This window comes from Candidatus Babeliales bacterium (assembly GCA_041660205.1).
Classification (GTDB): Bacteria; Babelota; Babeliae; order Babelales; family Chromulinivoraceae; genus JACPFN01.
Genome location: JBAZWT010000007.1, coordinates 1 through 57,671, shown reverse-complemented (window position 1 = coordinate 57,671; position 57,671 = coordinate 1). Strand labels below are relative to the sequence as shown.

Annotated in this window: 51 protein-coding genes (1 of these 51 running past the window's edge); 20 read left to right on the top strand and 31 right to left on the bottom strand. The window is 36.3% G+C overall.

Translation table 11 applies throughout. The features are described from left to right. The 3 genes from WC747_03505 to WC747_03495 form a co-directional block, all read left to right on the top strand. On the top strand, nucleotides 1-815 hold the 3' portion of the coding sequence (locus tag WC747_03505; GenBank protein ID MFA5999056.1) for a leucyl aminopeptidase. It extends 709 nt beyond the left edge of the window; 815 of the gene's 1,524 nt are visible here — the last part of the coding sequence; its start codon lies off the left edge, out of view; it ends in the stop codon at nucleotides 813-815. A 250-nt stretch (nucleotides 816-1,065) separates the two neighbouring features. Continuing rightward, on the top strand, nucleotides 1,066-1,542 hold the full coding sequence (locus WC747_03500; GenBank protein ID MFA5999055.1) for a hypothetical protein: 477 nt from the start codon (nucleotides 1,066-1,068) through the stop codon (nucleotides 1,540-1,542). A 72-nt stretch (nucleotides 1,543-1,614) separates the two neighbouring features. Continuing rightward, nucleotides 1,615-2,091, top strand: coding sequence for a hypothetical protein (locus WC747_03495; protein MFA5999054.1), 477 nt, complete (start codon nucleotides 1,615-1,617; stop codon nucleotides 2,089-2,091). A 13-nt stretch (nucleotides 2,092-2,104) separates the two neighbouring features. Here WC747_03495 and ftsW read toward each other — a convergent pair whose 3' ends face one another. Both ftsW and murD read right to left on the bottom strand, forming a co-directional pair. After that, entirely contained in the window at nucleotides 2,105-3,208 is a 1,104-nt protein-coding gene (gene ftsW / locus WC747_03490) for a putative lipid II flippase FtsW (protein MFA5999053.1), read from the bottom strand. Nucleotides 3,209-3,285: 77 nt separating this feature from the next. Continuing rightward, nucleotides 3,286-4,746 carry a UDP-N-acetylmuramoyl-L-alanine--D-glutamate ligase gene (gene murD, locus WC747_03485; GenBank protein ID MFA5999052.1) on the bottom strand — a complete coding sequence of 487 codons (1,461 nt, stop codon included), beginning with the start codon at nucleotides 4,744-4,746 and terminating at the stop codon, nucleotides 3,286-3,288. A 60-nt stretch (nucleotides 4,747-4,806) separates the two neighbouring features. Between murD and WC747_03480 the strand changes: the two genes are divergently transcribed. The 4 genes from WC747_03480 to WC747_03465 all read left to right on the top strand — a co-directional run bounded on the left by WC747_03480 (nucleotide 4,807) and on the right by WC747_03465 (nucleotide 10,680). Continuing rightward, nucleotides 4,807-5,349, top strand: a complete 543-nt coding sequence (locus WC747_03480; GenBank protein ID MFA5999051.1) for an NUDIX hydrolase — start codon at nucleotides 4,807-4,809, stop codon at nucleotides 5,347-5,349. 318 nt (nucleotides 5,350-5,667) lie between these two features. Next, nucleotides 5,668-8,547, top strand: a complete 2,880-nt coding sequence (gene ileS, locus WC747_03475) for an isoleucine--tRNA ligase (protein MFA5999050.1) — start codon at nucleotides 5,668-5,670, stop codon at nucleotides 8,545-8,547. A gap of 305 nt (nucleotides 8,548-8,852) precedes the next feature. Beyond that, entirely contained in the window at nucleotides 8,853-9,578 is a 726-nt protein-coding gene (locus WC747_03470; protein MFA5999049.1) for a hypothetical protein, read from the top strand. Between the two features lie 55 nt (nucleotides 9,579-9,633). Continuing rightward, nucleotides 9,634-10,680, top strand: a complete 1,047-nt coding sequence (locus WC747_03465) for a hypothetical protein (GenBank protein ID MFA5999048.1) — start codon at nucleotides 9,634-9,636, stop codon at nucleotides 10,678-10,680. Nucleotides 10,681-10,746: 66 nt separating this feature from the next. On the opposite strand, the gene WC747_03460 is transcribed toward WC747_03465, so the two are convergent. Beyond that, nucleotides 10,747-12,597, bottom strand: a complete 1,851-nt coding sequence (locus WC747_03460; protein MFA5999047.1) for a hypothetical protein — start codon at nucleotides 12,595-12,597, stop codon at nucleotides 10,747-10,749. Nucleotides 12,598-12,694: 97 nt separating this feature from the next. Between WC747_03460 and WC747_03455 the strand changes: the two genes are divergently transcribed. The 4 genes from WC747_03455 (at nucleotide 12,695) to WC747_03440 (ending at nucleotide 18,050) form a co-directional block, all read left to right on the top strand. Beyond that, nucleotides 12,695-14,203 (top strand): hypothetical protein, encoded by a 1,509-nt coding sequence (locus tag WC747_03455; GenBank protein MFA5999046.1) that lies wholly within the window; start codon nucleotides 12,695-12,697, stop codon nucleotides 14,201-14,203. 66 nt (nucleotides 14,204-14,269) lie between these two features. After that, nucleotides 14,270-14,722: a 50S ribosomal protein L9 gene (rplI, locus tag WC747_03450; protein MFA5999045.1), complete on the top strand. Its 453-nt coding sequence runs from the start codon at nucleotides 14,270-14,272 to the stop codon at nucleotides 14,720-14,722. A 43-nt stretch (nucleotides 14,723-14,765) separates the two neighbouring features. Then, nucleotides 14,766-16,292 carry a replicative DNA helicase gene (dnaB, locus tag WC747_03445; GenBank protein MFA5999044.1) on the top strand — a complete coding sequence of 509 codons (1,527 nt, stop codon included), beginning with the start codon at nucleotides 14,766-14,768 and terminating at the stop codon, nucleotides 16,290-16,292. A gap of 75 nt (nucleotides 16,293-16,367) precedes the next feature. Then, the gene (locus WC747_03440; protein MFA5999043.1) at nucleotides 16,368-18,050 is read left to right on the top strand and encodes a hypothetical protein; all 1,683 of its coding nucleotides are present in this window, start codon (nucleotides 16,368-16,370) and stop codon (nucleotides 18,048-18,050) included. A gap of 4 nt (nucleotides 18,051-18,054) precedes the next feature. Here WC747_03440 and WC747_03435 read toward each other — a convergent pair whose 3' ends face one another. Further along, nucleotides 18,055-19,572 (bottom strand): DnaJ domain-containing protein, encoded by a 1,518-nt coding sequence (locus tag WC747_03435; GenBank protein ID MFA5999042.1) that lies wholly within the window; start codon nucleotides 19,570-19,572, stop codon nucleotides 18,055-18,057. A 170-nt stretch (nucleotides 19,573-19,742) separates the two neighbouring features. Here WC747_03435 and WC747_03430 point away from each other — a divergent pair, with 170 nt between their 5' ends. Both WC747_03430 and WC747_03425 read left to right on the top strand, forming a co-directional pair. Further along, the gene (locus WC747_03430) at nucleotides 19,743-21,479 is read left to right on the top strand and encodes a hypothetical protein (GenBank protein ID MFA5999041.1); all 1,737 of its coding nucleotides are present in this window, start codon (nucleotides 19,743-19,745) and stop codon (nucleotides 21,477-21,479) included. A gap of 75 nt (nucleotides 21,480-21,554) precedes the next feature. Beyond that, the gene (locus tag WC747_03425) at nucleotides 21,555-24,251 is read left to right on the top strand and encodes a hypothetical protein (protein MFA5999040.1); all 2,697 of its coding nucleotides are present in this window, start codon (nucleotides 21,555-21,557) and stop codon (nucleotides 24,249-24,251) included. An 88-nt stretch (nucleotides 24,252-24,339) separates the two neighbouring features. Here the strand turns inward: WC747_03425 and WC747_03420 are convergent, their stop codons facing one another. Then, on the bottom strand, nucleotides 24,340-25,020 hold the full coding sequence (locus WC747_03420) for a hypothetical protein (GenBank protein MFA5999039.1): 681 nt from the start codon (nucleotides 25,018-25,020) through the stop codon (nucleotides 24,340-24,342). Nucleotides 25,021-25,150: 130 nt separating this feature from the next. Here WC747_03420 and ruvC point away from each other — a divergent pair, with 130 nt between their 5' ends. From ruvC to WC747_03405, 3 genes are all read left to right on the top strand, one after another. After that, on the top strand, nucleotides 25,151-25,618 hold the full coding sequence (gene ruvC, locus WC747_03415) for a crossover junction endodeoxyribonuclease RuvC (GenBank protein MFA5999038.1): 468 nt from the start codon (nucleotides 25,151-25,153) through the stop codon (nucleotides 25,616-25,618). 146 nt (nucleotides 25,619-25,764) lie between these two features. After that, on the top strand, nucleotides 25,765-27,438 hold the full coding sequence (locus WC747_03410) for a hypothetical protein (protein ID MFA5999037.1): 1,674 nt from the start codon (nucleotides 25,765-25,767) through the stop codon (nucleotides 27,436-27,438). A 26-nt stretch (nucleotides 27,439-27,464) separates the two neighbouring features. After that, complete coding sequence (locus WC747_03405; GenBank protein ID MFA5999036.1) at nucleotides 27,465-30,908, top strand: hypothetical protein; 3,444 nt, start codon at nucleotides 27,465-27,467, stop codon at nucleotides 30,906-30,908. A gap of 129 nt (nucleotides 30,909-31,037) precedes the next feature. Here the strand turns inward: WC747_03405 and WC747_03400 are convergent, their stop codons facing one another. Next, on the bottom strand, nucleotides 31,038-32,330 hold the full coding sequence (locus WC747_03400; protein MFA5999035.1) for a hypothetical protein: 1,293 nt from the start codon (nucleotides 32,328-32,330) through the stop codon (nucleotides 31,038-31,040). Nucleotides 32,331-32,547: 217 nt separating this feature from the next. Between WC747_03400 and WC747_03395 the strand changes: the two genes are divergently transcribed. Then, complete coding sequence (locus WC747_03395; GenBank protein MFA5999034.1) at nucleotides 32,548-33,039, top strand: hypothetical protein; 492 nt, start codon at nucleotides 32,548-32,550, stop codon at nucleotides 33,037-33,039. A gap of 89 nt (nucleotides 33,040-33,128) precedes the next feature. Here WC747_03395 and WC747_03390 read toward each other — a convergent pair whose 3' ends face one another. The 11 genes from WC747_03390 to WC747_03340 form a co-directional block, all read right to left on the bottom strand. After that, a complete protein-coding gene (locus WC747_03390; protein MFA5999033.1) occupies nucleotides 33,129-34,310 on the bottom strand; it encodes a hypothetical protein in 1,182 nt (393 codons plus the stop codon). Next, nucleotides 34,289-35,677 carry a S8/S53 family peptidase gene (locus tag WC747_03385; GenBank protein ID MFA5999032.1) on the bottom strand — a complete coding sequence of 463 codons (1,389 nt, stop codon included), beginning with the start codon at nucleotides 35,675-35,677 and terminating at the stop codon, nucleotides 34,289-34,291. Before WC747_03385 ends, WC747_03390 begins: the two co-directional genes overlap by 22 nt. Before the next feature lie 186 nt (nucleotides 35,678-35,863). Beyond that, complete coding sequence (locus WC747_03380; GenBank protein ID MFA5999031.1) at nucleotides 35,864-36,328, bottom strand: ankyrin repeat domain-containing protein; 465 nt, start codon at nucleotides 36,326-36,328, stop codon at nucleotides 35,864-35,866. 328 nt (nucleotides 36,329-36,656) lie between these two features. Continuing rightward, on the bottom strand, nucleotides 36,657-37,748 hold the full coding sequence (recF, locus tag WC747_03375; protein ID MFA5999030.1) for a DNA replication and repair protein RecF: 1,092 nt from the start codon (nucleotides 37,746-37,748) through the stop codon (nucleotides 36,657-36,659). Between the two features lie 11 nt (nucleotides 37,749-37,759). Continuing rightward, nucleotides 37,760-38,815, bottom strand: a complete 1,056-nt coding sequence (gene dnaN, locus WC747_03370; protein MFA5999029.1) for a DNA polymerase III subunit beta — start codon at nucleotides 38,813-38,815, stop codon at nucleotides 37,760-37,762. 152 nt (nucleotides 38,816-38,967) lie between these two features. Then, on the bottom strand, nucleotides 38,968-39,234 hold the full coding sequence (locus WC747_03365) for a hypothetical protein (protein MFA5999028.1): 267 nt from the start codon (nucleotides 39,232-39,234) through the stop codon (nucleotides 38,968-38,970). 26 nt (nucleotides 39,235-39,260) lie between these two features. Further along, nucleotides 39,261-39,677 (bottom strand): hypothetical protein, encoded by a 417-nt coding sequence (locus WC747_03360; GenBank protein MFA5999027.1) that lies wholly within the window; start codon nucleotides 39,675-39,677, stop codon nucleotides 39,261-39,263. Nucleotides 39,678-39,747: 70 nt separating this feature from the next. Further along, on the bottom strand, nucleotides 39,748-40,149 hold the full coding sequence (locus WC747_03355; protein ID MFA5999026.1) for a hypothetical protein: 402 nt from the start codon (nucleotides 40,147-40,149) through the stop codon (nucleotides 39,748-39,750). After that, the gene (gene xerA, locus WC747_03350) at nucleotides 40,124-41,038 is read right to left on the bottom strand and encodes a site-specific tyrosine recombinase/integron integrase (GenBank protein MFA5999025.1); all 915 of its coding nucleotides are present in this window, start codon (nucleotides 41,036-41,038) and stop codon (nucleotides 40,124-40,126) included. Before xerA ends, WC747_03355 begins: the two co-directional genes overlap by 26 nt. Nucleotides 41,039-41,047: 9 nt before the next feature. Further along, nucleotides 41,048-42,466, bottom strand: a complete 1,419-nt coding sequence (gene proS / locus WC747_03345) for a proline--tRNA ligase (GenBank protein ID MFA5999024.1) — start codon at nucleotides 42,464-42,466, stop codon at nucleotides 41,048-41,050. A 126-nt stretch (nucleotides 42,467-42,592) separates the two neighbouring features. Next, entirely contained in the window at nucleotides 42,593-43,513 is a 921-nt protein-coding gene (locus WC747_03340) for a hypothetical protein (GenBank protein ID MFA5999023.1), read from the bottom strand. 102 nt (nucleotides 43,514-43,615) lie between these two features. Here WC747_03340 and WC747_03335 point away from each other — a divergent pair, with 102 nt between their 5' ends. Both WC747_03335 and WC747_03330 read left to right on the top strand, forming a co-directional pair. Next, on the top strand, nucleotides 43,616-44,290 hold the full coding sequence (locus WC747_03335) for a hypothetical protein (GenBank protein MFA5999022.1): 675 nt from the start codon (nucleotides 43,616-43,618) through the stop codon (nucleotides 44,288-44,290). Nucleotides 44,291-44,341: 51 nt separating this feature from the next. Then, nucleotides 44,342-44,701: a nucleotide pyrophosphohydrolase gene (locus WC747_03330; GenBank protein ID MFA5999021.1), complete on the top strand. Its 360-nt coding sequence runs from the start codon at nucleotides 44,342-44,344 to the stop codon at nucleotides 44,699-44,701. Nucleotides 44,702-44,715: 14 nt separating this feature from the next. Here the strand turns inward: WC747_03330 and WC747_03325 are convergent, their stop codons facing one another. The 14 genes from WC747_03325 to WC747_03260 all read right to left on the bottom strand — a co-directional run bounded on the left by WC747_03325 (nucleotide 44,716) and on the right by WC747_03260 (nucleotide 56,659). Beyond that, nucleotides 44,716-45,654 carry a DMT family transporter gene (locus WC747_03325; GenBank protein ID MFA5999020.1) on the bottom strand — a complete coding sequence of 313 codons (939 nt, stop codon included), beginning with the start codon at nucleotides 45,652-45,654 and terminating at the stop codon, nucleotides 44,716-44,718. A 2-nt stretch (nucleotides 45,655-45,656) separates the two neighbouring features. Further along, entirely contained in the window at nucleotides 45,657-46,592 is a 936-nt protein-coding gene (locus WC747_03320) for a DMT family transporter (protein MFA5999019.1), read from the bottom strand. 18 nt (nucleotides 46,593-46,610) lie between these two features. Next, nucleotides 46,611-47,429: a TIGR00282 family metallophosphoesterase gene (locus WC747_03315; protein MFA5999018.1), complete on the bottom strand. Its 819-nt coding sequence runs from the start codon at nucleotides 47,427-47,429 to the stop codon at nucleotides 46,611-46,613. Nucleotides 47,430-47,435: 6 nt separating this feature from the next. Further along, complete coding sequence (rny, locus tag WC747_03310) at nucleotides 47,436-48,992, bottom strand: ribonuclease Y (GenBank protein MFA5999017.1); 1,557 nt, start codon at nucleotides 48,990-48,992, stop codon at nucleotides 47,436-47,438. Nucleotides 48,993-49,216: 224 nt separating this feature from the next. After that, nucleotides 49,217-49,504, bottom strand: a complete 288-nt coding sequence (locus tag WC747_03305; protein ID MFA5999016.1) for a cell division protein ZapA — start codon at nucleotides 49,502-49,504, stop codon at nucleotides 49,217-49,219. Then, the gene (locus WC747_03300; GenBank protein ID MFA5999015.1) at nucleotides 49,504-49,812 is read right to left on the bottom strand and encodes a hypothetical protein; all 309 of its coding nucleotides are present in this window, start codon (nucleotides 49,810-49,812) and stop codon (nucleotides 49,504-49,506) included. The genes WC747_03305 and WC747_03300 overlap by 1 nt, the downstream gene beginning before the upstream one ends. Before the next feature lie 105 nt (nucleotides 49,813-49,917). Beyond that, a complete protein-coding gene (gene rplT / locus WC747_03295) occupies nucleotides 49,918-50,265 on the bottom strand; it encodes a 50S ribosomal protein L20 (protein MFA5999014.1) in 348 nt (115 codons plus the stop codon). Between the two features lie 15 nt (nucleotides 50,266-50,280). Continuing rightward, nucleotides 50,281-50,475: a 50S ribosomal protein L35 gene (rpmI, locus tag WC747_03290; protein ID MFA5999013.1), complete on the bottom strand. Its 195-nt coding sequence runs from the start codon at nucleotides 50,473-50,475 to the stop codon at nucleotides 50,281-50,283. A gap of 20 nt (nucleotides 50,476-50,495) precedes the next feature. Continuing rightward, complete coding sequence (gene infC / locus WC747_03285; GenBank protein ID MFA5999012.1) at nucleotides 50,496-51,032, bottom strand: translation initiation factor IF-3; 537 nt, start codon at nucleotides 51,030-51,032, stop codon at nucleotides 50,496-50,498. Nucleotides 51,033-51,052: 20 nt separating this feature from the next. Next, nucleotides 51,053-52,084: a recombinase RecA gene (recA, locus tag WC747_03280; GenBank protein ID MFA5999011.1), complete on the bottom strand. Its 1,032-nt coding sequence runs from the start codon at nucleotides 52,082-52,084 to the stop codon at nucleotides 51,053-51,055. A gap of 3 nt (nucleotides 52,085-52,087) precedes the next feature. Then, the gene (locus WC747_03275; GenBank protein MFA5999010.1) at nucleotides 52,088-54,010 is read right to left on the bottom strand and encodes a peptidylprolyl isomerase; all 1,923 of its coding nucleotides are present in this window, start codon (nucleotides 54,008-54,010) and stop codon (nucleotides 52,088-52,090) included. 31 nt (nucleotides 54,011-54,041) lie between these two features. Continuing rightward, nucleotides 54,042-54,743 carry a hypothetical protein gene (locus tag WC747_03270; GenBank protein MFA5999009.1) on the bottom strand — a complete coding sequence of 234 codons (702 nt, stop codon included), beginning with the start codon at nucleotides 54,741-54,743 and terminating at the stop codon, nucleotides 54,042-54,044. A 9-nt stretch (nucleotides 54,744-54,752) separates the two neighbouring features. Then, nucleotides 54,753-55,706: a tRNA (adenosine(37)-N6)-dimethylallyltransferase MiaA gene (gene miaA / locus WC747_03265; protein MFA5999008.1), complete on the bottom strand. Its 954-nt coding sequence runs from the start codon at nucleotides 55,704-55,706 to the stop codon at nucleotides 54,753-54,755. A gap of 296 nt (nucleotides 55,707-56,002) precedes the next feature. Next, on the bottom strand, nucleotides 56,003-56,659 hold the full coding sequence (locus tag WC747_03260; GenBank protein ID MFA5999007.1) for a CarD family transcriptional regulator: 657 nt from the start codon (nucleotides 56,657-56,659) through the stop codon (nucleotides 56,003-56,005). Nucleotides 56,660-56,885: 226 nt separating this feature from the next. Between WC747_03260 and WC747_03255 the strand changes: the two genes are divergently transcribed. After that, nucleotides 56,886-57,671, top strand: a 786-nt coding sequence (locus tag WC747_03255; GenBank protein ID MFA5999006.1) for a hypothetical protein, incomplete at its 3' end; no start/stop codon positions are given.

Here is a 57,671-nt window from a genome sequence, read left to right as displayed (position 1 = left end):
GCGGAATTGCAGGTGTTTCTGCAGGATCTGCGCAAGATGCAAAATTTGTGATTCTTGAGTACAAATCTAAAAAAGCAAAAGCGCAAACTATTGGATTTGTGGGTAAAGGTATAACATTTGATTCTGGAGGGCTCAGCATTAAACCTGCAAACTCTATGGAAGAAATGAAAGAAGATATGGCTGGTGCAGCTTCTGTCATCAATACGCTTGCTGCGTTGGCTGATTTAAACCCCGACGTTAACGTTATTGGTTTTGCAGCAATCACTGAAAATTTGCTCGGTGGGTCAGCGCAAAAACCAGGTGACATCGTAACTTTTTACAATGGTAAAACTGCTGAAGTTCGTAACACTGATGCAGAAGGCCGTCTTGTTTTGGCTGATGCGCTTTCATACGCGGTTAAAAATTATAAACTTGATGCAATCATTGATGTAGCAACGCTTACTGGTGCATGCATTTATGCTGTTGGTCCATTTTTCTCTGCATTGCTTAGTGATAATGATGAGTTGGCTGGAAAAGTACAACAAGCAGCGCAGCATTCTGGTGACTACGTATGGCGTTTGCCATTCACTCTAGATTTTAAAGATGCAGTTAAATCATCAGTTGCAGATATTCAAAACGTTGGAAATCCTGCGATTGCAGCAGGAACGATTACTGCAGCATGGTTCTTACGACATTTTACCGATGAAGTTCCATGGGTTCATTTAGACATTGCAAGTACTGCATACAATGTGCCAAACATTAGTTACTATGGAAAAGGTGCAACTGGTTCTTCAGTTCGTCTTTTGATTGATGTAGCTATGAATTGGAAAAAATAGTTTTTTGATTTGATATTAAATTATTCTCTCCGTCGTTCGCCCTGAGTGTTTTTCGAAGAAAAAAGTATCGAAGGGTAAAAAGTAATTTTCCCTCGATACAAAATTGCTTTGCAATTCCACTCGGGACGAACGACTGGGAAGTGGTGTTATCTTTTGTGGGTAATGCATAGTTAGGATGAGCGGATTTATTAAAAATTTATTTTCTGTTTAAAATATGTTAGTTGTAGAGATACTTTTAGGGAGTTCATGTATGAAATTGTTTCAGGGTAAAATCATTTTTCTTTTAACGTTGTTTTGTGTACAAAATCAACAAGCAAGCGAAGCACAAAAAGGATACCATGTAAGTGAGTCGTTGGTTGCAAAAGAAGCAGAGAATAAAAGGCGTCTAACTCTTGCAATTGAAGCAGTAGATTGTGCTTTTACGCGTGATCAATGCGTAACTTTTAACCAAATGGATTTGGTTCGTGAGGCTATAGAAATTCGAAAGTTTGCATTAAAAGATGATGTTGAAATAAACTGTGAAGCAAGAAAAGCGCAAAAATTGTATTTTAAAGAGTGTCTTGTTGAAAAACGTAATCATGTAACTGAAGTATTATATTCACAAGCAATTATAGCTTTTTTGCAAGGACAACTGGAGCTAGGAAATAAATATGTTTCAGAAGCTGATTTAATAAAAAATAAACAATTTGAAAAGATAGCTACGCGATTAGAATTGCTAAATCAGTAACCATTAGAAGGTTTATAGAGTTTATTTCAAGATCATATATTAATTATAAAAATATTTTAGGGGTATTTATTTATGAAATTGTTTCAGTGTAAAATTATTTTTCTTTTAACGTTATTTTGTGTGCAAAATCAATGGACATGCGAAGCACAAAAGGCATACGAAGTAATGGATGAGAAAAAGTTAAAAAAAATGCATCAAGCAATTCGAGATGCTGATTTGTCCTTTGTGGATCGACAAAAGCAACTCTCTGAGCAAATGGCTTTGATTAACAAAGCAATACTGTGTCGATATCAAGTATTTGGATATAGTTATCCAATAGATGTGGCAATATCTGAAGCAAAGCGTTTGTATTGTGAAGAGTGTAATGCTCGTAAGCGTAATCATGTAACTGAAGTATTATATTCACAAGCCCTTATAGCTTTTTTGCAAGGACACAGGGAGCTAGGAAGTAAATATGTTTCAGAAGTTCATGCAATAAAAACTAAACAATTTGAAAAAAGAACTATGGGATTAGGATTGATAAAAGGATTGCCTGTAGAAGAGTTATAAAGTTTATTTATTTTCAATCATTTGACTGCACAGCGTTTGCGACCAATCCAATCATAAAAAGATTGCAGACAAGCGCTGTGTTTCCATAGCTAATAAATGGAAGGCCGATACCTTTGGTTGGGGCAAGGCCAGTTGATACAAACAGATTGATGATAAATTGCAACGAAATTATGGTAGTAACTCCTTGCACTAAAAACATTGAAAACATGTTTTTTAAATTCCATGAAATTCTAAATCCAAACCATGCAAAGAGCATGCATAGAATTATAAAAAACAAAGATCCGATAAATCCAATTTCTTCTGCCATGATGGCAAAAATAAAATCAGTATGTTGCATAGGAAGATAGAAAAATTTTTGTTGTGATTGTGCAATTCCTGTTCCCCATAATCCTCCGGACCCAATTGCGATAAGTGATTGAATAATTTGAAATCCTGTTCCTTGAGGATCTTGCCAAGGGTCAAGGTACGTCACAATTCGTTGCCACCGGTATGGTTGTAAATAGATCATAAAAAATGCAACGGGTAGTGCAGCCACAATGGTACCGATAAAATATCTGAGAGGTAAATTTGCCACAAAAAGCATGATCAGCGTTGTTGCAAAAAGCGTTGCCAAGCATCCAAAATCAGGCTGCTTGAGAAGCACGAGCCCGATAACTCCCATGATGATAGAAAGCGGCAATGCTGTTTTAAGCGTATTGTTATCCAGTATTTTTTTTCGAGAAAGAATGGAAGCTAAATAAATAACGAGCGCAACTTTTAAAACTTCGCTTGGTTGAAATATAAATCCATGAAGGTTTAACCAACGGTGCGAGCCATTCATTTTATGGCTTAAAAAACTAACTAAAGGAAGTGCTGTGGCGATCGTTGTGGCAAGCAATGCAAAAAAACTGACACTTTTTAAAAACTGTAGTGAAATTGAACGAGCCAAAAGAAAAGCTAAAATTCCTACCACAAGACCAATAAGTTGTTTTTTGACGAAATAAAGTGGTTGGTTGAGTGTCTCAAGTGCGAAAAAAGAGCTTGAAGAGTATACGAAAATAATTCCGAGCATTACAAACGTCATGCTGATGAGTAGGAACATGGTCAAATCATATTTAAGTCTTTGTTCTATAAACATTTATTTCCCTAGGTAAAGATAATCACCACGTTAACATAGAATTTTGCATGAATGAAGAAAATATTTAGTGAAAATTTTTACAGTAACTGCATAATCATTTTTTTAAATTGATTGCCACGATCTTGGTAATTTTTGAAAAGATCAAAACTTGATCCAGCGGGTGAAAATAAAAGAATCTCAAAATTATTCTGAACAGGATTATCCTGAAGTGAAAGATATTGGTCTAGCGCTTGCTGCAATGTTGCAGATGTGTAACATTGCACGTTATATTTTTTGCAGAGTGATGATAAAATTTCAGCTTCTTTTCCAAAAGCAAACACGCACACTTGTTGCTTCGTTAAAAATTTTATCAGCGGTGATCGATTAGTACCTTTACTCATTCCGCCAAGGAAAAGAGCGATTTTTTTATGTTTAAAACGTTCTGTCGCTTTATGGGTTGCTTGCCATACCGTTGATTTTGAATCGTTATAAATATCAACACCGTTTAGATTGCGGACAAATTCAACACGATGCTCTTGATCTTGCACGGTGTGTGTCATAGTGATGAGCTGATCGAATGGAATACGTTGGAGATGCAAACTTGCAATGATGATGAGCCAATTTTGCTGAAATGTGACATCAGGTAGTAAGTGTATGTTTTTAAAAACAACTAAGGGCTTTAGCCCGGCTTGTCCGCCGTAGATTCTAGTATCCCTCGATACATTTTGCTTCGCAAAACACTCGGGACGAACGTCACTTAAACTTGAAGACGTAGGCTGGATCACAGTCCGTAAACCATCGTCCAAAACAACATTATTTTTCTGAATGTAAAATATTGGATTTGTTATTTTTTTACGTGGCTTGTGCGGGCAAAAAAGATATACGCGTGATGATACATCGACATGCTTTTTTATTTTTTCAATTAAATGGTAGGGCAGCAGGGCGATCTGATTGTTTGTTTGATGCTTGATGAGATTGCATTTAGCGACAAAATATTCTTTTTTAGTTTTGTGATGATCAAGATGATTTGGAAAAAAATTGGTCCAGATTGCTAAGTCTGGTGCAAAATGGTGTGCGTAGTGTAGCTGATAGCTTGAAAGCTCGAGTACTATTGTTTGCGGCTGTGGATGTAAGTTGCACACGTTAAGCATTGCGTATCCAATGTTTCCTGCGGCTACAGAATCCGGAATGCTTTGTTGTAGCAAATTGGTGATACTTGTTTTTCCAACTGTTCCAGTGATAGCAATTGTATTTATATGCGTAGCATTAGTCGCAATTTGTGCTGTGAAAATATCAAGCTCGCATATGAATTTTGCGCCATATTTTTTTTGATAGGAATGCAGCGCAACGCCAGGACTTGGGATAATGATGTCATTGAAATCTAAAAATTTTTTAATTGACTGCGGTGTTTGAATAATTACATCAATAGTTTCGTGTGGCTTACTATCCAGAATTTGAATGTGGTCGGTGAATTGTTTAACGTATTCAAGTACTGATTTGCCGACTACGCCAAGGCCCCAAATACCGATATTTTTGTTTTTTAGATTGATTGTTTTCATGTATCATATGATATCAAGTAATTATTAGTTGAGCAAAATTGATTTTATAAAAGGATTTTTATGCATAGATCGAAGTTATTAACATTGTTGCAAGCATATAATCCAACAGATCATGAAGAAATTGAAGCGAAGCAACGAATGATATTATTCGTGGAGCAAAATGCTGATTGTTTTCAGCGGTCGCTTGCAATTGGGCACATGACAGCTTCTGCATGGCTTGAGAGTAAGGATGGATCTAAGGCACTGCTTATGCATCATAACAAATTGAATATTTGGTGTCAGCTTGGTGGTCACTGTGATGGTGACTGCGATATTTTGGCAGTAGCTCTTAAAGAGGCGCAAGAAGAATCTGGCATTGAAAACGTTGCTGCAATTAGTACTGAAATATTTGATATTGATATTCATTTTATTCCTGAAAACAGTCGTGAAAAAGGGCACTATCACTACGACGTACGATTTTTATTACGTGTTACCAGTAATGAAGAGTTTGTGGGAAATAGTGAGTCAAAAGAATTACGCTGGGTAGGCAAAGACAGAAGCCTTTTACCAACTGACAGTCGATCAGTTGTTCGTATGTTTGATAAATGGGTACAAAGAGGGTAATGATAGTCCCTCGATACCCAGGCTTCGCACAAGGCTTCGCCGGGCAGGCTGATTTCTTCGAAATCACTCGGGACGAACGGCAGCTGGGTGATAGTTTTTTAGTACGGAAGAAAGTTGTAAAATAATTTTTTTGAGATTCGTTTTGATCCAGTTCTAGGATATTCTTACTTACAGTCGTTCGTCCCGAGTGTTCTGCGTTAGCAGAATGTATCGAGGGATATGTGTGTTCATATAGCCATAGAAAAAAGCACAGCTTTTGGTATCCTTTTAAAATGCATTATTTCTGTATGTTTATTTCTGCCATGAGGTGTGTTTTCCATGAGTGATGAAACGAAAAAAAATGAGTATTCAGGTACGTTAAATCTTCCTAGAACAGATTTTCCAATTCGAGCTCAATTTTCTATTTCAGACGCAATTATGCTTAAGCGTTGGAATGATGAAAAACTGAGTGAAAAAACATTTACTCATAATCAAGGTGAAACAAAATTTATTCTTCACGATGGTCCACCGTATGCAAACGGAAACATTCACTTGGGGCATGCATATAATAAAATTTTAAAAGATATTGTGACCAAATTTGAGCGTATGGCTGGTAAGCATGTGCCAATTATTCCTGGTTGGGATTGTCATGGTTTGCCAATTGAGCTTAAAGTTACTCAAGAGCATAAGAATTTATCTCGGCAAGAATTAAAAACAGAGTGTCGTCTTTATGCACAAAAATGGATTGATGTTCAACGCGAGGAATTTAAAAAACTTGGCGTTATGATGCATTGGGATACACCGTATACAACGATGAGTTTTTCATATGAAGCAGCAATTTTACGCGCGTTTGCAGAGTTTGTAGCGCAAGGTTTTATCCAAAAAAAATTAAAAACAGTTCCATGGTGCGCTTCGTGCCAGACCGTTTTAGCGAACGCTGAGATTGAGTACGCAGAGCGTAAAGATCCATCGATCTATGTTCAATTTCCATTTTCTCAGTCCATTTCATCAAAACTTTTCCCCGAGACAGCAGGGCGCCAGGTTAGTCTTTTAGTTTGGACAACGACACCGTGGACATTGCCATTGAATCGTGCCGTTGTGCTACGTCCGAAAGCAGAGTATGCTCTGGTGGAAATGAGCGGTAAGTTGGTCATTATTGGCAAAGATTTGGTTGAGAAAGTTGCAGCGATCACAGGGATGACCGCACAGGTTTTAAAAACTTTTGCAGCAGAACATTTGATTGGTCAAAAAGTATCTCATCCTTTTATACAAGACTTTCAAGTACCAGTCATTGGTGATGGATTTGTTTCACTTGAAGATGGTACCGCATGTGTTCATAGTGCTCCTGGCTGTGGACCGGAGGATTATGAAGTTGGTATAAAAAACAACTTGGAAATTTATTCACCGTTGTCACCGGATGGAAAATATACAACTGAAATTAAGCCGTTTGAGCTTGCAGGCATGCCTGTTGTTGATGGACAAATTTGGGTTATAAAAAAATTAGCAGAACTTGATTTAATACTTTTCAAACAAAGCATTCGACACTCGTACCCGCATTGTTGGCGATGCCGTAATGGACTGATTTTCCGTGCGACGAGCCAATGGTTTTGCGATTTGACGCAACATAATTTGAAGCAACGGGCTTTGGATGCAATCAAAGATTTAAAAATGATTCCAGAGACTGGAAAAAATCGTTTTTCTGCCACGTTAGAAGGGCGACTTGAGTGGTGCCTTTCTCGTCAACGCACCTGGGGAGTTCCAATTCCTGCATTGAATTGCACGACGTGTGGTCATGTATTTACATCACCTGAACTCATTGAGACGGCAGCCCTTGGTGTAGAAAAAGAGGGTATTGAATTTTGGGACAAAGTTTCTGTGCAAGATCTTGGAAATTATTCCTGCTCTTCATGTTTATCAATATCATTTCAAAAAGAATTTGATATTTTAGATGTATGGTTTGAATCTGGCGTAAGTCACTATGCTGTTTTGCGTAATAATCCTGATCAAGCATATCCTGCTGATATGTACCTTGAGGGTAAAGATCAGCATCGTGCATGGTTTCAAAGTTCGCTTTTAACATCGCTTGTGCTTGAAAAAATTGCTTGTATGAAAGAAATCGTAACGCATGGTTTTACCGTTGACCAACATGGTAAAAAAATGTCAAAATCGCTGGGCAACGTAGTTACTCCTGGAGAAATTGTTGACAAGGTTGGTACCGATGGACTTCGTCTGTGGGTGGCAAGTAATGATTATGATAGTGATCCGATCGTTTCTGAACTACTGCTTAAGAACGTTTCAGAGGTGTATCGAAAAATTAGAAACACGAGCCGATTCTTACTTTCGAATTTATATGATTTTGATATAAAAAAAGATGCCATTTTATTTGAAAATATGTTTGCAATTGACCAGCAGGCTTTAGTTCGCTTGCATCAGTTTAATCAAACGGTGCAAAACGCTTACCGCGATCGCAAGATGACGGCTGCGTTTCATGAGCTGGGCGACTATTGCGCTAAAGATTTAAGCGCATTTTATTTAGATATTATCAAAGATCGTCTGTACGTTGAAAAGGCTAATGGGGTTTTGAGACGAAGTGCTCAGACGGTTTGCTATCATATTTTACATACGATGACGACGGTTATGGCGCCGATCCTTTCCATGACTGCTGAGCAGATATTTGATGAATATAAAAATTCAGAGCAAGAATCAATTCATTTACAAGATTTTGCCGACACTCAGACTTTGTTTGAAGGCGTGATGCGTGCGTATCGATCGAGCGAGCAACCGTACCTGCGCCATGCGGGTGATGATAGCGCGTCTGCGCAGTCTGAATTTATGGCTGCATGGGGGCAACTATCGTTACTGCGTTCTACTATTTTAAAAGCTCTTGAGAATTTGCGTGAGCAGGGCGTGATCAAACATTCACTGGACAGCGCTCTACGCCTTCGCATAAGCCCAGATTTTTCCGGATATAAAGACATTGAGCATTTCATTCGTGTTTTATCTGGTCAAACTCCAGAAGCCTTTTTTAAAGAATATTGCATTGTTTCCCAGGTTGAAATGGTAGATAAGCCGGATAGCTCAATGCTTGAGGTGGTCCCAGGGGTTTTTCTAGCGGCGAGCAAAGCTGCGGGAACAAAATGCAATCGCTGTTGGCAATGGTCGACTGATTGTAGCGTTGAGGGACTTTGTGGCCGGTGTGCTGCAGTTTTAAAACCGTAGCCTACATCGCAGCACTCACATTTTTTAATAGAACTTTACAAATAATCTGAGTTCTACAATTTCCCCGCCGGCTGGAAGCACGGCTATGCGGGGAAATTGTAGAACTCTTTGTTTTTTTTACATCGTTTTGGGCACTATAAGGATGTTTTTATAACTTGATCTGCAAGGATTTCATGAAGGCTTTATAAGGATTTTATAAGGAACTTATGAGGAATATATTAAAATAAAAGGGCGAACAGTTGATTTTTTGGCGCTGCAAAAGGTATTCTTGAGATATGTGGTATTTTATAAAGAAGGGATTAGGGATGAAAAAATTACTTTTAATGACTGTTTTGGTGTGTATGCAGGTCTATGCGTCGGCACCAGCCAGATCTTCGGCGACTGTTAGAGGTGAATCGGAAGATTTGTTAGATGTGGAAACAGGTTATCTTCCAATAAAACAAAAAGGGGAACCTGTGAAACCTTCTCCTGTGAAACCTTCTAAAGAAAAACTTACAAAAGAAGTAAGCTCTGAATTCGAATTCGAAGAGGAAGAAGAATCTGAAGAATTAATCATAAAAGAATTAATAGAAAGATTTAAAGAAATAAATACTGCGTTTCGTTTGAAAAAGTCTCAATCTGAGGACTTATTACGAAGAATACAAAGCTTGAATGTGGAAATCGAAGATCAAAGAAAAAAAATAAAAAAACAAAATAATGAAGATGCAGATGAAATTCAAATATTAGAAAATAAAATGAGATCATTGTCTGAAATAGAAAAAGAGATACTTGCTGGAAGTAGTGTCTCTAAAAAAGAGCGTCTTGAAAGACTAAAAGATGAAGTAACTCAGACAAGTGCTCGTATAGATGAATTAAGGACGTCTGAAAAAGCTCTACGCGACCAACTTGTTAAAATATCTGACCGTAAAAGATATATGATACAGCAACAAAAGAATTTAGATTACGAACTAAATCAATTAGAATCAGAAAAAGATTATTTAGAGGTAGAGTTTGGCACGGTTGAAAGCTTGGAGAAACTCTTAGTTAATTAAAAAAAGATGAATTAGAAAACAAGTAACAAATAAATTAAGTAAGAAGGAGTTAGGGATGAAAAGATTACTATTAATGAGTGTTTTGGTGGGTACGGCAATACATGCAAATGATGACGATGACTCAATGCCAGCAACAACAACTATACCGAGTAGTTATCAAGTTCAAGAGTCAGTAGCACCAGGGTCTGCTAAAGCTATGTCATCTAGTAGTTATACTACTAAAGTGCCATCAGCTACACCAACAGGTTATCGCAAGGTTGATGAAAGCATGTTTCCACCAGCAACATCAGCTACACCAACGCCAACACCTAAATTATCTTCAAGAGAAGCGGACGTAGCGCGCGCAGAAGGACTAGCGGCAAATTTTTGGGATAAAGCAAAAAATCTGGCTAGTTACTTAAATTTTTATCAAATGTATAAAAATTATAGAGATAGTGAAGTTCAGGCAGTGCTGAAAAGATATCCAGATTTGAGCCGTGAACAATTAGACGAGATACTTTTAAAGTATCCAGATTTTTATGCTTATTCTGATGATGGACGAGATGCTGTTGTAGTTTTTGCTAGAAACGAACAAGAATTGATTGCAAGAAATAATCAATTAGATGAAATATTGTTTAATTCGATTGATGCTAAGAATCATGCATTGTCAGAGGCTATTAAAGACTTAAAACAAAAAACAAGTTCAGCTAGTACTAGTCAAGGGTTGAAGGCACTGAGAGACCGGATAGGAAAATTTGAAAATGAGCAATTTGCAATGCTTAACATACTGCAAGATATGCAAAAAGAAGTTATCAAAGTTAAAACACGTGCTTTAGATCAACTATCTAGACCACTTGTGTTTCATGGTTCAACACAGACACTGTTAACAGGCGCACCACAACCTAATAGATATATTTCACCGTATAGATCACAAGAACAAGCGCAACCACAAGCGCACTATAGAACTGCTAATGCTCCAGCGGCTCGATCAGCATCAGCATACTCTGCTTTAGATGCGGCTCGACCATACGAATACATAGATGATTATAATAGACAAAACGTGGCGCCATCATCGCGCCAGCGTGTTGTTCAGTTTGTTGATAATCAATATCAACAACAGTAATAATTTTAACTAAAAAAATCCCCGGTTAATTTAGCCGGGGATTTTTGTTGAGTTATATCGAGTAAGTTACTGTTTTGCTTTTTTAGTTTCACTTGTTTTAAGAGCGCCAACGTTACGTTTTGCTTTACGTTTGATTCTATCTAATCTTTCAGACAATGCTGTTAATTTGCTGCCAATTTCTCCATTGAGAGAATTTACAAATGTATCATGAGCATTTTTGTAATTGACTGCTACTTGAGGATCAGACAAAAACAATGGATCGTAATTTTTCTTAATATCGTTTAGCTTTTGCTCAATAGGCTCAAATGCTTTTTGGTAGACTGACAGTCTGCGCTGGATTTCAGCGAGATTTGTATTTGTTGGGATTTTTGCTAATTCGTCGGCACCCATATTTGGAATATTTTTAGTCATTGTCTGTAGCACGTTATCTAGATCATCGAACTCTGGTAAGAAGGTACTTCTTAATTTGTTTTGAATGTTAGTCGTGTAATCTTTAAAGTCATTGTTAATCCATGTGGTAGCGCTATCAGGATTCGTGATGTTTGTAGGAACTGGAATACCTTGAGCGTTAACAACATATCGCATAGGGTGTTCTCCTTTTTGATCCTCTGTGCTAAATGCTTTTAAAGTATCAGGAGTGTTGTTTGTAGCATCTGGATATTTTGAAATTTCATCACTCATGAATTTTACAAAATCTTGTTCATGCTGGGAACTATACTTAGTTGTATGATCACTTATATCGCCCATAACTTCATCATACGGAGATACTGTTACTTTTTGCTTTTCTTTTTCTTCTTTTGTCTCTGGAGTTTTGATGTCAGCTTTTTTATCTGCAGGAGCTGCACTACCATTTCTAGACGTTTCGTCGCTGCTTGCTGACCCTGGAGATGAGGCCATATTTGGATTATATCCTCCTTGATCATAATAATCAGGATAGCCACCATAACCACCAGGACCATAGTTTGGATATTCAGCAGGTGATTGACCATATCTAGATGATGATGGCCCGTAAGAGTCTGAGAAACGAGATTCTAAGGAGCCAGTTTTTTTTGTTGCGTCTATTGCATCTTTAGCAGCTTTAGCTGTTTTTACGTCAGCTTCTTTAGCCATTTCAAGCGCTTCAGGGTCCCACTTGCGTAGGAATTTTTCAAGTGATGGCATTAAAAGATCAATGTGCCCATCAAGTGAAGAAAGTATAGATTTTGCTTTTTTGAGGTATTTTCTTTCTTGTGCGTAGCTTGAAGGAAGTCCGAAATCATCTTCTAGTTTAAAGTCATCATTATGCTTCGTGAGATCTTTAGCTAATTTTTTTAGATTTTTAACCAAAGTATCTTCCTCAGAGGCAAGATCTTTTTTAGATAGTTTTTCAGAAAGGCGTTTTGTTTTAAGCTGATAGATCTGACGTTTCATGTTGCTGAAGGTTGCCTTGCTTTTCCACTTAGCATTAATTTCTTCAGCGCAGTCTTTAGAGCCTTCCATTTTTTGGAATAGTTCATCAATGCCTTTTGAAATTGCGCCAATGAAGTTTTGAAACGACTCAACGTCACTTCCTTCTACCTCGATAGATTTTGGCTTTGCTTCAGGTTTAACTTCTGGTTCAATTGGTTTTGGTTGCTCTTGTGGCAGGTCAAGATGAGGCTCTACTAATTTTGCAATATTTTGAATGTCATTAAAGTCGGCTTCAGACATTGAGTTGAGTGTCTGCATGAGTAAATCGTCAAATGCTTTTATGTCTTCAGGTGAGCCGTTTTTTTGAAGCTCTTCTATGAATCTTTGACCTTCTCTGACTTGCTCTGCAATTTGTTCTTCGCTCATGCCACCAAAGACATCAGCAACTGATGGCATTCCCTGCATAGGTCCTACGCCTGGTACAATGATCTGACTACAAAAAATGAGTGATAGTATAAACTTTTTCATAAGTGACAAACTCTTTTTTTAATGGGATTGATTAAAAAATTGATATCTAGAAAATAACTATAGCAACTTTATTGATCTGTCGCCAGAGGGCCTTGCAATGTTTTACATTTTCTTCTCAGTCTTTTTATTTCTTATGCCTTTTTTTCTTCCTGCGTTATCGATTCCATGCTTATTTATTTTTTTAATTCCTCTTATTTTGAAGTCTAAAAAAACGGCACTTACATTCTTTGATGGATTTGTGTGGGGAGTCCCGGCCTTTGGAGTTCATGGCATATGGTTTTTGGTAATGATTGCAACTAAGCAGGTAGGTGCTAGCGCAATTGTTTTGTGGCTAGTTACAATAGGATGGCTGTCTTTATTTTCTGGTTTATGGTTGAAGCTGATTCACTGCTCATGGTTAATTTCAACATGGTTACTCACAACGGTTTTATTTTTTTTCTTTATTGATAAATTTTGTATGTTTCCATTTGGAGGGCTTGATGGCTATCCGTTTTTTAGTCCGCTTATACCGCTATGCTACTATCCAAAGTTTTTGTGGTGCGTGAAATACATAGGAAGCGTTGGAGTTTTAAGCTGTTTGATTTTATTTCAAATATGTTTGACTGAATTCTTTTATCCCTCGATACATCCGACTTCGCCAAGGCTACGACGGACACTCGGGACGAACGACGTAAAAAATAATAATTATTCTCTAAGGGCATTTGTATTGATAAAAAGATTTTCTCATGTTCTTAACGACGTTATTCGTTCTACGCACACTATCTCCCAACCATTGCTGCTCACGATCCAGCCTACGCATGCTTTCTCCAACCCGTCGTTCGTCCCGAGTGTCCCCGATCAAGTCGGGGAAGTATCGAGGGAAAGAAAAATTTATTTCCTTTTAGCCTTACTCTGTTTAATTCCTTTTCTTGTCGGTTCTTTTTTTTATCAAGAAAAAAAAATACCAACGTCTCACATAAAGTATCTTAAACCATGGTGGTACGGACACCACAATCCTATGTTTGTCGGATATCGCATGGTCCATGACATTGGAGAAGTTATAATGACCTGTCCACAAACAGCTTATATTTTAATGCCAGAGTCAACGTTTTGCTGGGACGTGTTGGAGTATCAAAAATTTGTTCCTTTGTGGTGTGACCCTGACTGTGGGGCTACGATCATGTTTGGTGGACATCGATGCGTTGATGGTAGAACTTTTAATAGTTTTATCGTTTTACGCGGCGGAAAGATTACGTACTATTACGACAAGCAACATTTAATGCCATTTGTAGAACGAGTCCCTAAAATTTGTAGCATTTTTGGATGTGGCAATTTTTTTATAAACGAGGAGGTAGATGGTTGTAAGTGCTCGGTTGATTGTCTTGACACCATTGAGCTCTGCGGACAAACCTATCAAGTTTTTATTTGTTCAGAATTATTCTTTGAAGCAAAAAAGGTAAAAGGATATCCCATTATTTTGATTTGGAATGAGTCATGGTTTTGTTGTAAGTATATGAAAGATTTGGCAATTTTATATATAAAATATTTTGAAATAAAGCACGATGTAATGGTTTTATATGCAAGTACTCAGGGTAGAACTAATGTGGGAAAAGTGAATGTTGAGTAGTCATTTGATTCTGTTTTGATATAATGCTTTTTATCTTAAATTATATTCAAGTACAAGAAGGTTGATATGAAAGTTTACTTACTAAAAAACATTGAAAAAGTTGGCATTGCTGGCGAAATTATCAAAGTAAGCGATGGTTATGCACAAAATTTTGTGTTCCCACAAAAGTTAGGCGTTATGGTAACAGATAGCAATCTTGCTTTCTATGAAAAACGAGCAAAAACTGTTGATCAACGTAAAGAAGCTATCGAATCAGTAACAAGCATGCTTGCTGAACAAATCAAAGCTCTACGCTTATCAATGAAAAGAAAAACGCATGATGACAATCGTTTGTATGCTGCAATCAGCGCAGGCGACATTGTTGATTTGCTTGCTGCAAATAATGTTAAAGTTTCAAAAAGCCAAGTTATTTTTGATAAATCTATCAAAAATACCGGCTCACACTTGGTAACCATAAAACTTTCTTCAAAATTGCAACCGCAATTCACACTGAAAGTTTCTGGATTATCAGAAAAATAAGGATAATTTAACTACTTGGATCCCCGGGTCGAGCCCGAGGACGATGAGTGGTGGGCAAGATGAGTGGTGGGCAAATTGTCAACTGAGAAAAATTGACATTTGTTTTAGATCAGAAAAAACTAAGAAGTTTAAAGTTACTGCTACGTATCCCTGTTTTGCGCAGGGATACGTGCTGTATAGGGAGCAATGTTTCGTGCAACAATATACCAATAATTTTCCTAAAAAAAATGTGCAAAGCGACGGACAAAAAGAAACGTTGCTTGGAAAATCACTGCCTATGCAGATTGAAGCTGAAAAGTCTGTACTCGGTGCCGTACTTTTAGATGATACCTGCTTTCCAACGCTTGAAGAAACATTGCAGCCGCAAGATTTTTATGTACCAGCGCATGGAGCTATCTATAAATCCATGCTCAGCTTATCGCAAAACAATCAACGCATTGATATGATCACGCTACAAGATGCTCTGCAAAAATCTGGTGAGCTCGCTATGGCTGGAGATATTACCTATCTCATGGAGCTCCAAGAAAACATTCCTTCTTTTGGCATGCTTGAACAGCACGTACAAATTATTCGCTCAAAGGCCGTACTAAGAAATCTGATACATTCATCTCTTGATATCATTACAAGCTGTTACAATCAAAATGAAACAGAAGTAGACCATGTTATTGATGAAGCAGAAAAGAAAATTTTTCAAATCATTCATAATCGGTCATCGCAGAATTTTGTTCAACTTAATATTTGGTTAAAAAAAACATTCCAGCATCTTTCATCTATTAAAAGTTCAAGTCGCGGGATTACCGGGGTTGCAACTTCTTTTAAAGGTCTGGATAAAATGACCTCTGGTTTTCAAGCAGGTGATTTAGTTATCTTGGCTGCGCGTCCTTCTATGGGTAAAACTTCATTTGCTTTAAACATTGCCATTAATGCTGCCAAGCAAAGCTCTGGAGTTGGTGTCTTTTCTTTAGAGATGTCAGCAGAGCAATTAACGCTTCGTCTTCTTTCAACTGAATCAGGCATTGATCACCAAAAAATTCGTAACGCGACCATTTCTTCTGAGGAATGGATTGCTTTGACCCATGTGGCTGCAGAGCTTGGTGAAATGAAATTGTTCATCGATGATACAGCTGCGCTTAACATTATGGAGCTTCGAGCAAAGGCTCGACAACTGAAAGCAAAGCATGATGTAGGGCTTATTGTTATTGACTACTTACAGCTACTGCATTCAAGTCGACGTCATGAAAACCGTCATCAAGAAGTTTCAGAGATCTCTCGATTCTTAAAATCTCTTGCTAAAGAATTGGCAGTGCCTATCATTGCACTTTCTCAGCTTTCTCGTGCTGTCGATAGCCGTGTAGACAAACGACCAATGCTTTCAGATCTTCGAGAATCTGGTGCGATCGAACAGGATGCTGACGTTATTATGTTTTTATATCGTGACATCGTGTACAATTCAGAAACAGAAAATCCAGAACTATCTGAGTTGATCATTGGTAAGCAGCGTAACGGTCCTACGGGTACCATTCCACTTCGCTTCCTTCGTGAGCTGACCAAGTTTGAGGATATGGATTAAAAATCATTTGCACTTCTCTCTTATTTAATTTAGTTTCGATTGTTTGAAATCAAAATTAAAAAATAGAGTAAATGTATGAATGCTTATAAATCGCTTATGTTCTTGGGCATCTTATTTTTAACTCAATCATCTTTATCTACAGGTGAAGTACGTAAAAACGAGCCGAAAAGATTTTTTGGCAGGTCTAACATTTTCAGTGCTATTATTTCGTCGCCAGAAATCTTGCTCAAAAAATTAATTAAGTATCAATATCCTACTTTAAAGCCGTCTGCTCCTGTTGCTGTGCAGATAACAGGAGACTTATGCTCTCAAGAAAAACTTTTTCTGCAAAATCGTTTAAAGAATGTACAAGTTGTTTTAAAAGACGAATTTGAAATAGATAAACCTTTGAAAGTGGCTTTTTGCTGTAGCGGAGGTGGCAATAGAGCTATGATAGGAACGTTAGGGTTTTTGACAGGGGCAGTAAAATCAAAAGTTTTTGATGCCACACTTTATGTAGCAGGCCTTTCGGGAGCAACATGGACCATAGCTCCTTTGTGTTATTTGGCTGCAACGGGACATTATGAAAATACATTAGATATTTTAATCGACATGAAGTTGCATCTTTTTCAGTCACTTTCTGAAGAGATACCTTTTGGAATTAATGGAATATATCCGCCACCATTGTTGCCGTTATCACTTAGCGATAATTTTTTTATTGAAGTAGCAAAGCGAGTTGCATACGATCAACCAATAAGCTTAATAAATGTGTATGGACCATTGGTAGCAAATTATAGTTTAGAACTTGCTGGAGATAACAGACTGGACGCGACATGGTCTTCGGTCGCACCATCTATGCAGTCTGGGCGTATGCCACTACCACTCTGTGCTTCTATTTATGAAACAACCGTGCGCAATTATGAATGGTTTGAGATGAGTCCATTTCAAGCTGGCAGTATTGATTTAGGGTATGTGCCAGTTGAATATTTAGGATCAGAATTTAGCAAAGGGCAGTTAAATCTTGACAGCGTAAAGCTTGAATATCCTATCAGTTTTTATTTAGGAATGTATGGATCTGCCTTTGCGGCAACGGTACAAGATCTTAATGAAGAGCAACTAAAATTAAGAGGAACAAAGTCTTTAGCTGATAATTTATTTCAAATTGACTTACAGGTAGATGTGCAGCCATTTGGGCAAATGCATAAAAATGCTTTACTGAGTAACAGTCTGGTTCAAAATTATATAAAAGATTTGATTCAAAAAATAATAGCAGAAAGAAATCCGATTACGTATGCAAAATTTCCAAATTACAGACAAGATGGTGATACTTTGGGACTTTTTGATGCTGGCATAGATTTTAATCTTCCAGTACCAACTCTTATAAATCGACCTGAACGTGCGCTTGATATTATTATAATGTATGATTCTAATCCTGGTGACCTGCAAACAATCCGAGAAATTGCTGCTTACGGCAAACGTAAAGGGTTATTGATGCCAGAAAAAATGTCGGAAGTAACACTTAAGCAGCTAAGTGCTGAAACGATGACTGTTTTTAATGATCCTCGAACAGATTCTTACAATAAAAATGTGGCTACGTATCTTTATTTTCCAACCAAAGATATTGACGTAACAACTGCTCCTTACGTTACCTTTAATTTTAGATATCTACCTGAGTATACAGAATTTTTAGCGAGCAAAATGGAGCAAGCATTTTTATCTCAGGTTGTGCACATAAAAGAGATCATGCAGTTAGTTGCGCACAAAAAGTATATAGCTTAAAAAGTTATTTTTTAGGTGGTCTTGCTTTATTTATTCTTTCCTCGAACAGTCTTGTCTCTTCAGCTGTTGGCTTTAAGCTTTCAAATTGTTTCTTTAATTGTTTGATTTTATCATCAGAGAAACCATCGCCATCCTTTTTCTTTGAGAGTTGAATATCTGTAAATGCATCAATTTGGGCTTTTGAGAGATTTTTAATTTGATCTGCTTTAGTTAGTAGTCTAATTTGTACATCATCCAATCGGCTAATGCCACTAGGGCTTAACTCTTTAACTTGCTCAGGTTCAAAAGGAACGCGTTTTAGTATTGCCTCATCTTTTTTTGCTTGAAAATATTCTCTTTTTAAGAAAGATGAAGCTTTTTTGATATCGTCTTCAAATTTAAGATCAAGGTCACTATCGGTAAGACCATACTGCAATTTACTTACTGCGTCTTCAGTTTTCGTTGTACTATAAGGCTCATTAGGATCTAATCCTAAGAGCTCACACGATAGATTTTTTAGATTTAATATCTTCTCTTCAGAGAAACTGTTTAAATTTTTTTGTTTAAATATGAGATTAAGTTTCTCACTAATTTTATTGGCTATTTCATACTTATTCTGTTTTGCCACTAAAGACTCGTATGCATCATTTATCTTCTTGAAAATTTCTGTTGCTTCATTTCGTATTTCGTCTGTTGCCTGCGACCATTTATCAGGATGCCATATAGTAGATGCTTTTCTGTAAGCTGATACGATTTCTTTTTTTGTGTAAGGTTTTGTAGGATCTAAATCTAACAATTCGAGCATCTGTTTACGGCTAGATTCATCACTGAGATTTTTTATTTTTTTAAGCATAGGAGTAGATTTTTCCACGAATTTTTCAGCTTCTTTTCTTTGAGCAGCTTCTTTTTCTGAGGCTATTGCTTTAGCATCAGCTTCATCCTTTGCAGCCTTTTCCTTTGCAATTTTTTCGCTTGCAATCCTTCGTCCTTCTAACGATTGTGGATCAATATATTCTTTAGCAGCTTTAGCTACAGGAGAATTAGAAAGAGTTGTTGCTTTTGTTTCTGAAACTGACTCGAATCCAGAATCTGTTATTTTGGGAGCAGCTTCTGGGGTTGTTTCATTTGCCGCTGGAGAATTATCGTTAGCTGTTACTTTTGTTTCTGGAGCAACTGCCTCGAATTCAGAAGCTGATACTTTATTAGAATCACCTTCTGATGCTTTAGCTTTTGGAGCAGCTTGTTTTTCTTCTACGTCAAGTTTGACTTTTTCAGGTTTTCCAAAAATGGCATCCTTAATATGTACCCATGCTTTCTTGTGCATTTCACTTAATTTTGTTTCCCTCCAAGTTTGATTGCGAAGTCGTTCATCTCTTTGCTCAGCTGTTTCTTTTTCTTGAGCATCAGGTTTTTGAGATTGTTCTCGCTTCTGCTGTTCTCCTGATTTTTCAGGACCTTCTTCAGGAGTAAATAAAGTTTGATTGCATATAAAAAGACTGGTAAGCAGTAAGAAAATTTTTAAGTTTTTTTCAATTTTGTTCATAAAAGTTCCTCATTTATTTATGAAATAGCACAACGTACAGACTATTAATTGTGTGGATTTTTTCGCAACAGTTTTAAACTGTTATTGTTTTTTGTCCTGATTTGCAAAATTGTTTTTATTATTTTAGTTTCAAGAGAGTTGTACGATACTTTTATAAAAAGGAGAAGATTATGAACAAAAAGTTTTTATTGTTGGGGCTATTTCTAGCCTTTGCCGCTAGCCTGACTCAGGCAGATTGTCAGACAGGTTGTGAAAAAAAATGTGATACAGGTTGCGCTCAATCAATTAACTTATGGCAACCACATGCATTTAGCGCATACAGTTCTCGAGATATTATTCATAAAAAAACTTTTTATACTAATGATTCTGACCGAGAAGAATGGAATGGCATGATTTCTGTTGCTACAGAATATATGCAAAATTTTGGCGGCAAATGTAGTTCATGTAAAAATTTAGGAGCTCGTCCATTCTGGTCTGGTACTAATGAAATGACTTACGGAACAAATAATGGAGAGTCTGACATTGATGCGTATCAATTTGGTATGGGCAATGTGATAGGCCAGGGCGCTATTCAGTTAAATCCACGAGTGCAACATGTTGGCACTGATATAATGCTTCATTTTGCGCAATACAAAGATCATCGAGGTTTTGTTTTTACACTGCAAGCTCCAATTGGCGCTATGATGATTGATACTCCGCTTAGAGAAGTTGTTGCCTTACCAGATGATATTGTCGACACAGTAAATTTAGCTTATCCATCTCCAAATGCACGTTACCAAACACTTACTCAAGCTTGGCAAGCAGGCTCTGCAAATGGAAACGGAGGAGTAAACTCTTCTCGTTATAATGTTTTAGCTATTACCAAAGGTCGTATGGCTAGTTGCAAACAAACTGTTATTCGTATGGCAGATCTTTCAGCAATGATTGGTTACAAAGTATACGCAACAGAAAAAGGCTTTGTTGATATTGGATTTAAAGTATCATGCCCAACGGGCAACGTTCCTCAAGCTGATTTTGTACTTGAGCCAATTTTTGGCAGAGCAGGGCATTGGGGTGTTGGTGGTGAAGTTACGTCACATTATAAAATATGGGAATGTGAAAGTGCAAACAAAGGAATAGATTTCTGGTTCCAGGGAGAAGCATTGCATTTATTTACCGGCAGAAAACCAAGCTGGCGTTCGTTTGATCTTGCATTAAACGGTCCTGGATCAAAATATATGTTGATTCAGTATTATTTCCCTGGAAATCCATCAACAGATAATCCAACGGGTCGCATTCCTTCATTTGTAACGAATGCTGTTAATGTTACAACCATGCCGGTACATTCAACATTTGGAGTTGAAGGATCAGCCGCAGTTGGTTTTGATTTTTATAAAGATAATTGGAATTTCATGATAGGTGGCGAGTTCTGGGGAAGATCGAGAGAGTGTTTATCCTTTGATTGTTGTAATTTAGTAGAAGAACGTAGCGCTAATCTTAACGATTTTGCAGTTCTTGGTCGTCAGGTAAGTGAAGATGATCGTAGTATTTCAAATAATGATTTTGTTTTAGTTTTGAACCTTTGTGAACCTGAAGCAAAAATTAATAAATCACAAGATCGCGTTATTGGTGTAGGAGTACCTCCAGCTGTATTAACATATCCAACATCACTTCCAGCAGGTGTTAAAGATGCTCGTTTAGCAACTAACCGAATTCCAGCAAATATAAATGAAGCTCTTGATGTTGCGGGTGCTGCTGCAGCGCGTGCAATGACTGGTAAAGTATTTGGCCAATTTGGTTATACATTCAAAGAGCATAGATACACTCCAAACGTAAGTGTTTTTGGCTCTACGGAATTTGTGGTTAATCAAAGTAATAATGCCGTAAATCTATGGGCTGTTGGAGCTCAAGCATCTATCAATTTTTAACTTACAAAGTAATTATTTTTTAAAAGTACCATGGTTTTTACTGTGGTACTTTTAAAATTAAAAAAGAGAGAATGTATGAATAAGAATTATAAAGTTTTTACCAGCTTTTTTTGCGGACTGTTGCTGCTTGTCTTAAGTGGATGTATGGGTACGGAGTTTTTTGAACTTGGGCAAACGTTTAAATTAGCACAAGGAAATATACCTGTATCAATAAGTGAGAATGGATCAAGAATTGTAGTAAGAGATGGCGCTTACATAAGAGTTTATGAATATAATGAAAATGCTACAAGTAATGATAATGTGTGGGTTCAGCTTGGAAATGTCATTATATCAAGTGATGGATTTGATGTACCTTTAAGTGGAGATGGTACTATTGTTGCAGTTGCAGGTACAACTGTTTTAAGAGTTTATCAATACGATGGTAGTTTATGGTCTCAATTAGGAGGCGATCTTCTAGCGCCAGCAAGAATAATGAGTGTATCTGTAAATAGGGATGGTACTATTGTTGCGTATGGATCTTACAATTCAAATACAAACACAAGTATAGCAAGGGTTTATCAATATGCTAGTGGTTCATGGTCTCAATTAGGAAGCGATTTGATCGGTAATTCAGTATCAATAAATGCAACTGGTACTAGAATGGCAATTGGGAACTCCCCTATCAATGATAATGTGAAAATATATCAATATGTTTCTGGCTCATGGAGTGAAATTGGTAATATATCTGGTGATACTTCTTCTAACTTTGGAGCTAGTGTTTCATTAGAATATTTAACAGGCGATCTTGTTGCAATTGGAGCTTCTGCTTTTAGCGAAAATAGTAATTATGCAGAAGTATATAAGTATGCCGGTTCTGGCCAATGGAATTTATTTGGTGAAAGAATGAAAGGCGATCTGCTTTTTGGTCTGAGTGTTTCTCTTAGCTTGCAAACTAATAACGCCAACTCTTCATATTATCAGCTTATAGTTGGATCATATGAACAAACATTTATATATAACAAATTAACTTTGCCGGCTAGCGGTACTTGGAATGTACTTCAAACTATCGCAAAACGCGGTAGATTTTTATCATCAAGCCAAACGATTAATGAATCTACGCCTACAAAAACAAAACGTTTTTCAAGATTCATAAGAGGAGGATCTGATATCAATGGATTGATTAACTCTAGTGGTCTAGCTTCTGATGCACAAGTTTATACATCTGAAGAAGTTACTCTTCCAGCTTCTGTTGCTTCTACAGCAAAACCGGAACCTGTTAATTTAGCAAAAAAAAATAATCCGGGAGGAAAACAACAAGTAGCAATTGATTCACTTGGAATTTCTACTCCAGCAGGAATAAATCCTATAGTAGCATTAATGAATGCTAAAGCAGTTACTTCAACCCAACTCAGTCAACAAACTTTTGTTTACGATGGCGACTCAGGAGAAACTTTCTTTCTAATATCAACGCCTTCATCATCTTACAATAATAAATTGTTTAAATGTTCAAATTTACAAGGTACTTTATCTTTTATTATTAATTCTTATCATTTTACACAAACAGGATCTGTAGTAGGAGCTGTATATGAAGATGATAAAACAACAGTGGTCGAAGCAGATGTAACATTAACAAATGGAGAATTTAACAACGTTCAACTTACTGGTACTTTTGATCCTGCAACAAATGTGCTTACTGTTACTGACATAACGGGTGGGGTAATTACAAGTGGCACATTTACAACATCAGGTATTCCGACACTTACTTTAGTATCAGATGTACCTGTTAACACTTTCAATATCACTTCAGGCGATTTTAGTGGTAGCACTTTTGCTACATCGGGAATTGCTGGAACGCTTTCAGGAGGAACGCTTTCATCTGGTAATACCGTACTTACAGGAACAACAATTACTCAAAGCAATACGGTGACAGGAGTCCTTACAATACCAAGTGGTTTGTATGCAGGTGATTACTATAGCGTAAATTTAACCGGCGCAACATTTAGTAGTGCTACAGTAACAGGTACTTTTGCAAGCAATACATTCTCTGGTACTGATGTAACGGTGGGTAATATTTCTGCTGGTACTTTTGATGCATTATTTGTGACACTTGGTGACACAACGCCAAACTTATCGTTTACTATTTCAGGTGGTGATTTTGATACTGGAACCTTTACCGTAACTTCAGGTACATTTATAAGCAGGTATGTTGACGGAACTGGAACAGTTACATCAACAACGCTTACAGGTGTAAGCTTAGACCAAATTGGAAGTGTAATTGGAACAATAACTCATGGAGCAGATACCTTTACAGGAGTTGAGTTAGCTGGTGCTGAGTTAACTGGTGTAAACGCAACAGGAACATCAACTGATAATTTCTTTACAGCTACGGATGTTACATCGAGCACCTTTTCAAACGGTGCTGCAACGCTTTTCTTCACGTATCTTCTTGTATCCGATACAACCTCTTTCGCATTTCCTATTGCAAGTGGTATGTATGCCGGAGAAACATTTACAATTTCTGGATTGAGTGGAACACTTTCACAAAATGGTACATTAAATCCAACTTATACTACATATACAGGAGCAACTCAGCTCTTGGCCTCTGGTTGTTACAACGGTACTTTATCAACAAGTGGTCAAGCAGTTTTAAATCCTTCTCTGGGATTCATTTTTATAGAGATTTCAAGTCCAACGGTAACCGGGACTCTTACAGGTCTCACCTTTAATGGCTCTGATGTTGTAGGTGGTACTATTACTTCAGGTGACTTTACTACAGGAGGTAGTTGTTCATAAGTTGTTTGATTGATTACATAAAAAACGCATCATACATTTTGTGTATGATGCGTTTTTTTTATTTTTGATTAAACTTTGCTTAAAAATTCTAAAACTGAAAAACAGAACTCGGTATAATAGTTCCATACACAAAAATATCTAAGAGTTCTGTAAGGATTCCTGGTTTTTCGGAATCGTCAGAGTGATCAATAACTATGGGAGCAGACGCATTAACAGGGTTTGAAGTTGTTGGCACCATAGTTTGTGGTGCTTTTCTTTCAATGCGCGACATTTTAGCGTCACCATGATACATCTCTTCAAGATCTAAGCTTGCTGGATAAATTATTTCGTTAGGTGATAAAGTTTCAGTGAAAAAATTACCGAGTAATAATCTATATTGACTTACTTTTTTATAAGCAGCGTTTATATAAATTTGCTCTTGTTCTTCTTTTTCTTGCTGATTTAGCTTTGGATTATTTGCAATGGCACGTTGATTTTGTAGAAGTTTTTCGTACTCAAGTTTTAAAAATTTTTTAAACGTTGTATTTAAAAGAGTTTCTTTTTCTTGCATTTCACATTGTTTAATACAGAGCATAAGCTCGTTCCACCATATAACTTCATATATTTTTCCATTTGGATCACTTAAAAGTTTTGGTATAGGTACTGGCTTGATAATTTGGTTATCTGTTATACTCGTTGCAGAGCATTGCATTACAGAGCACTGCATTTTTCCTATGGTTAAAAAAGATAAAGCAAAAAAGAATAAGGCGTATTGATTTAGTTTTTTCACGAGACCCCCGTCAAGTTGTTATTTAAAATATGCATACTAACTACCTCTATTATAACAACTTTTTTTGCTTTGTGGTAACACTTTTTCAGTTTAATAATAAAGTTGGTTCGAGTGAAATAAAGGAAAATTTATGATTGTTTTAGGCGTAGATCCTGGGTTTAGCGTAACTGGTTGGGCAATTATTTGTAAACAAGGAAATAAGCAGACGCTTATTGCTTGTGGATTTTTACCATTGCCGGCAAAAAAGCAGTTACATGAGAGAATTGGTATATTTTATGAATTTTTTACTGAAAAGATAAAAACCTATAAAGTGACCGATCTTTCTATAGAAACTCCGTTTTTAGGTAAAAATGCACAAACTTTTTTAAAGCTTGGATATTTAAGAGGGGTTTTATGTTTGATGGCGTATCAATTAAATCTTAAATTACATGAATTTTCACCAAGAGAAGTAAAACTTGCCGTTACTGGTTTTGGTGGCGCTCAAAAAGATCAAGTAGCCCGAATGGTAAGTATGCTTTTTCCTGGACTGCCACAACCGAAAACGTATGACGTTACGGACGCTGTTGCGGTAAGTCTATGTGGTTTATGGAAACAATAACTGTCACAGTTACCAGATTTTTATTAACAATCCTTTTTAAGCCATACTTCTCTGCATGAATATTTGATAATCATTGAATGCTTGACTCTTAAAATTCCGTGTAATAGTTTGAAGAAAAATCTCATAACGAAAAAGGAGTCTTGATAATGAGAAATGTGTTAAAGTTTACAAACTCAATCATGTTGATGAGTTTGTTTTTTTGTAGAGATCTTCATTCTGATCGTACAACAGAATGTGGAGTTACACAATGTTGTACAGGTAAAGCTATAAGCAAAAACACATTTTTACCGCGAGCTTTTTCATCAAGTTCTTCACGAGAAATTATCATGCGTAAACCAATGTACGATGATCCTATCCGAGATGATTGGAATGGAATACTGACAACAGCAGTTGAATTTTCTCAAAACTTTGGATGTAATTCTGATAAGAATTTAGGAACAATGCCATTTTGGTCTGGTAGTAATGTTATGACTGTTGGTACCAATGATGGCCAGTCTGATCTTGATGCTTGGCAATTTGGTATGGGTAATGTTGCATCTGTTGGTAGCATTAAATTAAATCCAAGAGTGCAACAAGCAGGCGCAGATTTGATGTTACATTTCATGCAGCATCTTAATAGTCCAGGTTTTTACTTTAAAATCAAAGCACCTATTGGCGCAATGATGATCGATCCTAAAATGAGCATGCCTGTTGTAGTGCCAAGTAGTTCTGCAACTGGGTTATGGAGTATGTATCCTGCTCCAGATAATCGTCCAGCTACTATAGCTGCTGCATTTGCAGGTGGTGAAGCAACATGCAAAGCATTTGATGGCTCTTTTAGTAATAATGTAAGACTTGAATATGGTAAAGTTTCTGTATGTAAATCAACGGTGTTTAGATTTGCTGATGTATCATTTTCTTTAGGAGCAAATGTTGTTAAAAGTGAAAAAGCAATACTTGGAATTGGATTTAAGGCATCAGCTCCAACAGGTAATGTAGCTCAAGCTGTTGAAATGTTAGAACCAATTTTTGGACATGGTGGATATTGGGGCGTTGGCGGTGAGGTTTTTGGTTATTACAAATTATATGAAAATGATGAAGATTTTATACTCAATCTTCATTGGCAAGGTGAAGTAAGTCATCTTGCGCCGGGTAGAACTTCTTATCGATCGTTTGACCTTAAACAAAATGGTCTCGGCTCTAAATATCTTTTACTAGAATATTATCATCAAAATGCTGCTGGAGCATATGTTCCAGGTGGTTTTATTACTCAAGCAATTAATATAACCACGTTGCCAGTAATATCGAAATTTAGCGTTGAAGGATCATTGGCTCTTATGATAGATGGTCAATGTAGAAATTGGGATTTAGGATTAGGCGGAGAAGTTTGGGGTCGGTCTTGTGAGCAACTTTCAATAAATACATGTAAGGCTATTAAAAATATAAACGCTGTGAATTTTAATGATTTTGTTGTGCTTGGTCGTCAAAGAAGTGGCCTGACTACTGGAGGAGCTATTAGAAATCTTTCTGAACCATTAGCTTTCATTAATAAATCTCAAGATCAATTAACTTCTGGAATTTCAGCAGAAACAGCAACCATTAAAGATGCTACTTTATCTGTAAACCGTATACCAATAAATATAGATGATGCACTTGATGTGGCAGGAGCTGCTGCTTCAAGAGCACTTACAGGAAAAGTATTTGCTAATCTTGGATACGGTTGGAAAGAGCATAATTATCAACCGCATGTTTCAGTGTTCGGATCAGCTGAATTTACCGGATCAAATAACAATGCCTTAAATATGTGGGCTGTTGGCCTGCAAGGTTCTTTAAACTTTTAATAATGAATAATAAATAGGATATAAGTATGAATAAAAATATTTTTTATATTGCGTTATTGCAATTGATAGCCTTTACCATTCATGCGGAAGTAGAAGCTGAATCAGGAAGATCAGAAAGAAAAGAGGTTGTAAGGGTTATAGCTCCTGCTGCAGCTGCCTCTACGACTTATGGAGAAGCAACAAGCATTATTGTTATTGGTGAACCTGATGGTTCTGCTCAAGATACGGTCGTAATGGCTGCAGATGGTCAAGCAGGTACCAGTCAACAAGGTGGATCAACTGTAATTATAAGTGGTAACGGTTCAGGTACAGCATCAGGTGGTGATCAAACTTTTAAGGCAGGTAATGGTGGTGCAAACGGTGGAGACGGTGGCGCAACTACAATTACAGGAGGAGACGGAAGTGCTTCAACTAGATCCATAGTGCAATCAGATCTAGAAATTACACGAGCTTGTAGTTCTGGATCTGGTTCTGGTGGACCAGTTTCCCTTTCAGGTGGTCTTGGTGGAACTCCAAATGGTTGCGGAGGTGACGCTACTGTTAAAGGTGGTGATGCTTATGCTCCTGGATCTGGCGATGGTGGGCAAGTTGTTATAGAGAGCGGTCAAGGTGGCGCTACCGGTAGAGGTGGTGATGTAATCATTGCAGCATCCGGCGCTGTAAGCTTACGTTCTGGTACAACATCAGATGCTACAGGCACCGTTGCGGGTGATATTGGATTACACGCAATTGGTAAAATAAGATTTGAAGCTGCCGAAGCTGATTTTAGCAATGTCACTACAGTAACTGGTATTTCTACAAGTGCCGTAATAGGTACTCCAAATGCTTCTGTTTATTCAAATACTGGTAATGTAACTATCAAATCAGGAATAGCTACTGATGCTACTGGTACAGCTGCAGGTGATATTAGTTTACATGCAAATAGCGATATACTTGCCCAAGTTGAGACTGGCTTTGTAAGCTTACGTTCTGGCGCAACACCAAGTCCTAGCAGTCTTATCGTTGCAGGTGATGTTGGATTACTTGCATATAATAGTATACTTGCCAGCGCTGACAATGGCCTTATAACTTTACGTTGTGCTACATCATCAGATGCTGATGGCTCCTCTGTAGGTGATATTGGATTACATGCACTTAACGATATACGTGCTCAAACTGATACTGGCTTTGTAAGCTTACGTTCTCGTACAGCCTCTGATGTAGGAGGTTTAATTGTAGGTGGTATTGGATTACATGCAAAGAAAGATGTACTTGCCCAAGCTAATGAAGGCTATGTAACTTTACGATCAGTAACAACATCAGATGCTACAGATACATCAAACGGCGATATTAGTTTACATGCAAATAGCGATATACTTGCTCAAGCTGATACTGGCTTTGTAAGCTTACGTTCTGGTACAACATTAAATGCTACAGGTACCGTTGCGGGTGATATTGGATTAAGAGCAAAGGCAACTACTGGTAAAATAAGATTTGAAGCTGCCGAAGCTGATTTTAGCAATGTGGGAACCATTACGGGTCTATCTACAACTGCTATAATAGGCAGTCCAGATGCTCTTATTTCTTCAGCTACTGGTAAGATAAGTATTAAAACTGGTACTAATGATGTTAATAATATTGGTACTGGTACTGGATATACTCTTATTAATGGTGATATTGGTTTACGAGCAACAAGTGATATAGGTGTTCAAGCTGATGGTGGCAGAGTTGATATTAGATCAGGAAGTTCAGTAAATTTAGATTCTGTACAATATCCTGGAATTAATAGCGTTGGAGTCTTGGCTAAAGATAATTTATTTCAATATGCAGCTGATGGATATGTAAGCATAGGTGCAGGTACAGTTCCTTCTGGATTAGTTAGCAATGATATTGGAATATCTGCACTTGGTCATATAAAATTAACAGGTGGTGATAATAAAAATATTACAGTAACTACTGGTCTTACTTCGGGAAATATAAATCTTCAATCTACAGCTGAAGATATTAATGCAACAGCTAATTTTGATATAAATCTTCAATCTACAGCTGGGAATATAAATGCTCAATCTACAGCTGGTAGGATAGATATACATGCAGGCGCAAGTTCTGCTACAGGTATATCAACAAGCGATATTGGATTGCGTGCAACTAGCGATATACTTGCCCAAGCTGATGCTGGCTTTGTAAGCTTACGTTCTGGTACAACATCAGATGCTACAGGCACCGTTGCGGGTGATATTGGATTAAGAGCAAAAGCAACTACTGGTAAAATAAGATTTGAAGCTGCCGAAGCTGATTTCAGTAATGTGGGAATCGTTACGGGTCTACCTGTAAGTGCCATAATAGGTAATCCAAATGCTTCTGTTTCTTCAGCTACTGGTGAGATAAGTATTAAAACTGGTGTTAGTAGTCTTGGAAATATTGATATTTCAACACATAGTTCTGGCGTAGGGGTGGCAGGTCTTCCTAATCGTAATATTGGATTGCGCGCAGAAAATGATATATTACTTTCCGCTTCAAATATAAACTTTATAGAAGTAACACAAATCCCTTCTCAGCCAGTAACTGTTAATTTTGGAGACGCAATACATAATGTTACTGTTGATTTTACACATGCTACGGTGACTGGTTTATCAGCGGGTGCTCCAACGACTGTTGATGGAGGCGATGGTAATCCAGGTGGCGTTGCAACTGTTCAGGGTGGTGATGGAAATGTTGCTGCTGCAGCTGGTGGTGCTGCAATTGTTCGTGGCGGTGATGGTCTAACTACTGGTAACGGTGGTGATGTAACAATTAAAGGCGGTGGAAGTCCTGCAGGTAATGGTGGCGATTTATACATTTGGGGTGGAATAGCTTCTGATAGTGGTGGTAATAATTCTGGAGGTACCGTAGAGATTGAGGCTAGACCTAGCAACGGTACTGCGGGTGGAGGTAGCGTTAACATTACTGCTGGTCCTGGTGGCTTAGCTGGCAATGGTGGTGCTATATTGCTTTCAGCGGGTAATGGAGGAATTAATGGTGGTGGCACAGCAGGGAGTGGTGGTAATATAGAACTTATACCTGGTCTGGGAGCTGGATCTGATCCAGATGGAGATATTCGAATTACTTATAATCGAACTACCGGTTCTGTAATGAAACTTACAGCTATGCTATTTACTTACATGAAAGGATTATTAGTAGGTTATCAGGGAAGTGTGATCAATACTTCAGGTAATACGTACAATGGATCAGCTGGAAATTCATCACTTGTAGCTTTTGGTACTACAGGGGTATCAACAACTACTAATTTCTCAGGCGCAAATAGTTTAACACTTACTTACAATCCAGTTACTCGAACGATAGATATTTCAGGTGCAGCTGTAACAACAACAGGTAGTTTAATCCTTGGTGATGTAGACGATTCTGGAAGTTTAACTTTAACTACGTCTCAAGCGAATTCTGCAACATTTAAATGGAATGCTGATGGAACAATTACTGTTACAATTTCATAAATAATAAATTAATTTTATTAAAAAGCGCCGGCATGTTAGCCGGCGCTTTTTATTTGTCTCAAATCTCAATAAAATTATCTTCTTTGAAAAAAACTATTGCCAGTTATTAATTTTTCAAAAAGTTAGTCATTACTTTTTAGGTGTGCGTGATAGCAACTTATCATTAAAGATTTTTAGATCTTTCTCTTTTGGATCAAGGCTCATAAATCTTTTCTTTAATGCTTCTATTTTATGATCAGAAAAAATATTAATCTGATCCTGTGAAAAAAATTCAATTTGATTCAATGATAAATGTTTAATTTGATCAGTTTTTAATTCTGAAATTTGAGAGTTTGTAAGTCTAGAAATAGAAATAGGATTTATAGCCTTAACTTGTTCTGGCGTTAGAGAGGAAAGAGATGGAGTGCTATCTATGATTTTTGCACTATTTTCAATTTTTTCTTCCCAATTATGTATGTCTCGTAAAAGATTTGTAATATTTAAAACATTTTTTTCAAATCCTCTATCGATAACGTTAGCATCTCCATTGTGAGTATCTTTTACGTTTCTTCCAGCTTTTGCAATTTCAATACCTGTATAAAATTTATGAGGATCTAAAGATAAAAGTCTGCAGGCTAAATTTTTTATTTTAAGTACATTTGTTTCTGTTAATAAGTCTAAATTTATAGGCTTTGAAAAATCAATCTGCTTGTTAATTTTTTTCACAATTTCTGCCTTTGTCAGCCTTGCGCCTAAAAAATCAAACTCTTCTTGATCTGCTGTTACTAGGCCATTAGGACCATCTGTCAAAACCGTATGTGCTTTAGTTAGATTTTTAAAAATATCAACAGATTCTTCTTGTATTTCAGGAGAAAAATCATGCCATTTAGATGGATGCCATTTTAGCACCTCATTTGCGTAAGCATCATTAACTTCTTTTTTTGTATAACTGACTTTAGGATCTAAGTTTAATAATTCAAACATATTTGAACGAGAATTTTGAATTCTTAATCTTTTTATTTTTTCCATTACTGGAGCAGATTCTTTTATAAATCTTTCTTCTGCTATTTTTTTAAGATTAATCGGTGCTTTTTTTTCAACTATTGGTTCAGTCATTTGTATTACTTTTGGGGTAGTTTGACCTGTTGGAGCAGAATTCTCACTAGATAAGTCAGAACTCTCACGAGATATATTTTTTTCCGAGGCTGTAAGAATAAACTGTTTGTTATGAAGTTGGTCTTCTTTAATTTTTCCTTCTTCTTTTTGGTCTATTTCTAATTCTTCTTTAGAAAAATTATCCCATGGATTTTTATTTTCTTTTCTGCCAGTTGAAAGATCTGAGCCTGTTTCGGTTTTGCCGTCTAGTGAAAATAAAATTTGATTACTTGAAATAAGTACTATAAAAAACAGGCTAATTTTTAATTTTTTTTTAAACTTATCCATAAAAGCACCCCTAGCTTCATTTATAAAAAATTATACTTTATTTATATACTATTTATGTAGGAGAGTTTTTTACAAGGGTTTGTAAAAATTTGCCACCTTTAATTCCTAAAAAAAGTTAGTCAATAGTTTTAATTTGAAAACTATTGACTAACTTTTTTCATTTTTTGTACAGTGTTACAAATTTCAAAAAAAGGAGAAGAAATTTCGGGAGAGAGAAATGGAAAATTTGAGACTATCAAAACCATTAGCTAAACAAAAAGAATTGATTGTACGTGACGCAAGAAAAATCAATAATTTTAATTGGCCACTTTCTGATCTTGAAATTATCAAAATACAAAATATTTTCATGACGCCAGGGTTGCATCATATTTCAACAAAAAATAGTATGAGCGGTCGGGTGCTTATAAGTACCATTTTAAAATCACTTCAATATTACAATTTTATTGGTTGCTTAACAACTTCCCAAATTTTGCTCGATCATGATATTGCAAATATGTACGAACTTTACCTTGAATGTAACCAAATGTTTGAAAATAATTGCGAGCTAGAAGATCTTTTTATTGATTACTTTCATTTTGATTTTGTCTACATTGAGCTCTCAGAGGACCTTTTGACAAACTTTTCAATTAAAAAATTGCAAAATTTGTGCGAGGCTTTGACAGCAAGGCAGTCGATTCCGGTGGTCATGGTTTCTTATGAAAATTGTTGAAAAATAATTCGAATTTTTTGAATTTTGGCCGCTGCCGAAAAAATGTCATAACTCGCATAAGCCCTATTATGGTTACATAATGTGTTTTTTCAACCGATACCCTCGTAATCGTGATCTGTGGCCTTAAGCGAAACCTGGGGCAATCTGCATTGAATAATACCAGTCACAGGGTCAACGTGCATAAATTTTTGAGGAAAACCGCGAAAGGCTGAAGGTGTTTTTTCGGAGAATAAATATCCACAATACAACATATCTTTAATAATAAGTGGCGCGAAAACATGGCTTAAACCAGCTATGGAGCGACTTGTGTCCGTTAAGTACTCTGTGCTACTCAGTGCACGATTGTACCTTTGTATGGTGCAATTTTCAGACTCATCATCATAACTGACATAATAAATCCACTCCTGTGTGTAACGCGGCACAAAAGGAGCAATAGTTTCATAAACTCTATCTTCATCTGTTCCGATTAAAAACTTTGAAGGAATTTTAAATTCAAATAATTTGGCCAAGCTCCATGAATCATTAATGCAATTTAAAGCACAACAAGAAAAATTTAAAAACTCTGATGACTGTTCATACGCAAGACACTCAACCACAAAGCCCGAAGATTCATCTTCCATACATAAAAAGCATAAAGGCTTATCATGGGTTACAAGTAGTTGTTGCGAGATAGGAGCTAAGGATTCAGCACTTTCATACTGCCGAGGAGACCACTCTAACTTTTGAATTGCATAATTTTGCAACTGGTCTCTTGAAACGCAAAAAAGATTATTGCCAACTTTGCACGGATACACATAATCAAATCCATCACGATTAGTTAAAGAGTAAACGGCCGCACCACGATTTGAAGTATCGCATAGGAAGATAGAAAGTTTACCATAATTCTTTCCGGCAAAATAAAATTGTTCGTCCGTTATCCATTTCATTGAAAAAATTGCATAAATCGGTTCATAAATATCTATCGCTCGAGGCGCGCGTTTATTAAATGTTTTGATTCTAATCCTACCGCGATCGATAAAACTAAACGCTTTTTTCCCTGGAAGTAGTTGTACACACGAAGGAATAAACATAGAAGTAAGTTCGCGACAAGCTATCCCTTCATGGCGGTCCCACAACAGCAGTTCAAGGTCATCATAAGACTTTTGATGAACCATCATTATCATGTCATCATTTATCTCTGCGATAGGATAAATAAACTCCTGCTGCGCCCACGTAGGCAAAAACAAAGTCAGCAATGAGAGATGAAAAATTAAGCAGATTTTTTTTTCCAAATGTTTTCCTTTATCAGATAGTTACTATCTTTTACCAAGATATAAAGATCTCTGTCAATTTTTTTACGAAAACTTACAGACGCATAAGAGTTAAAAGAGTTTACATTTTTATTATCAAAGTCGGAATTTTCTTTAATCGCATCAACAATTTTTAAAAATTTTTTTTTATAAAAACATGCGGAAACTTTTTTTATTATCTGTTGCAATGACTTTAAAGTTATGAAAGTTTTTCGCATATCCACTGTGCCAAAAATAACTTTTTTATCCCATTGATCATATAATTTTTTTGAGCAACTTTTAATTACTTGTTCTATCTGCTCACGCGTAAAAACAGGGCCAAATTCTGATAAAAGTAATGCTAAAAAACCTGTCATCATCGCAGAGGCCATTGATGTACCAGATGTATGCACAAAAATATAATCTTGAATTTCATCAATCCATAACTGACATAAAATTCGATGTCCTGGTAGTAAAAAATTAGGACCCTTACATTCCTGCCATTGAGAAAAGCAGCAAACTTGATACTTACTGTCAAAAGCGCCAACGGAAAATAATATGTTAGGCAAACTTGCAAGATAAGCAACTTTTTTCATACTTGCACAATCATTTCCAGCGGCCACCACCACATAAGAAAACTTTTGCAGCAATGTTACTAATTCTTTATTTTCTAGATGTTTATCACATAGATCGTCCGCTATTTTCAGTCCAAGATGCACAATGTCTACATGCATATCAAAAGCCCGCTGCAAACCTTGGCGTAAACTTTTTATGTCAGTGCCCCCATCATCATCCATTATAGATATTGGAATTATAACAGCGTCAGGCGCAAACTGTCTAATAATGCCACATGTTAAGTTGCCATGATTTTTTATAAGAGTTTTTTGAAAAAAATTATTTTTTTTCATCAATTGAGTTAAATGATTTTGATTTTTTCGACCTGCAAGCTGGTAATCAAAAATCGTTTCTCCTGGTTCAATTTTATTTGAATTTCCAAAGTTGCCTGTTTTTTGGCGTTGATTGCAAGAAAATTGATCAAAATGTTTTTCCTGACTGTTAATTTTGGTGTCGAGCACTGCAATTTTAATACCATGTCCTTTTTTTGGTGCTAAATCCCAGAGTAAAAGTTCTTGATTATTATTTTGTTGATTTTTACAAAGTAGTCCAACTGTTGGAATTTTTAAATGCCACAAAAAATCTTTTGAAATATTTTGAATACGCAGATCATCTTGATTTTGAAATTGTACACCTTGCATCAATGATTCATATTCTTGTCGACTGCAATATGAAATATTTTCAGGAAAAAAATTAAAAGAATGAAGCGATTGAGAATATAGAATCTCTAAAAATAACAACAGTACTTTTTTCACTATTATTCACATCACCTCTTCGTCCTCAGGCTTGCCTATACGCCGTAACTCTGGCGTAGGAGTAACCCGGGGATCCATGCTTACTGAATTATGACTTGTCAGGAATACCAAAAGAATACGCAAATAAGACACTCAAGAAAAAGAGTTTTTTGAAATAATAAAGCTGAAATTATTTTTAATAACTATTTATAACAAATCACCTAGTTCAACTAAAGACATAAGAACTGCTGCAGAAGGACAATTGCGCCAAGCTAAAGCGATAGGAGTTATTCTTTTTCCATTTTTTACATATTTATGTGCACCAGCTGCAACTAATAATTGTATACTTTCAAGATGTTCATCATCAAAAGATTTTCCCACGCAACTTACAGTAGCCATATGCAGCGAGCTGCTTCCTTTTTTATTTCTTGCTTGTACATCTGCATGAGCGGCAAGCAAAAGTTTTACTATCTGAACCTTTCCAAAAAAAGCAGCATAGTGCAATAGAGAATTACCCTGACTATCACGTACATTTACATCTGCACCATCTACAATTAATTTTTTTGCAGATTCTATATCATTGCGCTGTAGTGCATCACTCAAACTTTGTTCAATATTGCACCAAGATAATGATGAATAAATCATTAAAACGCTTAATATAATTTTTTTCATGAAATTTCCTAATACCAGGATTGTTTAAATACTATAACAACCCTATCACAGTAGGCACTTCGGTCAAATAGCGACATTTTTTATGAAGATGTGGCGAAAAGATGCGATATAAAAATTTGGTCAAAAAAATTCCATCGCATTGATACGAATATCGATGCGATGGAAAAAAGGAGAGTAGTAATGAAGCCTAATTAAATGAACTAAGGATTACAAATGAATCATTTTTTGATTTATTTAAAATGCTTAATTCACTACTAATTCTATCAGTTCTTGCCCTTCTGTCAAGAGGATACCCCCTAATAAAAACATTTTTCTGACAGGCTGTGTATTATCCTATGGATATCACGTCTGGATGGGCCTTTGCAATAAGGCTTTCTAGCTCAGAATCGCAAAAAGGTGAGGTAATTATTATCTGATTTTTACATGACAGGAAGAAATGTATTAAATTTTTAAGACGAATTTTATCAAAATCTGAGATAAAATCATCAATCAAGATAAGTGGCAGCGATGAGTGCTTATCGCTAATTGATATGAGAGCCAGCTTACAAAGAAGCGATACAAGCTTTTGTTGCCCTCTAGAAGCAAACATCCGAGCCTTTTTACCTTTGATATGAAAAATAAGATCATCCAAATGAGCTCCGTACATTGATCTTTTCATTACAAGCTCCTGTCGAGTCAAATGCGCTGTTTTCCTTAGAAAGTCCTCGAAAGACTCACCCAAAGTAACCCATTTTGCGTCATATGCAATCTCGACCTCATATACCCCATCAAAATACTGATCAATTAAGCTATTCACGACTTTTTCTATAACTTTTAGCTCAGTTTGCCGATACTGCTGAATTTTCATAGAGCTGTCCCATAGTTTCTCACTCCAGACATCAAATTCTAGCTTGTCCAAGCCCTTAAAGGCACTTTGGACAAGTAAGGCGTTGCGACTATGTAAAATATGCTTAAAGTCCCGATATGTATCTAAAGCTTCTGGTTTTGAAAAAAGAACCGCTTGATCAGCAAATGCCCTTCTGCCAGCTGGATATCCTCTAATCAGATCAATATCATCTTCGGTTAAAGTAATTACCTTAAAATAAGGAAATGTATCTTTAAATGATGTGACATTTTTTTGGTCAAGTTTGATAATCTTTTTTTTATTGCCGTATCCCACCTGAATGATATGAGACATTTCTGGCTCTTGTTCAAGCGTAAAATGTCCTCTTAAAAAAAAGGAGTCTGCTTCATGATACAGCAAATCCGTTACGATATGGGACCGAAATGATTTGAAATAACATAAATAATGAATCGCTTCGATTATCGATGTTTTTCCGGCACCATTATTTCCCGTAATAAGCGTAATGGGAGACGAAAAAGAAAACGTTGTATCAATGAAACAACGAAACTGTTGTAACTGCAACTTTGTTAAAAACAATGAATTCTCTTTTATGGATTGTTTGCAGAAACAGGCATCACTAAATACATTAAATGACAACTGTCATCTATTGCTTTGAAAATAATTGGACGCGTATTGCTTTTCAAGAAACAAGTAATCTGTTCATTGTCAAATGACTGCAATCCCTGCAAAAGATATGGCGAATAAAAACGCATTTCTAAATTTTCAGATGTAAAATTATCGATTGGGAGCATTTCATCCAAATTTCCAATTTCTGAATTCTTCAGTGAAACTTTTAAATTATTTTTAGAAAACATAAAATTAGTTGCTAAAAATTGACCAGACAGTAAGCAAGCAGATCGGCGTAATGTTTTAACCAAATCAGACTTGTTCATAGTTGCTGGAGTAAAAGAATCATGCTGTAAAATCGATTCATATTTTGGAAACTCATCAGCCAGTAACTTGGTGAAGAAATTAAAGCGATCACCAGAAAAGACCAATTGATTATCGCACATGCCTAAAAAGATTGATGGTGCATTAGAATTTTCAAGAATTTTTTTAAGTTCAAAAATAGCTCGCCGTGGCAATAACCATTTTCTTTCTTTATCTAAAACGTATTTCTCTGATGTCACCTGAGCCAAACAATGTCCATCAGTCGTTGTTAGCTTAAAATCTTTAGAAGATATTTCTAAAAACAGGCCATTAAGCGATGGTGTTGCGTTATTTTGAGGAATCAAAAACGATACTTTTCCCAGCATGTTTGATAAAAACAAAGAATCAAGCTGCATAAGATTTTCAATGCGCTCTGGCAACGGCGGAAACTCTTCAGCTCGTTTGATATTAAATGAAATGTTAATTTTCTTTTCAGCCTTTAACGTTAACTGATTATCATCAAAAATACATTCGATATCACCAGCCATTTCTTTAACCACGTCAAAGATTTTTTTTCCAGGAACTAAAAATTGAACGTTTTCTACAGAACTTTCTAGAAGTTGACAGCTGTATTGCAAGCTGATTTCCAAATCTGTTGCTTTTAAAATAAGCTCTTTATTTGATACATGAAACAAAATGCAAGACGTTGAAGAAATCTTTGTCTTTTTGTGCAAATTGGTTGCATAAAAAAAAGAGTCGCCAAAAAATCTTTTTGACTAATTATAAAAGAATTGCTCATGGAAACCTTTCTTGCATATTTCGGTATTGATCACTTGTTCATTATACAAAAACAAGATTTTTTCTCAATTAAATGTCTTTAGAAGCTCTATATTCTTGAATTTGCTTTAACAGTTTCATCGATCCAATCATTAATAGTTGATATAAATTTTATATCTTTTTCCGTATCTGCAGTTCGTGCTCGTTCTACTTTTTGATTAATTGCTTCTCTTGCTGCTTGATCACGATTTTGTATTCTTTTTATCATATCAAATATTTTTTGAGTTCTTGAATTTGTATCGCTAACTTCACTTGCAACAGCATTAAGGCTAATTATACTTAAGCTAACCAAAAACAATGTATTTCTTTGCACCATGAACTCTCCGCTAACACCTTAATTCTTTATAAAAAATTTAATGATTGTTTTTTAGCTATTTCTATTGCTATAGCTATTTCTGACCTGCTCTGTTCAGCCTCTGCTTCATCAATTGCTGCTTGTAGAGTTTTAATAGCTGCTGTTCTTTTAACGTAAAATTTAGCTAAAGAGTTAGCGTCGTGATCATTTTTAAAGCGAGCTTGTTCTATTTTTTGATTAATTATTTCTCTTGATAATTGATTGCGAGATTGTATTTTTACTACCGCTTGAACTGAAGCGATTTCAAGTGCTAGAGATGGATTAGTTTCTCGCAAATTTGTTTCAACACTCAAGTGGCTCAAATAGTTCAGTGTATCAGTTACTAAAAAATCTGTTTCACTTGCAATAATGTTAAGACTGAACACGCTTAAACCAATCAAAAGTAATGTATTTCTCTGAATCATGAATTCTCCAAGGATTTTTAAGATTATTTTTTATACTTTATAGTATAACAGGCATTGTAAAGCCATTCATCTATTTTTTATTTTTTGTATGTCTTTGTACCCACGCTCTTATTGTTTCCATATCACGGCAAGTTACGGTTGTTGCTTGTAACCTTGCTTGCGTCCTTGCGTAAGCCTTTTCTCGTGCCACTTGAGCTAAAGCAGCTAATCTTGCATCCTCTACTTTTTGCTCAATTTTTCTTTTTCTTTTTTCTTCGAATTCTTCCTTAACCTCTTTTTTTATCTGCGCAACGATACCAGCCACTTCTGCATGAATTCTTTTTGCAAGCCTAGCTTCGTCTCTTTTTTCTTGCTCAATTTCTTTCATTATTTTTTTCAAAAATGCATCCTGACTTGCAAAGCTATCCAGGCTACAGACAATTAATCCAAGAATAATGAGTTTAATCTTATGCCCTTGGATGATATTTATCATATAACTCTCGAAGATGAGTCATTTCAAGATGAGTGTAAATTTGCACAGTATTAATTCTTGAATGACCAAGAAGAGCTTGAATAGCACGCAAGTTAGCACCACGTTTCAGTAAATGAGTCGCAAGTGAATGACGTAGCACATGCGGCGAAATCGAACCCATCAACCCAGACTTAGCAGCTATTTCTTTTAAACTTTTCCAAAATGTCTGACGCGACATATGATCTATCTTGCCACCGTAAAGAACAGGGAATAGATAGTCAGTTTGCTTATCTTGTCCTCCAACTCCCAGCAACCGAGAGTGAATCTGATTTAGATATGAGTGCAACAATATAATTATTTCATCTGGCAACGGCACTACTCGTTCTTTACCACCTTTGCCCGATACCTGCAAACATCGATCTTCAAAGTTAATATCTGAAGTTTTAAGGGCTACAAGTTCGCTGACTCGAAAACCACACGCATACAACAAGCACAGCATCACTTTGTTACGCTGGCCAGCTACCGTTTTATACTCGTCTGCAGCCAGGAGCAAAGACTTTATTTGGTCTTGGGTTAAATTTTTTGGTAAACGTTTGGGAAGCTGTGGAAACTGAACGCCTTGCGTAAACGGCACCAAATCATGATATTTTGATAAATAATTTGCAAAAGTTTTAAGCGCGGAAAGTTTTCGCGAAGCACTTTTTGGCCCAACGTTTTCATTGTGCCGCAAAAACTTTAAAAAATCTTTTACGTGCTGATTGGTAAGCTCTTGAACCGTTTGTATCAAGCTTTCTTTTTCTACAAACGTTAAAAACTGATCAATATCACGTTTGTATGCCTCAACTGTATTATTTGCCACACACCGTTCAGTCATTAAATAATGCAAAAACTTTTGAAATAAATTCCTCAAATTATTTCCTTAGTAAGCTTTTCCAACAATAACATCACCAAGCGACTCTTTACCGCAAGCAAAACAGTTTTTAAGTTCTTTAGATTCAATCATGCAACGAATTGAAGCTGCGTGTTCTTTCAATTGCAACTCACAATCAACGTTTTGGCACCAACCAACTTGGTAAATTCCATTATGTTCTTCAAGGTCTTTTATAAAGTCTGAAAGCTTATCGGCCTTATGCCACATGCTCGCATAGCGATCTTGGGCACGTTTGAAAAGTTCATTTTGAATACTTTCCAGTTTTGCCGCAGTCCATGAAACTATTTCTGCTGCTTGCACTGTTTCTTTTTCTTTACCGAGTCGTGACGTTGCAACAATGACACCAGCGTCCATATCGCGCGGTCCAACTTCTAAACGTAGTGGAACACCTTTAAGCTCCCACTCGTAGAATTTAGCACCTGGGCTGGTATGTTCATCAAGGTCAACTTTGACAGAGATACCTGCAGCTTTCAGTTGTGCTTGCAAACTTTTAACGTAATCGACAACGGTGTCTTTTGTTTCTTTTCTTAAAATTGGAACAATGACTACTTGGATAGGAGCAATTTTAGGAGGCATAATAAGCCCACGCTCATCGCCATGACTTGCAATCACAGCTCCAACAAGTCTTGTCGTTGTACCCCAGCTGGTCAAATATGGATACGCAACAGCACCATCTTTATCTTGAAATTTCATATCAAAAGCATGCGCAAAACTTTGTGAAAGCAAATGAGATGTTCCCATCTGCAAAGCTTTACCATCAAGCATAAATCCTTCAAAGGTATATGTTGCCTGCGCTCCTGGAAACTGTTCATTTTTTGTTTTACGGCCTTTAATGACCGGAATAGCTAAATAATTTTGAGCAAGGTTCACATACTCTTCAAGCATCATAAGCGTTTCAGCAAGAGCTTCCTGCTCAGTTGCATGAGCCGTATGACCTTCTTGCCAGTAGAATTCTGTTGTTCTTAAAAATGCTCGTGGGCGTTTTTCCCAACGAACTACATTAGCCCATTGATTAATTTTTAAAGGAAGATCACGCCATGAAACTATCCATTTTGCAAACATATGATGAATCATAGTTTCTGATGTTGGGCGAACTACCAACGGTTCATCAAGTTCTTTGCCACCAGCATGTGTTACGATTGCAAGCTCTGGAGCAAATCCTTCAACGTGCTCAGCTTCTTTAGCAAAAAATGATTGCGGAATAAAAAGAGGAAATAAAGCATTTTCATGACCAGTTTCTTTTATACGATCATCAAGAATTTTTTTAATATTTTCCCAAATTGCGTTTCCATAAGGACGAATTACAATACAGCCACGTACAGGAGCATGATCAGCAAGTTTTGCTGCGTAAATAACTTCTTGATACCATTCTGGAAAATTTGTTTTAATATCAGGCAACTTGTTCATTTAAAATCCTTTGTAATTCTTGAGCGTAACTCACGAAACTATTTCATATAAAAGTCTTATATAGTCATAGGTTAAAGTATACCCAAACTGGTCAAATATGTAAAAAACTAAAGCACCAAAACGTAACTACTTTCTGGCAACTTGTTTATCAAGAGCATGTTGAGCAGTTGCCAAACTACCAGCGTTTTGTTTCATGAGGATTTCAAGACTTACAACGCTCTTATGTATTTGACCTGCTATAGCATCAAAAGAAGTTTTTTCTTGAGATACTCTATCAGTAAATATGACATTGCTTTGATGCATTGTTGCCAGTACTGTTTGAGTCTCATTTAATAAATCAATCCAAAATCCAGATCCAGAACTTTCATCTGTTACTTTTCCAAATATTTCTGTATCTAAAGCTCCAATAATTAAAAATAAATTCGTTAAAAGTTCTTTATTTATTTTTATTTTTTTTGCTTGAATCTCCCATAATATACGTTGAATTGAATCATCATGCTCACGTAATTGTCCAAGAATCATCTTTATTTCTTTATAAGCTTTTTGCTCATATGACTCTGTAGGGATTTTTTCTTCAACTGCTTTTGCTTCTTGCTTTTGCAGTGCATTAAAGTACTGTACAGCCGCCCCTAATTTACCAGCTTGAATGAGCTGAGCAACGGATTTCATGCTGTCACCTTGCATCGCACGATAATCTACTAAAGCCCCTAATGATGTTGTTAGATTTTTACTAACTTCTCTTGCAATCTCTAACACGTCATCATCTTTATATTCTACAAAGCCTCTTACAATATCACATAAATCAGGAAAAACATAACTCCCAGCTTCTTGAATAGCCGATCTATACGATTGTCCGGGATCAAATAAACTTTTTTGTTCAGGCATTTCTGGAATAGGATAAAAACTCTTATCGTTACTCTTGCTAGGTGGTAATTCTTCATAATCATCCAAACAATCTACACTAGCAAAACAATCAGGACTTTCTGAACCTAGGCAATGAAAAGATGAAAATCCTAATACAACCACGAATATAATTTTTTTATTCATATTTTTATTTCCTCAACCATTGATTAATACGTAGTAAAAAGATATGAGATGTGTAAACTTTTATACACCATAAAATATACTGTAACCATTACTAAACTAAATATGAAACTTATAATTTTTATCTTATCTTTCATAGCAACACCTCTGCTTTCAAGCAACTTTCAACAAGAAGCATTTGATGAAATGACTTTCTATTTTCCTACTAATTCTGATAATCAAGAGGATGAAACATATAATATTTCTTTATCAAACCAAGTAATTATGAGCTTCTTAATTGAACCTATTTTTAGAGCAGATACTTTTACTAACCATGAAAAAAGGATTCATGAACGAATTATCGAATCTTTATTTAAAACATTAGACCATCAAAAAAAGAATAAACGATTTTTAATCTTAACTGATATACAAAAAGAACAACGTCGATTCATACGTATTTTAAGAACTAGAGAAAGAATTTTACGAAAAAGACAGTCTGCAAATATGATAAGAAACCAAGATGTTCCATTCCCTCTTGTGCGAGAAAATGCTTTTAGATACATTTTTCCGCAAATATTTGGTGCTCGCAGAGATCGAGAAGAAGAAAACACGAACGGAAACAATAGAATTTCAAGAAGTCTGACCCCAACTGAAGTTTTAGACCAAGATGTCTTAACTCAAGACAGCGCAGATTTTTCTTATCTTTCTTCAATTGAGCACAACGCATCATCCAGCAGTAGCAGCAATTCATCCAATAGCAGTGCATCATACTCCACGATATCTTATAATGATCATGAATAAACCATTGCTAAAATAACTATCTTTTAAAATAAAATTGGAATTAATTATTATATGAACGATCAAAAAACAACCATTAAAGACCTCAAAAATATCGCTAAAGAGCTTGTTGACGAGCGCGATTGGAACCAATTCCATACTCCAAAAGACTTAAGCATGAATCTTTCTGTTGAAGCCAACGAACTTTTAGAAAAATTTTTATGGATCACGTCGAAAGCTTCTTTTGAAGAAATCGATAAAAATCGTCAAGAAATCGAAGATGAAGTTGGAGATGTTTTATTTTCAATTCTACAGTTCTGCACAGTATCAAACATTGACGTAACCGCAGCATTCCTGCAAAAAGTTGAGAAGATAAAACAGAAATATCCGATAGAAAAATCTAAAGGTCGACACGATAAATATACAAAGCTGTAATGAGCTGTGATGCTTTACTGCACGTAGCCTTGACGTAATTCTTCTTGGTAAAAGATATAGATGCCAAATCCAAGAATTGCTATCGCTATGAAAAAGCCATAACTTACGCCAACTCCTAGAAGCATCCAATCAAAAAGTGCTGCAAATACCGGTGTGACAAAACCGATAAAAGAAAGAAGTGTTGCACTGTAATGTTTAAGTAAATAACCATAGAGGTTATAAAAAATAACATTTGCCAAAAGAATGATGGCAGCAAGCAGCAGCAAGAATGGTTTTAAGTTGTCCCATGGCAAAGAGACGCTACCTTCAAAATACAATGATACAGGTATTGCTTGAATCCCACCAAGTAGCATTGCGCATCCGTTTACAAACAAAGGTGAGTATCCTTTATCTTTAACGAGCATTCTGACATAAATCCAACCCAATGCACTTGATACAACCGCGATAAATAAAAGAATGTAGGCAGTGCCATTGATATGCCAACAGGTAAAACTAAATGCAGCAGGCTCTAAAAAGAAAACAATACCGCCCATGCCTATGGCAAATCCGAGCCATTTTTTCTTCGTCATTTTTTCATCAAAATAGATATATGAAAAAAGAGCAGAGAAGAATGGAGACAAATTAAACATGAGTGCTGCGCATGATGGCGCAACACTTTGAAGAGCTATAAATTCAGTCGTGTAGGGAATCAGTACGTGAATCAGCGATAACAAGACAAAGATCCAAAGGTCAGCGATCGAACGATCAGCGATCGAACGATCAGCGATCGAACGATCGGAAAACTTCTTAATTTTTGCCGGTCCTGAAATAAAATGATTCATCCCTAAAAGTAAAACACCCGCAATGCACATACGCAACGCTATTAAAAAAATAGGCGGCACATAAAAAAGCAGCATTTTGCCAATGGTAAATGTTAAAGCGAGAAGTGCATAGAGTAAAAATATTAAAATCATATCTACTCAGCTCTATCTTCAGTGTGCTCGTCTTCGTACAATTCTTCTTGGTAGAATACAAACAATCCAAAAGCTACGCCGATAGAGCATAAGAAAAATTGAATCGTAAGCGTTTCATTAAGGAAAAAGTATCCCAAAAGAGCTGTAACAATCGGCATAACAAAAGAAAATAAAATCACGAGCGTAGCACTATACGCCGTCAGTAAATAAGCATTAAAATTATAAGCTATAATGTTTTGAAGTAGCATCATAATCATCATAGACCACATAAAATCGGTCACATGACCTTCTGTCACAAATGGTCGCGTTTCAAAAGAAAATGCCTGAATAAAACAAAACAAACCACCAAGAGTTAAACTCACACCGTTTAAAAAATATGAATTAAAACTTTTAGACGGTCGATCCATTAAATATTTCATGATAACCCAACCATACGCTGTTGCAGCAGCAGCTACAATCATTACTATTTCAGCAACTGAAATAAAACCTATTTTGTATGTAGTATCAACTACATCAGCAGCAGTATCTGTAATCAAAAGTGGTGTAATAGCAATACACGATATAATCATACCCAATATTTTTTTCCAGGTGATGGAATCACCAAACATACGATGAGAAAAAAAGAGCGCAAAAAATGGGCTTAAGTTATACATAAACGCTACTTTAGCCGAGGATAAATGTTGCAGACTCCAGGCTTCGTTAGCATTTGTCAAATAGACGTTAAAAACTGCAAGTAAAAATATATACCACCAATCTTTCCAGCTTATGGAAGACCACTTAAGAGAAGTAAACCACATCCGGTACAGGCCATACGTACAAACGCCCGCAGTAACCATGCGAGCGCCTGTTAAAAAAATTGGCTGACAGTAGAGTAAGGCTTGTTTGCCAAAAATAAAGACAACTGCATACAATGAATAAAGACCAATTATCTGTATCATATCGTCCTATCAGATTAATTATTCATCTGCTCTTAACTCTTCATCAATAACCTTTATACGTTGAATTTGAATTGCCTTTCCAGTTTTGGTATCAATTTCAACCCAGACACCAGTCATAATAACTGGCGGCTCAGTTTCTACCAAAAACCGACTTGGCATTTGTGTTTTAAATCGCTCAATCATTGGAGCTGCTTTCATTCCAATTGATGAGTTAAGTGAGCCACCCATGCCTAAATCAGTAACGTAAGCCGTACCTTTTGGTAAGACTCGCTCATCAGCAGTAGGAACATGAGTATGAGTTCCAACAACACAGCTCACACGTCCATCAAGATAATAAGCAAAACATATTTTTTCAGCTGTTGCTTCAGCATGCATATCAACAATGATAATATTGGTTTTATGTTTTAAATAAGAAAGAATTGTGTCAACCGCTTTAAACGGACAGTCTAAATCTTCTCTCATGAAAACTCGACCTTGTATATTTACAACAGCAATTTCCACACCTTGGCATTTAAAAGTAGTTACACCTGTGCCAGGGCACTCAGATGGAAAGTTAGCTGGTCTGATAACATTGGTATTGCTGCGCATGTACTCAAAAATATCACTTTGATCCCAAACGTGATTTCCTGTGGTTATAACATCAACACCCATATGCTTTAAAGAATTAGCTATGCGTGAGGTAATTCCTCGCCCATTGTTGTTACTGTTTTCACCATTTACAATGGTTGCATCAATGGAATACTTTTCTTTAAGCGAGCTTAAATGTTTTTGTAGCATCATACGACCTACAACACCAACAATGTCACCAATAATTAAAACCCGTATGGTCGATTTCATAAAATATTACCTTGCGTATTCAATAGCGCGTTTTTCACGGATTACATTTACTTTAATTTGGCCTGGAAAGTTCATCTCCAGTTCAATCACTTTTGCCACTTCTCTTGCAAGAGATTTCGCATCATCATCACTTAAAGCGTCTTCCTCAATGATAATTCTAATTTCTCGTCCTGCTTGAAGAGCATATGCTTTTTTGACACCATCAAATGAATAAGCAATTTCTTCCAGTTTTTCTAACTTTTTAATGTATGCAGCAAATGTTTCTCGTCGAGCACCTGGTCTAGCAGCTGAAATAGTATCAGCAATAACTATAATTGGAGCATAAATACTAGCGAAAGGAACTTCTTCATGATGGGCCGCAATAGCGTTTACCACTTCTTCAGCTTCGCCACAACGTTTGGCAATGTCTGCACCAATGATTGCGTGAGCACCTTCAACTTCTGCAGTAACAGCTTTTCCAATATCATGCAAAAGTCCTGCTCTGAAAGCTATGTTGCCATCAAGGCCAAGCTCTTCAGCGATCATACGTGCAAAAAGTCCAACTTCTTTACTATGCTGTAAAACGTTTTGTGAATAGCTTGTTCTGAAATAAAGCTTTCCTAAGAGAGTGACAATTTCAGGATGAACACCCTGAAGATTAAATTCTAAAACTGTTTTTTTACCATATTCTTGAATAAGTTCATCAAGCTCTTGCTCACATTTCGCAACGGTTTCTTCAATCCTTGTTGGATTAATTCTGCCATCTTGTACTAATTTCTCTAAGCTTCGTTTTGCGATTTCTCGTCGAATTGGATTAAATCCAGAAATTGTAATCATTTCAGAACTATCATCAATGACAAATTCCATTCCGGTTGCCATTTCTAGTGACTTAATATTTCGTCCCTCTTTACCAATGATACGACCTTTCATATCATCGCTTGGAAGAAGAACACTTCCTGAGGTAAGGGCAGCAATACTGTCAGCGGTATAACGTTGCATAGCTGTAACGGTAATCTCTGCAGCTTTTTGTTTTGCTATATCCTGAGCTTCTTTTTCAACTTTTTGAACCCATTTTTCAGCGCTATGTGTAACTTCAGCTTCTAATGTTTTCAACAATGTTTCTTTTGCTTTTTCACGGCTCATGCCACTTAGTTGTTCTAATTTTGCAATAAGATCATCGTACAATGTTTTTAATTTTGCTTCGTTGACACGAACAAGATCGTTCATTTTTAAAACATCACGTTCTTTTTGTTGTAATTCGTAACGAATATCATCAAGACGTTGTTCTTTTTTTCCCAATGCTTCATATTTTAAATTGATTTGCTGAAGCTTTTGATCAAGATCAACACGATCACGCTTAAGCTCAACATCAAATTCTTTTCTTTTTTTGTATAACTCATCTTTAATTTTTAGATAAGAATCTCTTTTTTCATGTTCAATGCTCTGACGAGCTGATTCAATACGCTCTTTTGACTGTACGAGTAAAGATTGCGCCTGAAATATTTTTCTTTGAGCGTAAAATAAAAGCATAATACCGGAAACAATCGCTCCAATTCCGGTTATAAAAAATATTACTTCTGTCATTTAAAATTCCTTTAAAATTTCTTTAAGCTTAAAACTATCAAATATATTTATGGCGTAGCATACCATAAACCCCAAAAAGAGAGCATGTATTCCTCTCTGTTCATCGTGCATCCAGTAGATACACTTTTCAAAAAATAAACCTTGAAATGCTAAGGCACCCCAAGGCTCATTTTTTTGCACATAATTGTAAACTAATCGTTATTAACGTCTAGCTTACAATCGTTTCAAAAAGAAAATTCTTCTTCACTTAAAAGCGTCATAATCTTGTCGGACTGAATTCGTTCCTTTTTGACTATTTGTTCCATAGCCAAGAGTTCTTCAGTTGCTTTTAATGCGGCAAGCACGGCAATTTTTTTTGTATCAATTACCATTTTGTTTTGTGCTGAAATTTCTTTCATCACGCTATCAACTCTGCGCACAACTTCTAGAACAAATTCATCTTCTTCGTCACTGACTATCGAATATGATTCGCCAAAGATTCGAGCTTTGTATTTTTTCAATTCTTTGCTCATTACTGCTCTTGCGTTTCAATTAATAGCAACAAGTTATCAACAACCATTTTAGTCATCATTTTTTCTTGGCTTAATTCTTCCAAGTCTCTTGTTTCAGAAACCAAAGATCCTTCTAAGGCCTTTAATTGTCCTTGAAGATCTTTGTTCTTATCTTTTAATGAAAGATTCTCTTCTTTGAGCATTTTCATTATTTCAATAAGCTGAATGACTTTTTCTTCCAGCGTGGTCAAATTTAAACCATGCTTAGCTGCTGGCATTTCTTTGCTTCTTGCTTGAACTTCTTTGCTTTTTGACTGTACGGCTTCCATAACAATCTCCTTTAATAAACAAACACAAATCTTGCATTGCAAACAAACTGTAATATCAATCCACAACGTTCGTCAAGTGTCATATTAAAAAAGCAAAAAGAGTGCTTAGCCTCGTGCAGTTTCTACAACTTTTTGAAACACAGTTGGTTCAAAAATTGCAAGCTGACTTAGCATTTTTCTGTTTAGCTGAATATTAGCTTTTTTCAAAGCTGGGATAAAGGCACTGTATGAAAAACCATGAGGTCTTACAGCAGCATTGATACGAGTAATGAAAAGAGCACGCATGTTACGTTTTTTCAACTTGCGACCTTTAAATGCATAAGCTAAAGCTCGCATTAAAGTTTCTTTTGCTCGTCTAAAAATGTTTTTTCTTTGACCGAAAAAACCTTTAGTTTGTTTTAGTAAACGTTTGTGACGTTGTCTTGTAACTTTACCAGATTTAATTCTTGACATAATAACCCCTATACTTTATGAATTTGGCAGAAGGCGAGCTATGCGATTAGCATCAGCCGTGCAAAGCGTCGATTCTTGTCTTAGATGTCTTTTGCGTTTAGCGCTTTTTTTGCTTAGCAAATGGCGTTTGCCAGCATGAGAAAACTTAATTTTACTTTTAAGTTTTTTAAATCTTTTTTTTGTCGCTGAATGCGTTTTCATTTTTGGCATAACAATTAAACCTTATTGTTTTATTTTTTTGTTTTCAGAGAATAGATTCTTGACCAATATGGTCCTGCAATAGCATCCTTTTCACACGCTAGATCAATTAAATCTTGATCAGCAAATGATTGGTCAACTCGTGCAAAAAACTCCGTCCCAACAACTCTTTTTGCTTCTACTTCTCTACCACGAAAAACCAACGTGATTTTCAATTTGTGGCCATCGTTTAAAAAGCCAACACCTTGATTCATCTTGGTTTGATAATCATGGATTCCAATTTTCGGCTTCATCTTGATTTCTTTAATCTTGATGACTTTTTGCTTTTTCTTACCTTCTGACATTTTTTTCTTTTTAGCATATAAATTTTTGCCAAAATCCATAATCTTAACGAGAGGAATCTCGTCTTTGTCAGAAAGAAGAACAAGGTCTAAGTTACTTTTTCTTGCAAGTTCCATCGCAGTATCGCGAGACAAAACTCCAAGGTTCTCTCCCGTTTCCGATATCACTCGCATCTTAAATGCTCGAATTTGTTCGTTAATTAAATGAGTCTCTGTTTTATTCTTCAATGTTTTTCTAAACCCTATAGTTAAACACTAGCCATAGCTTCTTTTACTTTTGCTTTTACAGTTTCCATAAAAGCTGTATTTTCTTTCAAAATTTGATACGCCTGATCGCGTCCTTGAGCAAAGTTTTTACCATCAAACGCCAACCATGCACCATGCTTTGTAACCACATTAGCATGCAAAGCAGCATCAAGTAAATCAAGCTCTGCGCTAATCCCAACGTTAAACAACAAATCTATTTCTGTTGATTTAAACGGTGCCGCAACTTTATTTTTAACAGCTTTAATAGCAACACGATTTCCAAAATGAACTTCATCTTTTTTCAAAGAGGCAATTCTTCTAACGTCCAAACGTACCGATGCGTAAAATTTCAATGCTTTACCGCCACTTGTCGTTTCTTTAGGTCCAAAAGCCATCCCACTAATAGTTTGACGCACTTGGTTAATAAAGAGAAGAATCGTGTCAGACTTATGAACGATTGCAGCAAGCTTTCTTAAGGCTTGTGACATTAAACGAGCTTGCAACCCAACATGAGTATCGCCCATATCACCTTCAAGTTCTGCGCGAGGCACTAAGGCCGCAACAGAATCGATCACAACTATGTCAATTGCTCCTGAACGAATCAGCATCTCTGCAATGTCGAGAGCTTGCTCACCGCAATCAGGTTGCGAAATGATCAAGTCTGCAACATTTACGCCTATTTTAGCGGCGTAAGTAGGATCAAGAGCATGTTCAGCATCAATGAAGGCGCAAATTCCACCTTGTTTTTGAGCTTGTGCGATTGCATGTAGTGCCAAAGTCGTTTTTCCAGAAGACTCAGGTCCGAAAACCTCTATAATTCTTCCTACTGGATATCCGCCGACACCCATAATCGCATCTATCTGTAGAGAGCCTGATGATATTGCCGTAATACCTTTAATCGGCTGCTCACCCAAAAGCATCACAGAACCTTTTCCGTACTGCTTTTCAATCAAAGAAAACGTTACCTCGAGAGCTTTTTTCTTGGAGCTATTATTGTCGAGTTCAAAACCCTTTGGAGTGACTTTTTCTTTCATGCTTTATACTTCTTTTGTAATGCTAGAGAGTTCTACTTTGATATCTATCTTATTATTAATATTAGCAGTTCTATACAAAGATGCAATAAAACCCTCTTTGTTTTGGTATATTTTAGCATAGAGCATAGTCTTGCCCAGATGGCCTTTTTGATCCTTAAACAGCTCATTGCTCAATGATGCAACTTTATCCAGCCTTAAAAGTATTCCATCAGTTTTGGTTTCAACGCCTACAAGAGCTCCAACGTGCTGCATTCCTTTGAGCCTTGCTTGTACTTCAGGTTCTTTCAAAATAGCGCCCTGTTCAGCTTTTCCGTCTTTATGGGTGAATGTTGCTACTTGAACAGAAGTACCATGTTTTTTTGCCACTTCTTCAAGAGTCGCTTGTTTAGCGTCTTTAAGGGCCAATGCCAAATCTTCTTTCATCATATCAAAAGCTTTTTGTTCATAATACATGCTTAAAACTTTGCTTTGCACGTCTGAGAGCTCAGGCAAGAAGCTTTTTTCTATCTTAGTACACGTTAAAACAACGCCTTTATCTTTATCAAAGAACGTTACAGATCGTCCTTGCTCAGTTGTAAACAGGTTCGTATATTCAATGCCCGACTTACGAACATCCATTGGCAATTCAGCTTTTGTACCTTTATAACGATCAACAAATTTTACCAACGCTTCAGGATGATACTTTGCACCGGTAACCACTCGTGAAGCATCTTGAGAGAATCGTTTTTTAAAGCGCTCAAGGCTTAACTCTTTTTTGATTTCTGATTGAACAGAATTAAATTCTTTGTATTTTGCTGCGTTTCGAGCCACACGTTGTATCAATTCATATCCTTGTTCTGTTTTGATCGGAGCAGAGATCTGACCATCTTGAGCAAGAAATTCGAACGCAGTTTCTACAACCATTTTGTTCATTTTTGTGTCATCTTTTTTAAAGAACCCTGAAAGTCCGCCACGAGCAGCTGATTTATCATCAGAGAGCTTACGAACCATTCCTTCAAATTGAGATGGATCTTTTTCAGCTTCTTCTCGTATTCCTTCTATTTTTGATTTAGCGTCAGCTTCTTTACCAGCTTCAATTTTAACCAGAAGCGATCTAATTTGCATTTCTGCAGGAGCAATTAGATATCTTGCAGCTTTGTGCTTGTCGTAGAATTGTTTTGCGTCAGAGTCAGAAATATTTGCACTGTAGTTTGAAACATCAAAGGTCCACATAACACCAGCACGTTTTTCTAATGTTTTAAATTTTTCAGCTACGCCAACTTTTTTGTAAAAGTTTTGAAGCGTTTCCTGTGAAGGTTGTTTTGATTTTGCAGATGCAAGATATTTTTGGTATGGCAGAACGACGTAAGAATAAGATTTGTTTGCAAAATCAGTTGTGTATTGCAACGCCATTTCAAATTCAGGTACATAAGCACTTGCATCAATAATTGCAAAAAGCAGTTTGTTTTTTACATCCGTTTCTACTTGCGACACAAAATCTTCTACATTGTAAGGAGCTGCAACTTGATTAAATACATCTTCGTTCAACTGCCCATCTTCTTTTAAGAGATATGATGGAAATTGTTGAATTTGTTTTTTCACTTCTGAATTAATGTGTGATTTAGGGGCACGCAGTGAAATTTCATTTTTAAGATTCTCAACCAAAAGTCCACCCACAGTGCTTTCAACTGTTTGCTTCTGTACATCTTGCTTTGTGAATACATAACCTCGTTGGCGCAGCATTTCTTGTTGCTGTGATGCTTGCTTAAGCTTCATTTGAAATTGAGGCTTTGTTATTTTTTCACTGTAAACTTTAATAACCCAATCTTGCGATCCACGAAAATCAAAAAGTGAAATGCCACTTCCTAGGGCCATCATGAAAAGAAAGATCCAGAGAAATATTTTATATACGTTGTTGTTAATCATCTTGCGCATCAAGCTTATCATTAGTCTTCCTTCTTGTTTATGTACTCTATTTTTAAACTATTTTTATATCGCTACGTTTGATTTTTTCTAAGTTTACAATCTTATCGATATGATTTTGTAACTCTTGCTTGCTGTCATAAGATTTAGTTACGACTTGAAACCAAGTTCTTGTAACTTTACCAGAAGCAGACTTGCTGGTTTTTTGTTGGATCTCAACATTAATATTATGTTTTTTTAATCGATTCTGAAATTGAACTGCGGATGCTCGTTTACCAAATCCAACGAGCGTAGCATAGTAATTTTGTTTGCTCTCTACCCTAGACGGCTCCATCTTTGATTGTTCAACTTTAGATGTAGATGATTTTTTAGTTAATGCAGCTTCTGACAAATTTTTAAGCACCTCAGGGACTTCGAGTTCATCAGTAGCCAACGCAACTCTCGTTGGTTCAACTCTCGTTGGCTCAACCTTCGTTGATACAACTTTCGTTGAAGATGTAGCTGTTGGTCTTGTTGCTAATTCTTCTTCAGTAGCTCCAATTCCACCATTTTTTTCTGCAAATGACTGCATGGTCAGTAAGTAATCGACTTGATCGTTAAATGATTCTTGAGTAGCTTTTTGTGAAAATCCATCGATAACACTTTGCTTGCCCCAGAAGTATCCACCGATAAAAATAAGTAATCCTAAAACGATAAAGACTGCAGCAGAAACGCTTGCTTGCTTTTTTGAAATGTAAATTCCGTTTTCATCTGACATGGTTATAACTCAACAAAATGTTTTTAAAATTTGCTCTGACAACCCATTTATATATAAACCAACATCATATAAAGTCAAGTTAATCTCTTCGACTCGACCGATCAGATCGCTAGAAGAAGTAGCTTGCTGCAATTCTTTTTGTAGTTTATTTAAAAAGATTATTTGCCGCTTTGCATAGTTTCTTGTTTTTTGCGCAATGACATCAAATATCTCATCAATGACCATGTCATTATTATTATTTTCTAGCAGATCGTCATAACCAATTAATTTTTTCTTGCGCAGGAATGGTTCCCACTCAGTACCTCGCAAACTTTCCACTTCTTGTCTCCAACCACTATCCATCATTTCCAGTACTCGCTCGTTAATTCTTTTATACAGCTTAGCTCTGTCACGCGTGCACACCACAAAGTAAAAAGGAGCAAGAGGTTCAAACTCTTGCTTGAATAATGATGGCTTTTGACCAGTTGCTTTAAAGATTGCTAGTGCCCGTATAATTCGATAACGGTCAGCCTCGTTAATCTGACTTGCTCGCTCAGGGTCTGTTGCTTGCAATTGCAACCATAGCTCATTTGACGGTACAAGTGATTTTTCAAGTTCTTGCACCCAAACATCTGCACCTTCAATATCGTGCTGCTTGTAAAAAAATGATTTGATATAAAACGCAGAGCCTCCAACAATGACAGGGACGTTTCCTCGGTCCCAAATTTCTTGCAGCAATATTTTCAATCGCTCACGGAATTGAACTACGGTAAAATTCTCCGGTTGGTCCAAAATATTAAAGAAATGATGCGGTATCGTCTCTTTTGCAAAATCTGGCTTTGCTGTACCGATAGTCAGTGGGCTGTAAAAAGACCCAATGTCTGCGTTAATGATTTCACCTGAAATCTTTTGAGCTAGCTGCAAAGCTAGTCCCGACTTGCCGGTCGCGGTAGCCCCAGAAATTAAAACAACATATCGCTTCATGTATTTATCCATTTATTTAACTTTAATCAGAAATGAAACTTAAGCCGAATTCGACATTAACCACCACTGTCGTTCGTCCCGAGTGATTTTGAAGAAATTGTATCGAGGGATAAAAAATATCTTAATCAATATCCCTCGATACATTCTGCTTTAGCAGAACACTCGGGACGAACGACGGTTAGGGAATAATTTACGTCTTAATATTTTCAATCGAAACTTTATGTCCTGTTCCATGTAAAAAAGAGAGAGAGCCCTGTAGCTCTCTCATCAATTCATATTCTATATATTTTGTTAAATTAGCCAAGGTTTGCGCTTTGCTCACGTGAAGTAATCTTTGAGACAATTTTAGATCTTTTCGGAAACTCAGATATTTCTTCTTGTTCAATTTTATCAGTGCTTGAAGATTTTTCGTTGAAAGATTTTTCGTTGAAAGACTTTTCATCGCCAGATGTTTTTTGAGCTAACAGGAAAGATTTTTGCAAATACTTTGAGGCTTTATCTTTATCAATATTTTTTACCACAGCAATTTCTTCAATTAACAGCAGTTCGATTTTTGATTTTAAATTCCGCTCGCCAAAAGAAAGTTCTTTTGTATGAGAAATTAATTGTAAATCTCGATAAATATGACACAGCTTTAGCAAATCTCCTGATCGTAAACTTAGTTGATATTTTTTATTACGTCTGTTCCAATTATTGATTCCTAGCTCATCGCTACTTTTCTTAATTGGTTCAGCTAGTAACTTGAACATAGAATTGAGATCTTGTTCAGTGCTTAGTCTTCTGATACCGACAGCTTCAATGCGATCTTCAGGGACAAGAACTGCCATATCTTTATTGAAAAACTTTAGTTCATAAAAACTTGTTTGTTTACCAGAAATGAGCCTTCTGACTAATTTAGAAATTAATGCTACTCCGTAGCCAGGATACACAACTTTTTCATCGACTAAGAACATAAGCTCTCCTTTCCTAGAAGAAACCTACTTCGCCGTCAAAAGCGTTATCCTTGTTTTTGACTTATCCATCATATACGATTATTAAACCTTTTAAAAGAGATCAAGGCCAGCTTCAAGGATTAGCGCGTAACCATCGGAATTCTTTTTGTTTTACCTTACAAAACATAGGAGCTGGAAACTTTTATGATAGAATAAATTTTCTTAAGTTTTATAAAGGGGTTAAATCATGCATTCACAATTTTTACAAGCTATCAAATGGAATACGATTAATGTATTTTTGTACAAATTTTTATTACAAACACATCAAGCCTGTTTGTTTTATGTCATAAGCAAAGAACTCTTTGGGATATCCGGAACGATTTTTTCATCCATCTACCTTCTTATCAGTTTAACAAACTTTGGTTTTGACTACTCCCTGTTTTCTTTTTACCAGGAGTACAGCTCTAGTCAGGCCCAATTCAAATCCTTAGTTAAACAGTACGCATTAAGAGTTATGATCACGCTGCTCGTTGTTGCTTGTATTTCCATTGTTGGTCTTTTTGCTTCTGACGTTAAGATAGTCGATTTTTTTCTAAGAAATGTACCCCGCAGCCTTCTACCCTTTTTAGCTTGTATATTTATTACTGAAAGTTTAAAAAAATCTTTAGAAATTTTAGCACAACTTTCTTTCTTGAATAAATCGATCACCATTTTAGAAATCGGTACGATTGTTACCTACTTGACTGTTGTATGGTCATCATATTTTATACGAGGCTCAATTGACCTGCATAGTATCTTTATTCCTATGGCGATTACCTCCTTCTTTGAACTTGTTTTACTTGCTTCGCGCTTGTACCGTTTTTACCTTACCCTTCCTAAGCAAGAAGCGACCGTATCCGCTGAAGTTTTAACTAGCCCGTGTCTCGGCGTAGCTGAAAGCGTAGCCGGAAACCAAGCAATCAACTATCTTAACCAAGTGGCCAAGGCTTTCTTCTCACCTAACTTTCTTATCTTATTTCTTGCATATCACTTA

Bases quoted from the DNA above. Each gene is read 5' to 3' on its own strand.
- WC747_03500 (MFA5999055.1), top strand. From the start codon at position 1,066: ATGAAATTGTTTCAGGGTAAAATCATTTTTCTTTTAACGTTGTTTTGT.
- WC747_03495 (MFA5999054.1), top strand. From the start codon at position 1,615: ATGAAATTGTTTCAGTGTAAAATTATTTTTCTTTTAACGTTATTTTGT.
- ftsW (MFA5999053.1), bottom strand. From the start codon at position 3,208: ATGTTTATAGAACAAAGACTTAAATATGATTTGACCATGTTCCTACTC.
- murD (MFA5999052.1), bottom strand. From the start codon at position 4,746: ATGAAAACAATCAATCTAAAAAACAAAAATATCGGTATTTGGGGCCTT.
- WC747_03480 (MFA5999051.1), top strand. From the start codon at position 4,807: ATGCATAGATCGAAGTTATTAACATTGTTGCAAGCATATAATCCAACA.
- ileS (MFA5999050.1), top strand. From the start codon at position 5,668: ATGAGTGATGAAACGAAAAAAAATGAGTATTCAGGTACGTTAAATCTT.
- WC747_03470 (MFA5999049.1), top strand. From the start codon at position 8,853: ATGAAAAAATTACTTTTAATGACTGTTTTGGTGTGTATGCAGGTCTAT.
- WC747_03465 (MFA5999048.1), top strand. From the start codon at position 9,634: ATGAAAAGATTACTATTAATGAGTGTTTTGGTGGGTACGGCAATACAT.
- WC747_03460 (MFA5999047.1), bottom strand. From the start codon at position 12,597: ATGAAAAAGTTTATACTATCACTCATTTTTTGTAGTCAGATCATTGTA.
- WC747_03455 (MFA5999046.1), top strand. From the start codon at position 12,695: ATGTTTTACATTTTCTTCTCAGTCTTTTTATTTCTTATGCCTTTTTTT.
- rplI (MFA5999045.1), top strand. From the start codon at position 14,270: ATGAAAGTTTACTTACTAAAAAACATTGAAAAAGTTGGCATTGCTGGC.
- dnaB (MFA5999044.1), top strand. From the start codon at position 14,766: ATGAGTGGTGGGCAAGATGAGTGGTGGGCAAATTGTCAACTGAGAAAA.
- WC747_03440 (MFA5999043.1), top strand. From the start codon at position 16,368: ATGAATGCTTATAAATCGCTTATGTTCTTGGGCATCTTATTTTTAACT.
- WC747_03435 (MFA5999042.1), bottom strand. From the start codon at position 19,572: ATGAACAAAATTGAAAAAAACTTAAAAATTTTCTTACTGCTTACCAGT.
- WC747_03430 (MFA5999041.1), top strand. From the start codon at position 19,743: ATGAACAAAAAGTTTTTATTGTTGGGGCTATTTCTAGCCTTTGCCGCT.
- WC747_03425 (MFA5999040.1), top strand. From the start codon at position 21,555: ATGAATAAGAATTATAAAGTTTTTACCAGCTTTTTTTGCGGACTGTTG.
- ruvC (MFA5999038.1), top strand. From the start codon at position 25,151: ATGATTGTTTTAGGCGTAGATCCTGGGTTTAGCGTAACTGGTTGGGCA.
- WC747_03410 (MFA5999037.1), top strand. From the start codon at position 25,765: ATGAGAAATGTGTTAAAGTTTACAAACTCAATCATGTTGATGAGTTTG.
- WC747_03405 (MFA5999036.1), top strand. From the start codon at position 27,465: ATGAATAAAAATATTTTTTATATTGCGTTATTGCAATTGATAGCCTTT.
- WC747_03400 (MFA5999035.1), bottom strand. From the start codon at position 32,330: ATGGATAAGTTTAAAAAAAAATTAAAAATTAGCCTGTTTTTTATAGTA.
- WC747_03395 (MFA5999034.1), top strand. From the start codon at position 32,548: ATGGAAAATTTGAGACTATCAAAACCATTAGCTAAACAAAAAGAATTG.
- WC747_03380 (MFA5999031.1), bottom strand. From the start codon at position 36,328: ATGAAAAAAATTATATTAAGCGTTTTAATGATTTATTCATCATTATCT.
- WC747_03365 (MFA5999028.1), bottom strand. From the start codon at position 39,234: ATGGTGCAAAGAAATACATTGTTTTTGGTTAGCTTAAGTATAATTAGC.
- WC747_03360 (MFA5999027.1), bottom strand. From the start codon at position 39,677: ATGATTCAGAGAAATACATTACTTTTGATTGGTTTAAGCGTGTTCAGT.
- WC747_03355 (MFA5999026.1), bottom strand. From the start codon at position 40,149: ATGATAAATATCATCCAAGGGCATAAGATTAAACTCATTATTCTTGGA.
- proS (MFA5999024.1), bottom strand. From the start codon at position 42,466: ATGAACAAGTTGCCTGATATTAAAACAAATTTTCCAGAATGGTATCAA.
- WC747_03340 (MFA5999023.1), bottom strand. From the start codon at position 43,513: ATGAATAAAAAAATTATATTCGTGGTTGTATTAGGATTTTCATCTTTT.
- WC747_03335 (MFA5999022.1), top strand. From the start codon at position 43,616: ATGAAACTTATAATTTTTATCTTATCTTTCATAGCAACACCTCTGCTT.
- WC747_03330 (MFA5999021.1), top strand. From the start codon at position 44,342: ATGAACGATCAAAAAACAACCATTAAAGACCTCAAAAATATCGCTAAA.
- WC747_03325 (MFA5999020.1), bottom strand. From the start codon at position 45,654: ATGATTTTAATATTTTTACTCTATGCACTTCTCGCTTTAACATTTACC.
- WC747_03320 (MFA5999019.1), bottom strand. From the start codon at position 46,592: ATGATACAGATAATTGGTCTTTATTCATTGTATGCAGTTGTCTTTATT.
- WC747_03315 (MFA5999018.1), bottom strand. From the start codon at position 47,429: ATGAAATCGACCATACGGGTTTTAATTATTGGTGACATTGTTGGTGTT.
- rny (MFA5999017.1), bottom strand. From the start codon at position 48,992: ATGACAGAAGTAATATTTTTTATAACCGGAATTGGAGCGATTGTTTCC.
- WC747_03305 (MFA5999016.1), bottom strand. From the start codon at position 49,504: ATGAGCAAAGAATTGAAAAAATACAAAGCTCGAATCTTTGGCGAATCA.
- WC747_03300 (MFA5999015.1), bottom strand. From the start codon at position 49,812: ATGGAAGCCGTACAGTCAAAAAGCAAAGAAGTTCAAGCAAGAAGCAAA.
- rplT (MFA5999014.1), bottom strand. From the start codon at position 50,265: ATGTCAAGAATTAAATCTGGTAAAGTTACAAGACAACGTCACAAACGT.
- rpmI (MFA5999013.1), bottom strand. From the start codon at position 50,475: ATGCCAAAAATGAAAACGCATTCAGCGACAAAAAAAAGATTTAAAAAA.
- recA (MFA5999011.1), bottom strand. From the start codon at position 52,084: ATGAAAGAAAAAGTCACTCCAAAGGGTTTTGAACTCGACAATAATAGC.
- WC747_03275 (MFA5999010.1), bottom strand. From the start codon at position 54,010: ATGATAAGCTTGATGCGCAAGATGATTAACAACAACGTATATAAAATA.
- WC747_03270 (MFA5999009.1), bottom strand. From the start codon at position 54,743: ATGTCAGATGAAAACGGAATTTACATTTCAAAAAAGCAAGCAAGCGTT.
- miaA (MFA5999008.1), bottom strand. From the start codon at position 55,706: ATGAAGCGATATGTTGTTTTAATTTCTGGGGCTACCGCGACCGGCAAG.
- WC747_03260 (MFA5999007.1), bottom strand. From the start codon at position 56,659: ATGTTCTTAGTCGATGAAAAAGTTGTGTATCCTGGCTACGGAGTAGCA.